Annotated in this window: 44 protein-coding genes (2 of these 44 running past the window's edge); 31 read left to right on the forward strand and 13 right to left on the reverse strand. The window is 51.0% G+C overall.

Translation table 11 applies throughout. The features are described from left to right. The 3 genes from ETHHA_RS02810 to ETHHA_RS15405 all read right to left on the reverse strand — a co-directional run. Positions 1-4,022, reverse strand: partial view of a phosphodiester glycosidase family protein gene (locus ETHHA_RS02810; protein ID WP_242822086.1) — the 5' portion only. Its footprint begins 1,273 nt before the window's first position; the window shows 4,022 of its 5,295 coding nt (coding positions 1-4,022); it begins with the start codon at positions 4,020-4,022; its stop codon lies beyond the left edge, outside the window. 896 nt (positions 4,023-4,918) lie between these two features. Beyond that, positions 4,919-5,428 carry an APC family permease gene (locus tag ETHHA_RS14325; protein WP_137143828.1) on the reverse strand — a complete coding sequence of 170 codons (510 nt, stop codon included), beginning with the start codon at positions 5,426-5,428 and terminating at the stop codon, positions 4,919-4,921. A 307-nt stretch (positions 5,429-5,735) separates the two neighbouring features. Next, complete coding sequence (locus ETHHA_RS15405; protein WP_137143829.1) at positions 5,736-5,942, reverse strand: hypothetical protein; 207 nt, start codon at positions 5,940-5,942, stop codon at positions 5,736-5,738. A 269-nt stretch (positions 5,943-6,211) separates the two neighbouring features. Between ETHHA_RS15405 and ETHHA_RS02825 the strand changes: the two genes are divergently transcribed. Further along, the gene (locus tag ETHHA_RS02825) at positions 6,212-6,607 is read left to right on the forward strand and encodes a hypothetical protein (protein WP_041686606.1); all 396 of its coding nucleotides are present in this window, start codon (positions 6,212-6,214) and stop codon (positions 6,605-6,607) included. A gap of 202 nt (positions 6,608-6,809) precedes the next feature. Here the strand turns inward: ETHHA_RS02825 and ETHHA_RS14335 are convergent, their stop codons facing one another. Next, positions 6,810-10,079, reverse strand: a complete 3,270-nt coding sequence (locus tag ETHHA_RS14335; protein WP_013484500.1) for a leucine-rich repeat protein — start codon at positions 10,077-10,079, stop codon at positions 6,810-6,812. An 830-nt stretch (positions 10,080-10,909) separates the two neighbouring features. On the opposite strand from ETHHA_RS14335, the gene ETHHA_RS14340 reads away from it, so the two are divergent. From ETHHA_RS14340 to ETHHA_RS02890, 13 genes are all read left to right on the forward strand, one after another. Beyond that, a complete protein-coding gene (locus ETHHA_RS14340) occupies positions 10,910-16,771 on the forward strand; it encodes a phosphodiester glycosidase family protein (protein ID WP_013484501.1) in 5,862 nt (1,953 codons plus the stop codon). Positions 16,772-16,998: 227 nt separating this feature from the next. Then, positions 16,999-17,154, forward strand: a complete 156-nt coding sequence (locus ETHHA_RS15990; RefSeq protein ID WP_278244200.1) for a DUF1540 domain-containing protein — start codon at positions 16,999-17,001, stop codon at positions 17,152-17,154. Between the two features lie 88 nt (positions 17,155-17,242). Continuing rightward, on the forward strand, positions 17,243-17,455 hold the full coding sequence (locus ETHHA_RS15955; RefSeq protein WP_041686607.1) for a hypothetical protein: 213 nt from the start codon (positions 17,243-17,245) through the stop codon (positions 17,453-17,455). A gap of 146 nt (positions 17,456-17,601) precedes the next feature. After that, the gene (locus ETHHA_RS02845) at positions 17,602-18,495 is read left to right on the forward strand and encodes a hypothetical protein (RefSeq protein ID WP_041686608.1); all 894 of its coding nucleotides are present in this window, start codon (positions 17,602-17,604) and stop codon (positions 18,493-18,495) included. Beyond that, positions 18,492-19,403: an ABC transporter ATP-binding protein gene (locus ETHHA_RS02850; RefSeq protein ID WP_013484505.1), complete on the forward strand. Its 912-nt coding sequence runs from the start codon at positions 18,492-18,494 to the stop codon at positions 19,401-19,403. The genes ETHHA_RS02845 and ETHHA_RS02850 overlap by 4 nt, the downstream gene beginning before the upstream one ends. Next, the gene (locus ETHHA_RS02855) at positions 19,400-20,254 is read left to right on the forward strand and encodes an ABC transporter permease (protein WP_013484506.1); all 855 of its coding nucleotides are present in this window, start codon (positions 19,400-19,402) and stop codon (positions 20,252-20,254) included. Before ETHHA_RS02850 ends, ETHHA_RS02855 begins: the two co-directional genes overlap by 4 nt. Before the next feature lie 1,624 nt (positions 20,255-21,878). Next, on the forward strand, positions 21,879-22,652 hold the full coding sequence (locus tag ETHHA_RS02860) for a DeoR/GlpR family DNA-binding transcription regulator (protein ID WP_013484507.1): 774 nt from the start codon (positions 21,879-21,881) through the stop codon (positions 22,650-22,652). Positions 22,653-22,819: 167 nt separating this feature from the next. Next, positions 22,820-23,953, forward strand: a complete 1,134-nt coding sequence (locus tag ETHHA_RS02865) for an ABC transporter substrate-binding protein (protein WP_013484508.1) — start codon at positions 22,820-22,822, stop codon at positions 23,951-23,953. 75 nt (positions 23,954-24,028) lie between these two features. Continuing rightward, on the forward strand, positions 24,029-24,841 hold the full coding sequence (locus ETHHA_RS02870; RefSeq protein ID WP_013484509.1) for an alkaline phosphatase family protein: 813 nt from the start codon (positions 24,029-24,031) through the stop codon (positions 24,839-24,841). A gap of 5 nt (positions 24,842-24,846) precedes the next feature. After that, entirely contained in the window at positions 24,847-25,701 is an 855-nt protein-coding gene (locus ETHHA_RS02875) for an ABC transporter permease (RefSeq protein ID WP_013484510.1), read from the forward strand. After that, the gene (locus ETHHA_RS02880) at positions 25,691-26,470 is read left to right on the forward strand and encodes an ABC transporter permease (protein ID WP_013484511.1); all 780 of its coding nucleotides are present in this window, start codon (positions 25,691-25,693) and stop codon (positions 26,468-26,470) included. The genes ETHHA_RS02875 and ETHHA_RS02880 overlap by 11 nt, the downstream gene beginning before the upstream one ends. A gap of 28 nt (positions 26,471-26,498) precedes the next feature. After that, complete coding sequence (locus ETHHA_RS02885; protein ID WP_013484512.1) at positions 26,499-27,509, forward strand: ABC transporter ATP-binding protein; 1,011 nt, start codon at positions 26,499-26,501, stop codon at positions 27,507-27,509. Between the two features lie 29 nt (positions 27,510-27,538). After that, the gene (locus ETHHA_RS02890; protein WP_013484513.1) at positions 27,539-28,264 is read left to right on the forward strand and encodes an HAD family hydrolase; all 726 of its coding nucleotides are present in this window, start codon (positions 27,539-27,541) and stop codon (positions 28,262-28,264) included. A gap of 762 nt (positions 28,265-29,026) precedes the next feature. Here ETHHA_RS02890 and ETHHA_RS02900 read toward each other — a convergent pair. The 5 genes from ETHHA_RS02900 to ETHHA_RS02920 all read right to left on the reverse strand — a co-directional run bounded on the left by ETHHA_RS02900 (position 29,027) and on the right by ETHHA_RS02920 (position 34,254). Then, positions 29,027-30,001, reverse strand: a complete 975-nt coding sequence (locus tag ETHHA_RS02900; RefSeq protein ID WP_013484515.1) for a type I phosphomannose isomerase catalytic subunit — start codon at positions 29,999-30,001, stop codon at positions 29,027-29,029. Between the two features lie 49 nt (positions 30,002-30,050). Then, positions 30,051-30,308, reverse strand: coding sequence for an HPr family phosphocarrier protein (locus tag ETHHA_RS02905; protein ID WP_013484516.1), 258 nt, complete (start codon positions 30,306-30,308; stop codon positions 30,051-30,053). 2 nt (positions 30,309-30,310) lie between these two features. Next, a complete protein-coding gene (locus tag ETHHA_RS02910) occupies positions 30,311-31,726 on the reverse strand; it encodes a PTS fructose transporter subunit IIC (protein WP_013484517.1) in 1,416 nt (471 codons plus the stop codon). A 78-nt stretch (positions 31,727-31,804) separates the two neighbouring features. Then, complete coding sequence (locus ETHHA_RS02915) at positions 31,805-32,266, reverse strand: PTS sugar transporter subunit IIA (protein WP_013484518.1); 462 nt, start codon at positions 32,264-32,266, stop codon at positions 31,805-31,807. 62 nt (positions 32,267-32,328) lie between these two features. Continuing rightward, complete coding sequence (locus ETHHA_RS02920; protein ID WP_159033344.1) at positions 32,329-34,254, reverse strand: BglG family transcription antiterminator; 1,926 nt, start codon at positions 34,252-34,254, stop codon at positions 32,329-32,331. Between the two features lie 428 nt (positions 34,255-34,682). Between ETHHA_RS02920 and ETHHA_RS15410 the strand changes: the two genes are divergently transcribed. From ETHHA_RS15410 to ETHHA_RS02950, 7 genes are all read left to right on the forward strand, one after another. Next, the gene (locus ETHHA_RS15410) at positions 34,683-35,048 is read left to right on the forward strand and encodes a hypothetical protein (protein ID WP_137143831.1); all 366 of its coding nucleotides are present in this window, start codon (positions 34,683-34,685) and stop codon (positions 35,046-35,048) included. A gap of 384 nt (positions 35,049-35,432) precedes the next feature. Then, the gene (locus tag ETHHA_RS02925) at positions 35,433-35,795 is read left to right on the forward strand and encodes a NifB/NifX family molybdenum-iron cluster-binding protein (RefSeq protein ID WP_013484520.1); all 363 of its coding nucleotides are present in this window, start codon (positions 35,433-35,435) and stop codon (positions 35,793-35,795) included. A 125-nt stretch (positions 35,796-35,920) separates the two neighbouring features. Continuing rightward, positions 35,921-36,760 (forward strand): nucleotide-binding protein, encoded by an 840-nt coding sequence (locus ETHHA_RS02930; RefSeq protein ID WP_013484521.1) that lies wholly within the window; start codon positions 35,921-35,923, stop codon positions 36,758-36,760. Next, positions 36,757-37,632: an ATP-binding protein gene (locus tag ETHHA_RS02935; protein ID WP_013484522.1), complete on the forward strand. Its 876-nt coding sequence runs from the start codon at positions 36,757-36,759 to the stop codon at positions 37,630-37,632. The genes ETHHA_RS02930 and ETHHA_RS02935 overlap by 4 nt, the downstream gene beginning before the upstream one ends. Positions 37,633-37,642: 10 nt before the next feature. Further along, positions 37,643-38,062 carry an acyl-CoA thioesterase gene (locus tag ETHHA_RS02940; RefSeq protein ID WP_013484523.1) on the forward strand — a complete coding sequence of 140 codons (420 nt, stop codon included), beginning with the start codon at positions 37,643-37,645 and terminating at the stop codon, positions 38,060-38,062. A 6-nt stretch (positions 38,063-38,068) separates the two neighbouring features. After that, positions 38,069-38,437 (forward strand): NifB/NifX family molybdenum-iron cluster-binding protein, encoded by a 369-nt coding sequence (locus tag ETHHA_RS02945; protein ID WP_013484524.1) that lies wholly within the window; start codon positions 38,069-38,071, stop codon positions 38,435-38,437. A gap of 95 nt (positions 38,438-38,532) precedes the next feature. Further along, positions 38,533-39,378, forward strand: coding sequence for an MBL fold metallo-hydrolase (locus tag ETHHA_RS02950; protein WP_013484525.1), 846 nt, complete (start codon positions 38,533-38,535; stop codon positions 39,376-39,378). 177 nt (positions 39,379-39,555) lie between these two features. Here the strand turns inward: ETHHA_RS02950 and ETHHA_RS02955 are convergent, their stop codons facing one another. From ETHHA_RS02955 to ETHHA_RS02970, 4 genes are all read right to left on the reverse strand, one after another. Beyond that, a complete protein-coding gene (locus tag ETHHA_RS02955) occupies positions 39,556-41,040 on the reverse strand; it encodes an aldehyde dehydrogenase family protein (RefSeq protein WP_013484527.1) in 1,485 nt (494 codons plus the stop codon). 578 nt (positions 41,041-41,618) lie between these two features. After that, positions 41,619-42,977, reverse strand: a complete 1,359-nt coding sequence (locus ETHHA_RS02960; protein ID WP_041687075.1) for an aspartate aminotransferase family protein — start codon at positions 42,975-42,977, stop codon at positions 41,619-41,621. A 76-nt stretch (positions 42,978-43,053) separates the two neighbouring features. Beyond that, positions 43,054-44,184 carry an iron-containing alcohol dehydrogenase gene (locus tag ETHHA_RS02965; RefSeq protein ID WP_013484529.1) on the reverse strand — a complete coding sequence of 377 codons (1,131 nt, stop codon included), beginning with the start codon at positions 44,182-44,184 and terminating at the stop codon, positions 43,054-43,056. Between the two features lie 255 nt (positions 44,185-44,439). Next, positions 44,440-44,991: a helix-turn-helix domain-containing protein gene (locus ETHHA_RS02970; RefSeq protein ID WP_013484530.1), complete on the reverse strand. Its 552-nt coding sequence runs from the start codon at positions 44,989-44,991 to the stop codon at positions 44,440-44,442. 505 nt (positions 44,992-45,496) lie between these two features. On the opposite strand from ETHHA_RS02970, the gene ETHHA_RS02975 reads away from it, so the two are divergent. From ETHHA_RS02975 to ETHHA_RS03020, 10 genes are all read left to right on the forward strand, one after another. Beyond that, positions 45,497-46,231, forward strand: a complete 735-nt coding sequence (locus ETHHA_RS02975) for a helix-turn-helix domain-containing protein (protein ID WP_013484531.1) — start codon at positions 45,497-45,499, stop codon at positions 46,229-46,231. 217 nt (positions 46,232-46,448) lie between these two features. After that, on the forward strand, positions 46,449-46,799 hold the full coding sequence (locus ETHHA_RS02980; RefSeq protein WP_013484532.1) for a P-II family nitrogen regulator: 351 nt from the start codon (positions 46,449-46,451) through the stop codon (positions 46,797-46,799). Between the two features lie 38 nt (positions 46,800-46,837). Beyond that, positions 46,838-47,932, forward strand: a complete 1,095-nt coding sequence (locus tag ETHHA_RS02985) for an ABC transporter ATP-binding protein (protein WP_041687076.1) — start codon at positions 46,838-46,840, stop codon at positions 47,930-47,932. A 12-nt stretch (positions 47,933-47,944) separates the two neighbouring features. Beyond that, on the forward strand, positions 47,945-48,811 hold the full coding sequence (locus ETHHA_RS02990; protein ID WP_013484534.1) for an ABC transporter permease: 867 nt from the start codon (positions 47,945-47,947) through the stop codon (positions 48,809-48,811). A 4-nt stretch (positions 48,812-48,815) separates the two neighbouring features. After that, the gene (locus ETHHA_RS02995) at positions 48,816-50,750 is read left to right on the forward strand and encodes an extracellular solute-binding protein (RefSeq protein ID WP_013484535.1); all 1,935 of its coding nucleotides are present in this window, start codon (positions 48,816-48,818) and stop codon (positions 50,748-50,750) included. Between the two features lie 331 nt (positions 50,751-51,081). Further along, on the forward strand, positions 51,082-52,434 hold the full coding sequence (locus ETHHA_RS03000; RefSeq protein WP_013484536.1) for a putrescine aminotransferase: 1,353 nt from the start codon (positions 51,082-51,084) through the stop codon (positions 52,432-52,434). Between the two features lie 716 nt (positions 52,435-53,150). Further along, positions 53,151-53,834 (forward strand): response regulator transcription factor, encoded by a 684-nt coding sequence (locus ETHHA_RS03005; protein WP_041686611.1) that lies wholly within the window; start codon positions 53,151-53,153, stop codon positions 53,832-53,834. Then, positions 53,831-55,150 (forward strand): sensor histidine kinase, encoded by a 1,320-nt coding sequence (locus ETHHA_RS03010; RefSeq protein ID WP_013484539.1) that lies wholly within the window; start codon positions 53,831-53,833, stop codon positions 55,148-55,150. The genes ETHHA_RS03005 and ETHHA_RS03010 overlap by 4 nt, the downstream gene beginning before the upstream one ends. 97 nt (positions 55,151-55,247) lie before the next feature. Beyond that, positions 55,248-55,955 (forward strand): ABC transporter ATP-binding protein, encoded by a 708-nt coding sequence (locus ETHHA_RS03015; RefSeq protein ID WP_013484540.1) that lies wholly within the window; start codon positions 55,248-55,250, stop codon positions 55,953-55,955. Positions 55,956-55,960: 5 nt separating this feature from the next. Next, positions 55,961-57,671: the 5' portion of an FtsX-like permease family protein gene (locus ETHHA_RS03020; protein ID WP_156793967.1), read on the forward strand. Its footprint extends 1,532 nt past the window's final position; the window shows 1,711 of its 3,243 coding nt (coding positions 1-1,711); the start codon lies at positions 55,961-55,963; its stop codon lies off the right edge, out of view.

The raw sequence follows: 57,671 nt of genomic DNA on the forward strand, positions 1-57,671 counted from the left end.
CTGTTTACGGCGTTTGCGGCATTGATCGCAGACTTCATGGAATCCATGGCGCTTTGCGGGTAATTGCCTTCATAGTTGCCGACCACAGCCGCGCCATCCAGCGCCTGCGCACTGGCAATGGCAGACTGCAACGCGGTCTTGTCGGTTTTATGCGCGGTCAGCGTCACGTCGTCGGTCGTCTCGCCGTTTTGGGAATCATGCACGACGAGATGCATCTTGTTCTTGTCCACCGAGCAGGTCAGGTAAACGGCGTCGTCTTTGTTGGCCTCCTGCTGATGGGTGACGAAAGCATCCGGTTGCACTGGGTCAATGTCGTAAGTTTTGTCCCCACTGTGGCCGGCTGCGATATAGACCGTACCGTTGTTGCAGTTGGCCGGATCGGACGTCGCCGGAGTCTTGTCGTAGATGGGGTAGGTGCGACCGTAAGCATGATCGTGGCCGTTGAACACGATGTCCACACCCAGTTCGTCGCACACCTGCGGCAACATATCGTAAAACATCGTGGAACCGTCCGACGGGTTCGTATTGAACGTCGGCTGGTGGGTCGCGATCATCTTCCAGGTCTTATGGGAAGCGTTCATATCCTTGCGCAGCCAATCGAGTTTTTCCTGCATCTGGGTGGTGTCGCCCGTCCAACCCAGAACGGCAATGTGCATGTTGCCGTAATCAACCGAATAAGTACCGGTTTTATCGCAGTCTGGGCCATTGCTGTTTGGCATGCCGAGGATGGCGGCGGATTTGGTGCCGTCGTCTCCCTGTAGCTCATGGTTGCCCATGACATGGATAAAGTCCATTGAATCAAAGATCGAATGCGAGCTGAGCATGTTGGCAGTAATATCCATTTCGTTGAAAATGGACTGATCGTCGGTGAAGTCACCCACATGAAGGGCAAAATCGGATTTGACCGGCGCGTTCTCAATGTCGGTGATGAAGCCGTCGAGTGCGCTGAGTCCCGCCGTATCACTGACCTGCGTATCACCGAAGACATTGAATGTCAGGTTGGAATCATCGGGCTTCAGGGTGGTGAACGTGCGCACGTCCGACCAGTTCGTGCCGTCGCCTACACGATAGGCGTAAGTCGTGCCGGCAGTGAGGCCGGTCGCGGTGACTGAATTGAGCGTGACGGCGCTGCTGTCGGCGGTGTAGGTGATGAGCTTGCATGTACCGGTATAATCGGCAAAGGCGCTGTCGCCGTTCTTCGCGTAGTCATCCTGCCCGGCCACCTGCATGATGGCTTTTCCCCCGCCCTGCAACGGATTGGTCATCCATGTAAAGGTTTTTTCAGTCGTCGGGTCCTGCGTGGAACCGGCCAGCAGATTACTGGGCGCGGCGCCCTTCTGCGGATTGAACGACTGCCCGGCGGTCGGGAAACTGTACGCCGTATCCAACTGCGCCGAAAGCGTGAATTTCTGCGCCGTCTGGGTCGGCACGGCGCTTGAAAGATTGCCGTCCGCGTCGGTTTTGCCGAGATCCTGCGCGGTGCCGCCCGCAGGCGTGAACGTCACATCCGCACCGGCAGCCGGTTTACCGTCCGCCGTGGTAACGGTGAGCTGCCCATCCGCCCCCACGACCATCTGCCCGAGAGAGACATTCAAGCTGGACGAAACCGGTATGGCTCCCGCGGTGCAGGAAAACGTGGCGTTAAAAGTGCCGCCCTGTGCAGCGGTGAAAGTAGCCGCGCCGCTGGTAACGCTGTAGGGGATGGTGCCGCCCTGTGCGGTGCCGGCCGGCACGGCAACATGGATGGTCGCCAGCGTGCCGGAGCCCTTGGCCGCGCCGCTGTTTTTGATGTTCAGTGTCACGTTGCCGGTGGAGACATCGTATTGGTAGGTGCTGCCCGCGGCGCTACCGGCAAAGTCCACGCCCGTCACCGGAAATGCCTCGCTGATATTGACGGTAGCCGTGGCGCCGGTCACATTGGACAGATCGTCCGCATTCAGCGTAAACAAATAGGTCCCGCCCAGAGGTGCGCTCGCGCCCTGTGGATTCAGCGAAATACCGGTGCCGTTGCTTGTTTTTACCGTGAAATAGACATCCTTGTCCGTTTCATTCCCGAAGTTATCCTGAATGGAAAGGTGCACATGGTGCACACCGTCCGCCCATTGATAACCGGACAAACTGAAAGTACCGTCTTTATCATAGGAATAATGGTCCTGGGCATTGGTATATTCCACACCGTCCACCCAAATGCGGTTGCGGTCCCAGTTGATACCGGATTCATTGGGCTCGCTCACGTCGTGGATCGCTGTCGTAATGTTGACGGAAGACGTATTGTACGTTTTCCCATCCACATTTACCGAGTCGATCACCGGCGCAGTCAAGTCATCTACATTCGCGCCGTAGACCGCGCGGATGTTATCGACATAGATGCTTCCTTTGGTCATGGGGCCGACAATACCGGACTTGAGGGACATGATGCGGATCATCTGTTTGGGAAATGTCGTAAACGGACCTTGATACGTGCTTGGAATCGCTGCTTCACAGTATTTCCAGCCGGTCCAGTTGACACCGGACTGCGGCGTGATATCCAAAGGCTTGACGCTTCCGTTTTTATCGTAAACATACATGCGCAACCAATACCCCTGCGCTTCGGGAGTCGCATAGACCCACATGCCGATTGCCGTCGGTGTGCCCGGAACAGGCACGCTGGTTGCCGGGCCGGCATAATCCCCGAGCGTGGTGGATTTCTGTGCGTTCGTATTGTCAAAGTCAATGCGCAGGGACTGCTGACCAAAGCGGACCGGATCATTCGGATATTTTGCAAGGGATATGCTGCACTGCTCGCCCCTGCCGGCGGTAGAAGTGCTCCAGTCGTCAAGATTCCCTTCAAAATCATACAGGACGACCGGGAGCTGGCCCACCTTGAGATTGATAGAAGCCGTAAGATTTGTGCCGCTGAACTGTGCCGTGACCGTGCCGGAAGCGGACTGTCCGCCTGCGTGGAAGATATTGGAATCATCTATGGTACCCATCGCCGTGTTATAGGTCCACTGGATATCACCACTGTGCAGTGTAACCGTACGTCCCTTGTAGGTGGCGGTCAACCCCAAATCCTGCTGGGCATTGAACTTCAGGCTTAGCTCCGACTGCAAAAACTGCAAGCTGTCCGGAACGGCGACCTCTGCCCATGCGCTGCCTACTACTTTCCCATTCGAGGAAAGCTGAACCTGGAACTGCCCCGTTTTTCCGCCGGATACAAATTTGCCCGTCTGGTCGATACTTCCGTAACTGGGGTCGGAAAGCGACCAAGACAAACCACCCGGCAACTGTGCCGGCGCACCGGAGGCATCCACACCTTTGGCGGCAAACTGCACGGTTGCACCAGGCGTATAGGTCTGATCGCCAGGTGTGATAGCTGCTGAAGCAAACTGTCCATCTGACACAGCGTTGGAAACAATCAGCCAGGAATTGGCCACGGTGCGTTCGTTGCCATCCGACGGGCTGTTTTTCACCGTCAGATCAGTATCTCCCGGTGTGCGGCTGGCAAAGGTGGAGGAACCACCGCCATCCAAATTGGCGGCCTGCACGGCACCGTCATCCAGCATTAGTTGGGATAGATCCGTCAGCGTAATACCTTCGGAATAAGGGCTTTGCCGGCCGTCAATTACAATGAAGAACACGCTGCCGTCCGCGCGGATGCCTACGGCAGTACGTGGTTCGAGATCTGTGCTGCTGCCGACGGTTTTTCCGTTTACCACCAAAAGCTGGTTGCTGCTCATTGCTTCTTGAAGGTCGCCTTTGATCTGATTATACGTACTAGCATCTCCGATAACGGCCATACCGTCCTTTTTTATGCCAAAAAAGCCACTGGAATTGTTGCTGGCGTGCAGTTCAACGCCATCTTTTACAATGAGACTGACCGGTTCGCCGGTGGACATATCATAAAAATCCCCGTTGACGGCGGCCACAATGTTTTTCCCGTTTTTTTCTGCGGCAGAAGCTTGGTCGCGCACGGTCTGCATCCCGTAAGATGTGCCGTCGTTTGGCATGCCCACGACCAGCGACGCATTTTTGTTTGACAAATCAACATCTGCTTCATAGCAGGCAACGCGGTTGTTGTCCCCTTTATTTATATATGTAAATGTTTTCTGTCCAACATCGGGGGATATTGTTGTCTTTGTTTCATCAATAATCGACTTAAATACAGATGACTGAATATCAACCGGGCCCAGTGCATATACGTCTACCGATGATAGAATCTGCGCAGCGCATATGCTAATTGCGACCGCCGCTGCGGCCAATTTTCTCTTTACTCTTTTTTTCATTCCAATGTTTTCCTTCTTCCCCAAATCAAAGATTTTTGTTTGCTCTACGTCCTTAAACAGAGCTTTTTCAGACGTAAAATAGATTATTGAAACACTTTTATTTTTACACCAATCCAAACCGATTGCTACCCAATGTATGTAAAATTTACGTATCCGCAAACAGGCTGAGGGATGCACAGGCAAAAGGCAGTAAAGCGGTCAAACTATAATGAGGATGGCTGGCAGATTATTGCATGGATGCGAGATCCAATGAGAAGCACTCCAGATCATGCTCCCCCTTATTACAAAGAATAAGCACAGACACCGCCATTCTTCGGCAAGTGCCTGTGCTTATATAATGCCAATAAGATACTGCTTTCTTCGCAGCGTGTAAACATGATGAAAAAATCAACAGAAGTATGGATTAAGCATTACGCATTCAACATCAAAGAGGAATTTGTTTGCGGAATTATCTGATTATATAATAACATCTTTTAATTGTTATGAGATAATCCAAATATCGTTCACCTGTTTGGTATGATTTATCTAATTGCATATAATCCATTCCGTTGCTAAAAGCGTAGACACATACAAAAAACATTATCTATAATAAATGTGAGCAAACGGAAATAATGGGAATGTCATGTCAAACAATGGATAATGAGGGGATATACCTATCCTTCTTTCCCTGGCTTTTGATTCGTAAATTTTTTGAGAACAAAATACGCCAATGAAATTAATATTGTAATGACTGTGGCTGAATAGAAACCGATTCTAAAATCTTTTACCCAAAGACTGACGACGGAAAGGATACAGATCAGAAATATTGTTACATAACAACCAATACTGCCAAAAATGAGCGGTGAGGAAAAGCGCTCCTCCCCGTGCCGATGCTTTAACCAAAGAAGATAGACGATAAGGTTGATCGTCCAATTAAAGAAAGAGAAATAGGAGCAGGATGAGATTGGGTAATTAAACAGTTTGAAACTTAAAAAGAAAGATATTTCCACAATAATCAATGAAAATACACCTGTTGCAAACCAAGCATTTTGATAAAATCGGTTCTTAGTTTTTCGCCTGAAAGCAGCAGGTGCCTCCTTGGTATTCGAAAGAGATGTCAACAGCAGGTTGCTTCCAAAATATGCCCCGAGCATAACAGAAAAGGCGGATTGTTGCGCTGCCATACTCCAAAAAGAAGTTGCGGACGCTATACATATTGACGAGTTCCAGTCAGCCACGCTTGTAACCGTCCTCAATCATGAGGATAATAAGAGCTGTCAGCAGTGTTCGGGCACTGTTTGGCCAAACCGGATCGGGCTGCGGATTATCCGTAAGAATCTGTGCCAGCTCTTTAATCAACTCGATTGAACCGAAATAATCCTCGTCGCCGACTTTTGCTTCCTCCAGACATCTTTTCTTGATTGTGGGAGAAGGTTTCGCTTAGAGCTGCGTTTCGGATTATCCAAACAGCCACAACATAGCCTTTATCTTTCAAAATGTATACCAACTTTCAAAGTCTTCACCTTTTAAGTCGAACACCAGAAAGGATTCCCGATTGCGGCCTTGACCGGCCAAGCGGATGGTGTTTAAGATGATGCGCATATCTTTGCCGCTTCGGGTCGTACCAATAACCAGTGCACGGATCGCCTGCTTGTTCACAAAATCGAAAGAATCACTCTCGCCCACGAGCTTGGGCATGTAAGCCAACCCGGACGCTATTGTGATAGGGAATGCCGTTCCTGGATTATTGACAAGGCGATACGGGAAAGAGTGCAGAAACGTCTTATGGAAAACGAAAAAAACGGTGCAAAAAACCGTGTAAACCGGAAACATCTTCTCTCTGGGCTGATTCGCTGCCGGAAATGCGGTGCGCGTGGGGCGGCGTCACCATCAGTTCAAAAGGCTATGGACACAGCTACTTATACTTGCCTGAACAAAAGAAGGCTCCACACCTACGCGCCAAAAACATGGCCGTCGCAGACATAGAACCTTTGTTTGTAAACTGCCTAAAAAACGAAATTCTAAACGGCAAACTCATTAAAAACACGGCGGACGCGATCCTACAGGCCTGCAAAGATGACGGTGTGGGCAAGGCCAACGCTATCAGGCCGGAAATCTCCGCAACTGGGAAAAAGATTGAAAACCTGATGCATACGCTGGAAGACGGATTGGATAATGACATGGTACGCAACCGGATCATCGGGCACCAGGCACACCTGAAGATTCTGCGAGATCGTCCGGTCGCGGCACAACCGGCTCCAACCGTTACATGCGAGAAACTGATTGAGAAGCTTTCCCGCGACCGTAACCTTCTGCTGTCCGATCCGCTTATATCCGGCAGGCGCTTCGGAAATGTATTGTAAATATTCTGATCAATGATGAAGCGGTTGAAATCAATACCGTCAGCAACCACCTTGCGAATAGAGCAATCCCCGGCAGACTTTAGTCTGCCGGGGATTTGAACCCGTAAATACGGCTGGTTTCGGGAGTGCGCGACATATTTTACCTAAAATACTTTTCAAATTTCATAACAAAGCTTAATAATGGATTGCGATATGCTTGTTGTCAGCGTCTTTTTGCTTTTTTCTTAATAAGCACTGAGAATGCGGTAATGCCAATCGCCGTTCCGGCCAGAATCAAGCTTAATATCACCATATACCAATTCATTCTCTCATCACCAGTTTGGGGATTCACAATAGCTGCTTGGGAATTTGAAGAGCTCATCTGATTGCTTTCAGGAGTAGAAGTCGAAATACCCCCATAAGTCCCTGTACTGGAATTGGAGCTGCTGGAATCTGCGGAAAACAATGCCGTAACCCTGATGTCGCCTGTCACTTTTTTGTCTTGCCTTGTAGCAGAGATAAATCCATCGCTCCATTTCACGAAATGATAACCGGCATTGGCAATGGCCGCAACCGATGTCCCGTCGGCTCCCTGAGAAACGGTCTGCTTCGCGCTTCCCGAAACGGTGCCTCCGGCTCCGGCCGCATAAACAAGGCTATACGTCGTGGATGACGGAGGAATGTTGGTCGTACCAAGCAGTTGATCATAATTTCCATCATTTTTGCTTGAAACAAATACCTGGACTGCTCCGGTACTGTCTCCCGTTTTGTCTTTAATCAAAATGCTTGTTTTATCGGTGGAAACGGTTTGCGTGGTATTTTCTCCATCTGGTTCACGAACGGTTCCCACTGTTAAATTTTGAAGATGGGGAGAACTGACGATTACCCCCTGCGCATTTTGTGAAATGCTGACGTTCGCGCCACTGTTTGAGCTGACTTGAATATTTCCATCCGATGTTGGATCGGGGACCGAAGCCGTGTATGAGAACGAACTGCCGTTGATGTCCACCGCATTATTCGATTTAAATACCATGTCGGCCGCGCCCGTTTCATTTACGGAAGCAAAACTGTTATGGTCTAGCGCCGAAACTTTCATGGCCTTCCCCTCGGGTGTGACCGTATACGTGCCTGCCGTCGAAAAATGATACCGCATTTCTCCGCCAACACCATCACTGAGCGGTACTTCCGAATCTGGAACCAGACTGCCCGATTGGGCAAAGCTCTGTGCGCGGGTAAATGTGCTGCCAGACGCATCGGATATGCTGAATCCATCAGCAGCACCTAAGTCAAAATATGTACCGGTCAATGTTTCCGTTTCTCCTGCGCTCGAATTTGTATCTGGGCCGGATACAATATAAGGATTATTGTTATCTTGACCGTCGATGTCAATAAAACGTAGCGCGTCTGTGTCCATATATCCAATTTCATTCCAATTAGATGCATTAATAGTTAGCGGATCATCGGAAAACTGGTAGGACATAAAATCATCGGCAATTTTCAACGTTTCAAATTTGGTTGTGTCATTTGGGTCAATAATTTCCAATTCGTGGTATCCATCGGAGTCTTTCAAATATCCATTACAAATAATGGCATGATTGTCAGGTTGTCCATTGCTAATTTGACCAACCTGCAGCACAAAAGGCATTCCACCCGAGGCGACGGCTTTAGCTTTTTGAACAATGCTTCCCATCACGGACTGACTTATCTGTTCTGTATCTCCCGTCAGTTTAGGATTGACTGCATTCACTATTTTATCAGAAATTGCTGGAATGTATTGAGAAAGATGATAATAATTTATAAGATCTCGAACATGGGAATCATTTTTTGGTTTATTCAAATCGGAAAAATTTGACACATTCGGATTGTAGCTATCAAAGTTTTGTATGTTAATATTGCCCAACTTTGAAAGAATCATCGCAGAACTCATTCCAAAGCAGGATCCTCCCCATGCCGAATTTCTCTCATTAAGTAGATCATTTACCACAGAAGAATAATCGTTGTCATTTGTATATTTATCTTCTACACACTCAACCAGTTTATTAAATAAATGATCACTTATCGTATAGTTTGAAACATCTGAAGTGTTAAAGAAATCATTATAATTATTTGTAAACGTACTAGTATCGGTTCCTAAGATAAGAGCCTTAGATACAAAGGATTCAATTTTAACTGTATATGTGGCCGCTTTTCCTACATATATGACGGTGAGAGTTTCGGAATCCTTTGGTGCGGAGCTGTCAAACCCAGAAATATTTGCAGATGTGATCGGCTCGACTTTCGTGCTGCCGTCGCTATAGGTACCCGTTACCACCAGACCGGTGATATCAAGGGATTCTCCCACCACATAGCTGGTTTTTCCCGGCGGTGTTGTAATAGCGATGCTTTCCAGCGTTACCGGAGCTTCCGCAATTGGTTTAAATGTTCTTCCGTATTCCGCGGCGTAATCTTTTGCGGTCGAAGGATCATACCCGTAAATGACCGCACTGGCAGGGAGCGTGACACCAACATTGTCCTTATATCCGGATTGCCCTTCGCCGATTGTCGTCGTTGCGGATTCAAACGTAATGGAAGTCAGGCCGCTGCCATCAAATGCCTCATAATCGACATCTGTAACACTGGACGGGATGATTACGCTTGTAAGTGATTGGCAATCAGCAAATGCCTGCATGCCAATATACGTTAAATGAGACGAGAATCCAACGCTGGTCAGGCTGGTGCAACCCGAAAAAGACTCTCCTTCAATGCTGGTAACACCCGGAAGATCGATACTTTTCAGATTGGAACAATTTTCAAATGAGCCTTCAATAGTGTTTACGCTTGAAGGAATTATAATGTTTGCAAAAGGACACCCTGCAAATGCTAAATTTCCGATGCTGGTCACAGTATCTGGAATTGTGACACTTTTTAAACCCGCACAGTAATTGAACTCATAGTCTCCAATCTGAGTAGTACCGGGAGCAAGCGTCACGCTGGTCAAATCATCACAGCCTTCAAAGGCGGAAACGCTTTTGGTAACGCTGGAGGGAACGGTCAGGCTGGCCAAAGTACTCCCTACAAATGCAAAGGCTCCAATGCTGGTTACACTGGAGGGAATCGTCACGCTGGTAAAACGGCAGCTTGCAAAAGCATAGTCTCCGATACTGGTTACACTGGAAGGAATCGTCACGCTGGTCAGGTTGCAACGGTCAAACGCATTGTCTCCAATGCCCGTGACATTGGACGGGATGGCCAGTGACAAATCGCTTGGTACAGTTAATATATTGTAGATAGGTTTCAGTGTATACCCGGTTACAATGCCATCCTCAATATTTAAATCATAATAGGTAAGAAAATCTGCGGATGCGCCCGTATCAGCAGATACATTTAGTCCAAACAGATTCAGAGACGATAGGAGGACAGCAAATGATACGGCGATCGCTCCCGCCCGTAACGCCGTCTGTTTCCATACCCTTGATGAAAACAGTGATTGACTTCTCTTTTTAAGCATTTTCATCCGTCTTCTCCCTTTTGTCTTATAACTCCTCGACTCAATGCCTCTCAGAACAGGCAAACATACCAATCTGAATGAAGTATACCACCTTATATGCTTCTTTACAATATGTTCACAATTACAAGCAGTCATCCACACGAAATTTTTGAATTGTTTATAAAAAACAGTAAAAAGGCCTAAAATCAAAAAGCCTTGCAAAATTGCAGGTTACACTGCCTGTTGCTGATAACGGCACATCTTAAAGCCTGTAATATGCCATTTTCGATGGAGGTGGCACGTTACTTACAATTATAACGGGATTTGGATATGTCCCTGTTATTTCATTACTCTAGACCCTTCATCAAATCGGGTATAGCCCAGTCTAGGACATCCTCAATCTTATGGGGGACGCAATATGGTTTTAAATCGTTGAAACATTATCAAGCCGAGCAATTCAAACAAAATCAAAGCATCATAATTTTCCCATTTAATGAAATATATATTTACGCAAAACCCTGTACCGTTACTCAAACTTCTTTGACCACGCTTACATTACGAAATCATTACGGAATCATTACACAAACATTGCAAATAAATGATGTAATTTTTTAATGTTGGATATAATATATCTAATGTGGCGAAATTTTATATTATGTCAACTCGGAACGGTTTTATTAAAGTGATTTTTCATTAAATGGGATAGCGTGTGTATGCAATAAATAAAGGGTTTATTTATTTTGCTTTTTCGGAATTGGTATAAAAACAGTTGACATGGCAGGTATATATACTCCCAATAATTCCGACAGATTGCGTACACTGCACAATGGAGTATGTATGAATACAGGAGGAAAGATATGAAAAAAAGCTATCTTAGGCGTCAATATGCAATTCTCAAAAAGACTGCGGCTATTGTATTATGCTTTGTGGTTGTCGCATCTTCGGTTATTTACAAGGGCCCGCGTGCTTTGGCAGATGACAGTGACAGCACAGGTATCGGAACAATCCAGTCTGCTGAAATCAAAGAATTGACTCCGGGACTAAATTACCAAGTGACCGAAAGTTCCAATACAGATGGATTGCAAAAAAGCCATACACTTACCTACAATCCGAAAACAGCCTCCGTGAAACCGGAGGTTACGTCAGGGCAATACATATGGGGAGCCGAAACTGTTGCACAGATGGCTGCAGAGCAGAGCGGTACAGTAGTCGCTGCCGTAAACGGCTCTTTTTTTGATATTAACAATGGAACCCCGCGTGGAGAGGTTATAGAAAACGGTGAATTAACTTCCTGCGTAGAAGGCTATGATCGCACGGGTACAACAACATATCCCAGTACCGGCACAAAGAAAAATGGATACGCACTGGTAGGTTTTCGAAAAGATGGAACGTTTGCTTGCGGTGTAGGAAACTACAGCATTAAATACACTGTTAAAGGGGCAGACGGCACAATTAAAACAAACAACTGGGATATTGACTATTTCAATAAATATTATTCTCCGATGACAAGCTGGAAGTATCTGTTTTCCAGTAAATACGGCACAAGCACCCATACAGACGCGCCTGGAACAGAAATCGTTATGGATGTTCAAAGTGGAACAATGCAGCTTGGTGGCATTGTAACGGCTAAAGTTGTAGAAAAAAAGCTAAATTCCACCGATACCCCCATCGGCGCAAATCAGTTGGTTCTCTATGCGGCAAATCAAAGCAATAAATTTTCCGACCTTTCGGACAGTCACATTAATGTTGGTGACACAGTCACCATTAGCGTAAGTGATTTAAATGAATCCACCAACCATTTTGCAGATTCAAACAATCCCGTGGTTAATGCCGTTACGGGGTTGGCTGTTCCCATTGTGGAAAATGGGCAAGTAACACAAGACGCATCACAATATGCAGACGAGCAAACACTGAATCCGCGTACGGCGATTGGCGTTAAAGCAGATGGAAGCGTTGTTTTGTTTCAAGTGGATGGCCGGCAGGACGGATGGTCTGAGGGAATGAATGGAGTGGGAATAGGCGAATATATGGTGCAGCAGGGCTGCGAACGGGCTTGTTTTTTGGATGGCGGTGGATCTTCTACGACGTTGGTGCGACAACCAGGGGATGATTCACTTTCTCTTGCCAATCGTCCAAGTGACGGTTCGGAACGCGCGGACAGCGACTGTATTCTTTTGGTGTCTACAGCAACGGTTACGCACCAGTTTGCAAGCGCATATGTCACACCCAGCCAAGAAACAGTGCCACCCCAGTCCACAGTGCAATTTTCTGCAAAGGGACGAGACAGTTCTGGGGCTTCTGCTGATTTGCCGTCATCGGGCCTACAATGGAGCTTATATGACAATTCTTATGGGACAATAGATGCGACCACCGGCGCCTTTGTTTCCAACGGAAAGTTGGGAAAAGTCAACATTATTTTGAAATATAATGGGAATGAGGTTGGTTCCGCCTCTCTGGAAATCGAAAATCCAGATTCATTTACATCTTCAGCTAACAACGTGACCATGCAGCCCGGAGATACGAAATCATTGGGGCTGACGGCCACATATCAAGGTCACACCGTCAAGTTTACCAAATCAGACGTGACCTGGAGTATTCCAGACAATTTAGGTACAGTGGATAATGATAATAATTTCGTTGCCGGGACTACTTGCGGCAGTGGGAATATCACTGCCAAATTCAATAATACGAATTTAAGCGTTACCATACATATACAGGTTGGACAAGATCCGGTTGTAGTAGAGAACTGCGAAAGTTTAACAGATGATACAACCGCGCAGTCCTTATGGACCAGTTTTCCTGGCAAGCGTGGTGAGCAAGTAAGCGTTGGTGCCAGCACTTATCCAGATTCGCCTGTGCGTTTTGGAAATCATTCTGTCAGAGTGGATTTTGACTTTACACAAGCGCAGAAAAATACAACATTAACTGCGCATGCAGGCCCAAAAACTGTGACGGAAAGTGCACAAGGCACACCCACCAGCTTTGGCGTCTGGGTATATGGAACACCAGAAACGCAGGGAATGAGCCTTTGGTTTGGGTTTGTGGATGGAAATGGAAATGATTTTGGCATGTATATGCCGCCGGAAACGGGAGAGCCTTACATTGCAAATTTAGGCCAAATTTATTGGGAAGGCTGGAAATATATCAGTATTCCGATTGACACATCTGCACATCCCGGGCCAATTAAGCTGCAGGACAATGGGTATGCCATTGATCTTATTTCATTGAAATCAGGTACAACCGGCGGCGGCCCAATGACCAAAGGCAGCATTTATTTTGATAATTTCCGATTTGTTTATGGCACAGCTAATGATGATTTGTATGCACCTATCATTGATTCAGTGAACGTGGATGGTAAAGCATACAACTCTTCTTCTGTCAATATTTCTGCGAACATCCACGACGACACATCAGACAAATACATGAGTGGAATTAACTGGGACAGAGTACGTGTTTTGGTTGATGGAAAAGACTATACCTCTGATAAACAACACTTCTCATATGACAAAGATGGTATTGTGTATCTTTCCGGCTACCAGTGGTCGGACGGCACGCACAAAGTCACGGTAGATATCCAGGATAATTTCGGGAATGAAACAACCAAGGATGTCTATTTCACCGTGAATACAGGCAATGGCTCAAAACTCAGCTTGGAGCCGCAGGCGAACAGCGTGCAGCTGGGCGGCACCGGCGGTCTGGTTTTGAAGGCGGACGATATGTCCACGGTGACCGGTGCCACGGCAACGGTCACTATCGGAAAGGGTTATCCCGTCACCAGCGTAGATTTTGCGCAGAGCGCCGCACAGAGCACCTATCAGTACGATGCTTCAACCGGCAATCTGACATTGAATATCCAGAACCGTGGCGCGGCCCAGAGTGCGGGCACACTGGCAACCATTCATGTTTCCGCGCCGAATACGGTTGCTCAGGGCAGCAGCATCGCATACAGCGCGTCCGGTGCATTCACACTGACATCGCAGACATCAACCAGCTTTATTTCCTCGTTCTCCGCATCCGGCTCGCTGTCCGTAGCCGCGGGGCTGAATATCACTGTCGGCCAGATGGTGGTCGGCTCACCGGGCACAATGACCGTAACGACAGCGGACGGCAAGGCTGCCGCAGGCGCGGATGTTACGTTTCTTTCCGCCGACGGAACAAAAACGGATCTTGGCACGACGGGTGCCGACGGAACGCTGCAATCGACTGTGCCGACGCAGACGGCACAAAAATTCACCCTTTGGGCTTCGCTCGGTGACGCATACAGCTTTGATACATCGGGCCAGTCATACAATCCTCAGTTGAGTGCGACACCGCAAAACCTGCTTGCCGGCTCGACGCAGGACGCTTCCACGGAAAAGACCTTTACCTGGATGACCAACCCGCTGCAAGGTGAAAACAAAGCCGTCATGCAGATTGCGCTCCAATCTGATTACGAGAAAAACGGAGAAAGCGCATTCAAGCATTATACCGGTACACGGCAGCTGATCACCTACTCCTCGGACAGCAGCGCGGTGGAGCTCAGCTCCGTGACGGCAACGGGGCTTTCGGCCGGAACTACTTATTCATACCGGGTGGGCGACGGAACCAACTGGTCGGATGTGCGCAGCTTTACAACGCTGAAAGCCGACGACGACCGGCTAACATTCAATGTGTTCGGCGACACACAGGTGACCAATACAAGCGGGCTGAGCGATTTCAGCACATTTCTTTCGCAGATTGAAAGCGCCGCTACAAAACCCGCGTTTTCCATCCATGTCGGCGACTTTACCGACGACCAGACAAACTTCAGTGAGATGAACATGACCGCCAACATGTTCAGCCAGCACGCGGCATTCGATTCGCTTGATGCCATCCATGTATTGGGCAACCACGAATATATGGGAGACGACGGGACAAAATCCGCAGCCATTTTGGGGCTGGCCGACAGCAATGGGCCGGATTGTGACAAAACCGGAACCTACTCGGTGGATTACGGAAACATGCACATTGCCGTGCTGGGCTGGACAGACAACGCAAGCGACATGGCAAAAAAGATGGACTGGCTGCGTCAGGACATGAAATCCACCAACAAGACATGGAAAATCATCGCCACGCACCAGCCGACCTATAATAAGAACCCGGATGACAGCAGTACGCTTTTTTACGACACGCTGCCTCAGGTTTGCGACGAATTAGGCATCGACATCGTTTTCAGCGGGCATGACCATTCTTACGGCCGCACCTATCCGATTTACAACAAAACGGCCGTGACCACCGACCCGACAAATTGCAACAGCGGCACGGTTTACATTTCCGCCGGCCACACGGGCGATAAAACCTATGATATCAATCCGGTGTACCCGGATGCGTTCGCCAAGGTGCAGGCGGAAGCCAATAAAGACGACAAGGTTTATCTGACCTGCACCGTCAACAGCAATAAAATGAACATAAAAGTAACGGATTCGGAGAACGGTGCCACCAGTGATGATGTAACGCTGACAGCACACAAAGCGGATAAGACCGCCCTTCAAAGTGGAATCACCACCGCCAAAGCCCTGCTTGCCGGCGCGCAAACAGGAGACGGAAAAAACGAATATCCGCAAAGCGCGGTGAATGGCCTTTCTTCCGCCATCATCGCCGCCCAAACCGTAAACACCGACGACGACGCAACGCCGGAAGAAGTGTGCGCTGCCATTTCATCGCTGGGCGCGGCAGTCAATACGTTTAAGAGCAACGTGGTCACGGTGGATGAGACGGCGCTGGACACACTGGTTGATACCGCGGGGCAGATTTCAGACAGCAATTCGTATACAGTTGCAAGCTGGGATACATTCCAATCCGCACTGCAGGCCGCAAAGGGTGTGCAACAGGAACTTAACCCAACACAACAGGAAATCGACAGCGCGTATAATGTGCTTGACGCGGCCCAAAAGGGGCTGGCTTCGAGCGGTGATCCCACATCTTTAAATGTGGAGATTGCATTGACAGGTGCTTATCAGCAAAGCGATTACACGGCGGATTCATGGTCCGGGTTGCAAAAGGCGCTGGAATCGGCTCAAAGCGCGATTTCCGCCCGCAGTGGCCAAACGACACTGGACGCTGCGCTGGTTGCGCTCAAAAAGGCGGTGAACACTTTGGCGGAAACCGGCACCAAACGGGATACGGGCACCGGCGTGACACTCACCGTACCGGAAGGCACGCTGCCCGTGGGTTCCAGCATGCATGTCAGTCAGATTCAGAGCGGCAAGGATTACCATACCGCCGCGTATGCAGTGCGGGATGTTAGCAGCAAATTTGTGCTCTATGATATCTCTGTTCTGCTGCAAAACGGCACGGTATGGGAACCGTCCTCCAATATATCCATACAGATTTCGCTGCCCATCCCCGCGGGATATGACACAAGCCGCCTGGCTGTGTATTACATTGACGACAATGGCAACAAGGAGATGCAGAAGGGGCATGTCGAGAACGGATATTATGTTTTTATGGCGCAGCATTTGAGCCGGTATTTGTTGGCGGAGGTAAATAACACATCGTCCGAGGAAACATCTTCCGATAATAATTCCACCGGTTCCACAAGCAGTTCGTCCACTTCCACAAGCAGCGCGTCCACGTCTTCGGCGGCAAGCGCGTCAAACCCGGATACCGGAAGCAGCTCGGTTCCGACTGCGGTTGGCGTGTTGGCTTTGGTACTGGGCACCGGCGTGTTCCTGCTCAAGACGGGCAAAAAGAAAAAATAATACGAGCCAGATACGGTTGTCTTTTCGGCAATAGGAACCCCCCGGCAAAACCGGGGGGTTCTTCATAGACGGGTAACCCTATATTACTAGCCACGCGTCACGTCGCAAATGGGGGTGTAGTTTATTTCGGCTGATGAGGGATGTTTTTTCTTCTGAACATGTATGACAAGTGCTATCGTTGAGAAAATATAGAGGAAAGGCGGTGAGATATGATGGAAGCACCCTCTATGAAAGTGAAATGTGGAGTAGAGAATTGTCATTATAACCGGCAGAATATGTGCCATGCGAATAATCTGGAAGTCAACACAATGAGCGACAAAGTTTCGGCCAGCACCAGCGATGAAACCTGTTGCAGCACTTTTGTGGATCATTCGACAAAATAACAGCCTAAACCCAAAAGGTTATGCCGGGGCATATCACCTTTAACACGCCCTGTCTATCGGTTTCCGCCGGTTGGCAGGGCGTATTCGTTTGCGTATTTACAAATTTGTAACAGTTGTGCCGCCCGATCATGTTATGCTGATGATAACTGGAGGCGAGCATATGGTTTTGCTTGGAATATTTGTCTATTTCATCTTTGCGATTTTGGGTATACTGCTGTACTTCAATGGGAAAGACGTACCTTCGGATTTGCCTAAATCCGATACACCAGATATAGCAGCCACGGAGAAAATCAACCGTTGACCGATGCCTTGACCATACGTATTCCCCAAAGATCCACTAATGGCGTTCTAATCTTGGCGGATTATAATTGTGCTGAAAACGGAACCGGTAGGATGTGGCTTTTACAGCGGAAACAAGCCTTTTGTTTTGTCGGGAAAGGAGCTATTATGAAAAAGGGACATATTGCCATCTTGTCAGCGGCAGCAATTCTTGCGGGCGCCATGCTTATTCCGCCTGTCCAGGCGGCAACGATATCGGCGCTATCCGTCTTCCGGGTTTCCGACACGAAAACCATTACGATATCCATGACGGATATTCAGGCACTTTCGGCAAAGATAAAGCAACCGGGAGAAAATAAAACCAAATCGGCTGCGCAATCGGATGCAATTTCACAGCAGTTGGACGCTTATGCGAAATCGGAAGTACAACCGCTTGGCAGCACAAAAGAATTTCATGCGTTCTCTATATATCTGCCTGAGGGTGAGGCTTTGGGAACCCCGAAGCTCTACTCGATCAGCTCCCAGACCAAAACGGTCACGCTGGATACTCAAAAGCTGAATGCCGAGCTGGCAAAGGCCGGCGCCTCGCCGCTGAGCGAAACATATAACGGAACAAAAATCAGCATCGTTACACCACCTGCGGCGATCGCGGCCTATGCCGACGCAACCCTGTTGGAAACACAGGGAGCCTATATCGACGCACCCGCCAAAGAGGTAGACGCCCTGTGGAGCAGCCTGACGAGCGCTACCGCCATCCCGGCTGATCTGCGCTCTCAGCTTGCAGCGATTGACCCCACCTCCCGCGATGTGTATCTGCCGGTGATTGAAGGGCTGGGCCGTCAGACGGATATCGGTGTCACGACCGGCTATCTCTATTCCGCAAAGGATCTGGCGCAGCTTTCCTCCGCAATTCCGAATTTCCCGGCTGCGGAGACGTTATCCAAACTGCAAAGCGACAACACAACGGTTCTGATCTGGACGAAAAACGGTATCCTGTATGCTTTGGCTGGCAAAAAATCGGACAGCGCGTTGACACAGATCGCAAGGAGCATCCATTCATGATCATTGAGGCGGTAAATCTGTCCAAAAAATATCAAAACAAGCTTGTGGTCGACTCTGTCAGTTTTTCCGTTGAAAAAGGGCAGGTCTACGGTTTTTTGGGCCCGAATGGAGCCGGGAAAAGCACGTGCATCAAGATGCTGATGGGACTGGTTTTTCCTACTTCCGGGAAAGGACAGGTGCTCGGCAAACCCCTCGGTGATGTATCGGCTCGCATGAAACTCGGGTATTTGCCGGAGCTGTTTCGATACCAGGAATGGATGACCGGCGAGGATCTGCTTGATTTTCATTCCAGCTTGTTCCGGCTCAAGCCAGACCGGCAGCGCAACGCCGGCGTGCTCAGGCGCGTCGGCCTGTTGGGGCAGGAAAAGTATAAAGTGGGTAGCTACTCAAAAGGTATGCAGCAGCGTATCGGGCTTGCCTGCGCGCTGCTGCCCAACCCAGAACTTCTCTTTCTGGACGAGCCCACCTCCGCGCTGGATCCAATCGGGCGAAAAGAGGTTCGCAATATCATTCTGGATCTGCAAAAAGAAGGCACAACCGTTTTTTTAAATAGTCACCTGCTTAGCGAGGTGGAGGCGGTCAGCGATTATATCACCATCATCAACAAAGGTTCCGTTGTGAGATCCGGAGCGATCCATGACCTTCTGATGAAACAAATCAACTTGAAAGTGACGTGCTCCCCCATCGCCGAGGAGCTGTTTTCAAACTTGAAACAGCACTTTGATGCGGAACTGAAGCCCCAAGGTCCAGATGGCACCCTTTATTTCAGGCTTACCAACACCGATTCTGTCCATGAAATCGCTTCCTTTCTGATTTCACAGGGGCTGGAGTTGTATGAGCTTACTCCCCAGCACGAAACCCTGGAAAGTCTGTTTTTAAATGCGGTTGGGGAGGGAAGCGCAACATGAAATCGATCATGACCGTTACGCTGAAAGAGGCTATCCGCAAGAAAACCTTTCTGGTCATGGGCATCATCACGGTTTTATATCTGATTTTCTGGGTCGCAATCCTGAACTATTTTCAGAATGCGCATTTAAGTAGCCGGAGCGTGGATTTTAAACCGCTCGCCTCCATCATGCTGACACAAACGGTTTTGCAGTTTTCCTCCATGATTATGTGCTTGCTCACGATTGTTCTGGGAGCCGGTGCCGTTTCATCCGAGTTGGAAACAGGAATGATCCATGCCATGTTATCCAGGCCGTTGGGGCGTGCGGAATATATCCTGGGGAAATTTTTCGGGCTGGCTATTCTCATATCTGCCTATGCGACTGGACTGATGGCGGCAATTCTGATTATTGGTCGGGCGTATTCGCTGGACACCATCATTGCGCTTTCGTTTCCGCAGATCGTACAAAGTTGGTTGATTTATATTTGCGTTCCACTGGCGGTATTATGCGTAACACTTTATGGCTCTATTTCGCTAAAAACCGTGCCGAACGGGTTGCTCATGATTTTCGTTTATATTCTCGGGAATATTGGCGGCATAGTGGAAATGATCGGGAATTACATCAATAGCAAAGTAATCAACAGCGTCGGGATTCTGATCAGTTTGATTTCTCCGTTTCACACATTATATGCGTCAGCAGAACGGGTTTTGCTGCCCTCATCGGGAATTGCCGGTGAACTGGTGCGCGGCGCAGGCGGACTGACCGGCAGCGGGCAACCTGCCTCGGTTGTTATGTACCTTTATATTGCATTCTACGCCATTGGCTTTTTACTCATTTCGATTAGGAAGTTTAGAAAACTTGACATTACTTGAATGGTTCTGACCCAAAGCGGACGTATACTACGATCTACCGTGAAATGGATGCTCACAGAAAATGAAAACCCACACGGAAAGACCCGTCAGCAGCCGAAATGTCCATATGGTCGGGGTTGATCGAGGGGGTGTGGAAAGCACCGCTCACGGCGCCAACCAGGCAGACTGTGGGCGGTGTTTTGTCATAATGAGATGCAAACGTTCCTAATTGTTATGTCGTTTTAGAAGCGGGCGTCTGTCAAAACAAACGCGCGAAACCCCATGTTATCCTTTGCTGATAAAAAATATCCGTTGCTGATAGGATGTGAAGAGCAAAACATCTCCCCCCTGATATCTCTTGAAGGGAATGGTGGTTTGGAAGGCCATAGAACAGTATACATTTATTGCATGCACATAAAAAAAGAAGCAGCCATTGAAGTCGCAGGATTTGAATATAGAACCGATTGCTTTCTTGCAGGTTTTGCTATATGCAACGAGCAAAATTGCCGCAATGAGAGCTGCAACTTATGGCATTTCCGCACGTCGACTAAGAAAGGTACGCACAATTCTCTTGATCCCGAATTAAAATTGAAATGAATATAACAGAACATCCAATCAGGCCGGAATTGCATTCCCGCGCGGATCGTACCAATCACCCACTGTACCTAAAAAACATAGTACGGGATCGTTGCGATTTGCCGGATTACGGACCCGTTCTCCGGATTCGGGAAATACTCCAAACAGAACCACGATGCAATATGCCCTCTACCGGCAATCAAGCCGGTAGAGGGCATACAATTTTGCGGCGTATGTCGATTACGCTAAAATAGAGAAAGCTGCGGAAGCGCTTGTGGCGCTGGGTGTTGTATCATTCGTGCCAGTAGAAGTCGTGCTGACTGCGGAAGATGCCAGGCTATCGGTTAAGGCATCGGAAAAAGAAGTGGATGTGGCTCCCTGCGTGGGATCTGTGCTTTGGGTGGAACTCGTGTAGTGGTGATGGTGGCCGCCGTGTCTATGGACAGCCTGCGTGGATGAGGTCGTGCTGCTGGTGGCTTGCGTTGAAGCATATGGATTGTTGGAAACCCCACTGATTGCGCTCATGATAGTTCCTTTCTGCTGCGTTTGTACGTCTACCGCTATTTTATTGCATTGGCAGAGAGAAGTCTTACAATGCGTGGGAAGATTCTGTAAAAAATCAATGAATAAACCATGAACGGAAAAGTCGGTTCATCTGCGGGACCCGGTTACAGAAAGCAACCGGATCCCGTTTCTCATCTTGTGGGTATCGAAGGGAACCCTATCGACACCAAACGGATTGGAAGCACCCGTCAAACTATTGCCTGTTCGGAATCAATCTCATTGGCAACGGATACCTGGCGGTGTACTTTAAAGTGAAAGGCGATATTTTTTGTAAGTGCATGGTTTGCCCGGCATCCCGAACCGGCGTGGAAGCTGGCGATGGCCGGTCCATATATGGGACTTGTCGGTGAAGTATTTTCATAACCGCATGTAGGTGTGATTGGTTGCATTTTTTTTTGATAAATGTTTTAATGGGAGCAGAACTTCTATCAATCCTATAAAAACACGGGCCATATCGGTCAATATATAGGGGGATAGCAGGAATGTGCGGTAGGAGATGGGGAAAATGGTGCAAGAACGTTTAGAAAAAATCAAAGCATTGCTTTCTGCCAACGGTATGGTAAAAGCCAATGAGCTGACGCGCCAACTGGGTGTTTCCATCGAAACGGTGCGCAGGGATCTGGAGTTTTTAGAAAAATGCGGATTGCTCAAGCGGGTCTACGGCGGCGGAATTGCCAACAATACCCGTGGAATTGAGCGCAATTATAGCAGCAGGGAATGTCTGCATATGGACGAAAAGCGCGCAATTGCAAAAAAAACCGCCTCGCTGGTGAACGATGGCGACGCATTGGTCATGGATCTTGGCACCACCACGCTGGAAGTGGCCAAATGCCTGGCGGATAAAAATGAGCTGACCATCCTGACGAATTCCCTGCCGGTGGGTATGGAGATGGTGAAAAACAGGAGCTGCCATGTCTATATGCTGGGCGGGGAGCTACGTGACGGCGATTTTTCCACTTCCGGCCTGCTTGCGACCAGCGGCCTTTCCAATTTTCGTGTGGATAAAGCCATCTTTGGGGCCAGCGGCGTTTCACCGAAAAACGGCGTGACCGATTATCATGTGGAGGAGGCCAATGTCCGCCGCAGGATGATGGAGATTGCAGATAAAGTGATTCTTTGTACCGATTCCAGCAAATTTGCGATCAGCGCTTTTGTGCATGTGTGTGATGTGACCGATATCGACGTGATTGTAACGGATTCCGGTGTTTCGCAGCAGATGGTCGATGCGTTTGACGGACTTGCGGTGGAACTCAGCATCGCGCAGGTGACGGATTTGTGATGTTTTGCAGGCATGTTGACTGGTTGTGTGGATTTTTGGCAATGTAATTACATGATTATTACAATATCTTTACAATATCTTGATGGTTCCGCTGTCGAAAAAAGAGCTATAATGCAGTTGTGCAAAAGGGAATAAACCACAAAACGACAGACGGAGGAATCGCATCCATGAAAATGAAAAAGCAAAAGGCTGCGGCTCTGCTGATGGCGCTTGTGCTTGCCAGCGGTGCGCTGGCCGGCTGCAAAACCAGCACTACAGGCGCCGCCTCCACAGCCAGCGGCAGCACAAACGATCTCAACAGCATGAGTTTGGCGCAGATCACGGCCGAAGCCAAAAAGGAAGGCTCCCTGCAGTCGGTGGGTATGCCGGACGACTGGGCCAACTGGGGCGACACGTGGACGCAGTATACCGCCAAATACGGCATCAAGCATCAGGATACCGACATGTCTTCCGCTGAGGAACTGGCTATTTTCCAATCGGAGAAAAACAATCCCACCAAGGATATTGGTGACGTGGGGCAGTCATTTGGCCCGCTCGCGGTACAGAAAGATCTTGTGCAGGCTTATAAGACACCGTATTGGAACGATATCCCCAGCTGGGCGAAGGACAAAGACGGCAAATGGATCGTGGGCTATTACGGCACCATTTCGTTCATGACCAACACCGATTCTGTTAAGAACCCGCCGAAATCTTGGAGCGATATCCTCAATGGCAACTACAAAGTCTGTGTCGGCGACGTGACCAAAGCCAATCAGTCACAGAACGCCGTGCTGGCGGCAGCCATTGCCATGGGCGGCAGCGAGAAGAATATCCAGCCGGGCATCGATTTCTTCGCGAAACTGGCTGCGCAGGGTCGGCTTGATATGGGTGACAGCTCCATGACCCGCCTGGAAAAGGGCGACGTGCAGGTCGTGATCCTCTGGGATTACCTGAGCCTGGGCTACCGCGACAAGGTCAAGCAGAGCGGCAGCACGGTCAATTACGACGTGACCGTTCCGACCGACGGTTCCGTGGAAGGCGGTTATGCGGAGGTCATCAACAAATACGCACCGCATCCGGCGGCCGCGGCACTGGCCAGGGACTACATCCTTTCCGATCAGGGCCAGATCAACCTCGCCAAAGGCTATGCCCGCCCCATCCGCAGCGATGTGAAGCTGCCCGCCGATGTCAAAGCCAAGCTGCTGCCCGATTCCGAATACAAGAAGGCGCGGCCGGTCAAAGATTTTGATGCGTGGGACAAGACGGCTGAGCAACTGCCCGAGATGTGGCAGGAACAGGTTCTCTCCAAGCAGAAAAGCTGAAATTTAAAGAATATCTCTTCGGATGCGCATATGGGTTTGCCGCCCATATGCGCGGTTTTTTGAAAGGATTTCGATATGGGGAAAGTGATCTTTGTCGTATTGGACGGCCTGAATCTGGCAGCGAGCCGCCATATGGGATTCATGGAGCATCTGGCCGAAACAGGTGTGGCGCAGAAATGCACGGTCCGGGCGGAGCTGCCCACCCTTTCGCGCCCGCTTTACGAGGTGCTGCTTACCGGAGTGCCTGTTTTTGAACATGAGGTGTTCAGCAACAGTATCTGCCGCCTGTCAAAAGAGCAGCACGTGTTCTCGCTGGCGCGGGCTGCCGGGCGCACTACGGCGGCGGCGGCCTACTATTGGATGAGCGAACTTTATAACCGGGCGCCGTTTGCGCCAGCCGATCGCTTTCAACTGGATGTGGATCGCCCCATTCAGCACGGTATTTTTTATTTTGAAGACAGCTACCCCGACTCGCACCTGTTCTGCGACGCGGAATTTCTCCGCCTGGCATACCGACCGGATTTTTTGCTTGTGCATTCCATGAACGTAGATGACGCCGGGCACAAATACGGCGGTGACAGTGCGGAATATGCCGCCGCCGCTGCAAAAGCGGACGGTATTCTGGCGCATGTGATCAAAGACTGGCTGGCAGACGGGTACGCCGTGGTCGTCACGGCCGACCACGGCATGAATGCTTCCCGTTTCCACAACGGCACAAGTGATGAGGAGCGGCTGGTGCCGCTGTATATCGCGGGCGTACCGGTGGCAGGCGAAGATGCGGCGTGCATGCAGCAACTGGCGGTAGCGCCGCTATTGTGCGAGCTGTTGGGCGTGCCAAAAAGCAGCAAAATGCTGCGGCAAGGTCCGTTCACGATCCGGGAAAGTTGAGTGCTATGAAAAAGATAGGGAAGTGTCTTCTGCCGCTGCTCCCGTTCCTGCTGTTGGTTTTTCTGTTTGAATTGCTCCCCATCGTGATGATGGCTGTTACCAGCTTCCAGTCGCAGACGACGGGCGGGTTCACCCTGTTGAATTACTGGAATATTTTTACCAAGCGGTATTACTGGGAAGCGATTATCAACAGCGTATCCATTTCGGTTTTTTCTTCACTGGTGGGCATCGGGGTCGCGTTTCTCGGGGGAATGGCGCTGCAGAACGTGTCCGGCCGTACAAAGAATGCGTTCAGCACTTTGCTCAACATCACGTCAAATTTTGCCGGGATCCCGCTGGCTATCGCCTATGTGGTGTTGTTGGGCAACACAGGCATTCTGGTGCTGTTGGGCAAAACGTGCGGCTGGCAGTGGCTGGCCGGTTTTAACTTGTACAGCATCAATGGGCTGGGGCTCATCTATATTTATTTTCAGATTCCGGTTTCCACGCTGCTGCTCATGCCGGCTTTTGCGGGCATCCGCGGCGAGTGGATGGAATCTGCCGAACTGCTGCATGCCTCTAGGTGGCGTTTTTGGTTCCACGTGGGGTTGCCGGTGATGCTGCCCAGTCTGGTGGGGACATTCTGCTTCCTGTTTGCCAACTCGATGGCGGCCTACGCGTCGGCTTACGCGCTCATGGGGAGCAACTTCTCCCTGATGACGACGCTGATCTCCAGCATGATTTCCGGCGACGTTTTCCCGCAGTATGGGCTGAGCTCCGCACTGTCGGTCGTCATGATCGTGCTGGTGGGCGCGGCGATCCTCATCAGCCACTGGCTTTCTAACCGCGACGGAAAAGGGGAGGGCGCACATGAGGCGTAAACCGGTCGTTTCCATCATCATCCTGTGTGTCATCGGCGTGTTTCTCGTCGTCCCGCTGATCGCGATGATCGGGTATTCTTTTTTTGATGATCGCGGGTTCACCCTGCAATTTTATCAGAGCTTTCTGGGCATGGCTGATTTTCTGCCCATGCTGGCCAACTCGATCTGGCTGTCCGCCGTTTCGGTGCTGCTTTGCATGGTGATTCTGCTGTTGGCCCTGTTTGCCGTTTTGGTATATGCGCCGGGGCTGGAAAAATACCTGCAAATCCTCTGCATGGTGCCGTATTCCATCCAGGGCGTTATTCTGGCCACCAGCCTGTTGACACTGTATGCCAATGCGGACGGATTTTTCTCCAACCGGGTGCTGCTGTTGGTGCTTGCGTATTGTATTGTGATTCTGCCATATATGTACCAGGGGATGCGCAACAGCCTGCATACCATCGCCGTGCGGCAGATTCTGGAGAGCGCGGAGATACTGGGCGCGGGCAAACTCTATACGTTCTGGTTCATCATTGTGCCGAACATTCTGTCGGGCATCACGGTCTCCATCCTGCTTTCCACTGGCATCGTGTTCGGCGATTTTGCCGTTATCAACCTGTTGGCCAGTAGTTATATTGAGACAATGATGATGTATATGGCCAGGGCGCGCAGCCTTTCCGGCCACCAAACCAGCGCGGTTGTCATCGTTTTCTTTGCAGTGATGGGCCTTCTGGCTGCGGGAATGCTCGCGTTTGCCGGACGCAAACAGGTGAAAAAAGAAAAAGGCTGATACGGAAAACTTCGGGCGGGAGGACGCTATGAGTTATATTGCGCTGGAATCGATCGAAAAACGATTTGGTAAACAGCATGTGCTGAAAAACATCCATCTGGAACTGGGAAAAGGGGAGTTTGCATCGCTGCTGGGGCCGTCGGGCTGCGGCAAAAGCACGTTGCTGCGCTGTATCGCCGGGCTGGAAACAGTTACGTCCGGTAGCATCTGCATCGACGGTATAGACGTGACCGGCCGCTCACCAAAAGAGCGCGCGGTCGGCATGGTGTTCCAGCAATACAGTCTTTTCCCCAATATGACAGTGGAGCAAAACATTGGGTTCGGGCTGAAGATGATGCATGTGCCTAAACAGGAGATACGTGAGCGAGTGCGGGCGATGCTTGATACCGTGGCGCTTACGGGCAGTGAGAAGAAAAAACCGGCGCAGCTGTCGGGCGGTATGCAACAGCGTGTAGCGCTTGCCCGTGCGCTTATCACCAGGCCCAAGGTGCTGCTGCTGGACGAACCGCTCAGTGCCATCGACGCCAAGCTGCGCAAGGATCTGCAGACGGAGATCCGGCGCATCCAGAAAGAAACCAATATCACCACGGTCTTTGTCACACACGACCAAAGTGAAGCGATGCTGATGTCCGACACCATCCACATCATGCACGAGGGTGTGATCGAGCAGTCCGGCTGCCCAAGCGACATTTATGTCGCGCCCAAAACGCCGTTTGCCGCCGGATTTATCGGCAACTACAATCTGCTGAGCGCCGCCGCATTTCAAAAACTGACTGCCGCAGAGATCGAAGGAGAAAACGTGGCCATTCGGCCGGAGGTCATCGGCATCTCGAAAGAAAAGCCGGATTGCGACGAGGATACGATTTGTGCGCAGGGCGTGGTGGTGGAGTCGCTTCTGCATGGGAATATCTTGTCTTATCAAGTGCGGTGCGGCGACTGCATCCTGAAAACGGATGTGCTCTACCGCACGGTGGACCGTTTTGAAAACAACGCACCGGTCTGGCTTTGTTTCAGCGGGAAGGACTTTGTGGCGCTTTGAACGGATTTTTGTTTTTCGGGGTTGTGTGAATGAAAGAAGAAATCAAAGGCGTGCTGTTCGATAAGGATGGCACACTGTTGGACGCGGACAGCTTGTGGGTGCCGGTGGGCGAAGATGTGGCCGATGCGGTCGTGCAGCGTGGAGGGATGGGCAGCGAGGGTCGCGCGGTCGTTCTGGAAAGAATCGGGGTATCCGGCGGCAGGATTATCCCCAACAGCCCGCTGGCCAGCGGCACCACGCGGGATGTCGCGCAGGCGGCCTGCATGGTGCTGCGGGAGCGGCGGATTCCCTGTGCGGTGGACGCACTTTCCCGCGAGCTGCACGCGGTCATCGTGGAATCGGTGCCGCGACACGCGCAGCATATCCGTCCACTTGGCGACCTGCAGCGGCTGTTTTTGTTTTTGAAGCGGCGCGGCATAAAGATCGGACTGGCCACTTCTGATCTGTATGAAACGGCGGTGATCTGCCTGACCAAACTGCATGTGTTGGAGTTTTTTGATTTTGTGGGTGCGGACACGGGTAGCGAACGTCCCAAACCCGCGCCCGATCTGCTCAACCGTTTTTGCAGTACCTGCGGCCTGCGTGCGGAAGAGGTGGCGATGGTCGGTGATTCCCGGGTGGACATGCAGATGGCCAAAGACGGAGGCGCCGGCCTGGCGGTGGTGATCGGCGAGCGGGATATGGAGAACGCCGATTATCGTATCACCACGCTGGACGATCTGGTGGTGGAAAACGAGCGTTTGCTCTGGGCATAGGCCCGGGCCAATGTGCAAAAACCGGCGGTGCCGGATATACTAAATGGCTGCCGTATAATCAGCTCAAAGATAACCAAAGCAAACCGCCTGGGTAAGCCGCTTGTGGCAAGCCCAGGCGGTTTGCTTTATGCAGGCAGTCTTGTTTTGGCGAGGCTGTTCACAAAAAGCCTGCCCGACGGCCGTCTTGAGATAAAGCAAACGATTAACCGACCGCATGATCGTAATGCCGACCATATCGGAATAAAGAATTTGCGGCATCGAAGTCCTATGGATATACCGGAAGCCGAACCGATCCTCACACAGACAGATTTTGCAGAAAATTGCCCGCTATATAACAAAGGGCCGGGCGCGCCGCCTGTGAAAAACGCCGTGGGTGATGTAAGGACCTTATAGCCCGCCATCCTCTCAAGATCAGCGGAAAAGATGGACGGCCGCGCCTGCCGGTGCCGGTATGACCGTCGGCTTTTCCAAATGGGAAAAGCCGATATTCCTCAAATACTTCGAGCGCCGGTGCGTGGTGTGATGAATACCCGTTCCGTATGGCAGAGTGGCGTAGATATACGCCGGAGACAAACTGGGGATGAAAGAACATGTTTCATGGAAAAGAAAAAAGCACTGAAATAAAAGAAAAACATCTGCCAACAAGGTTGAGGCAGATGAAATAAACGGTCCGATTCCAAGCAAAACGGAAGCATCTTATGGATTTGTATTTCAAAACGGGTGATCTGCCGGCGTTGCTCTATGCAGCGACCGGATTGTTTTTTATAAGTGGGTCAGCAACACACGGCCGTTTCCCGTAAGCGTGTATGCACCACTGCCCGCCGGCAGGAACACGGTGTCTCCCGCATGCATTTTCAGCACATGATCCCCGTTTTTCAGAGACAACGCGCCGTCCGGGCAGGTCAGCGCTTGAAACGAGACGTCTGTTACGTCAAGTGCCGCCGTTCTTTCCACGTTAAGCAAATCAACGGTAAAATACGGGCAGGAAGCCAGTGTCTGGCGGGAATATCCGTCCAGATGCTCTGTTTCGGATTTTGTCTCTTCTGCGACCGGGTGCAGAGAAGTAACCGCCAAAGCCTTTTCCACATGCAGTTCACGGGGCTTTCCATCTTTTCCTATGCGCCCGTAATCATAAACACGGTAGGTCAAATTGGAACTCTGCTGAATTTCCGCAACCAGGCAGCCCTTGCCGATGGCATGGATCGTGCCGGAACGGATCATGAACACATCGCCCTTATGTACCGGCACCGTGTTCAGCACGTCCAGTAATGTGTTTTCTGCAATGCGCTTGCGGAATTCCTCGGCGGAAATTTCTTTTTTAAAACCGTAAATGAGGGAAGCGCCCGGCACACAGTCCACCACGTACCACATCTCGGTTTTGCCGAAACCGTGCTCATATTTGAGCGCGTATGCATCATCTGGATGTACCTGAATGGAAAGATTGTCATTCGCATCGATCAGCTTGATAAGAATCGGAAATTCTGAAAAACGCTCGCAGTTCTTGCCGAGCACCTCTTTGCCAAACAGATCGGCATAAGCGACGAATGTCTCGCCTGCATACGGGCCGTCCGCAATGGTGCTTTGCCCTGCGGGATGGCAGGACAATTCCCAGCTTTCCGCCGTCCGCGCATAGGGGGAGTCCTTGTGAAAACGGGTGGTCAGTATGTCTCCGCCCCAAATATAGTCTTTAAACGCCGGCGTCATCTTCATGGGGTAACGAATCAATTCCTGTTTCATCCAAATCCTCCGTTTCATGTCGCAGACAAATTCGTGGAAAGAATGCCGTTTACAGGTTTTCTTTGCAAAAAGCCTCTATGGCGGCGCAATCCGCAGCCTCGCTTTCACCGGTTACCGTGAACGATAACACGTCGTTTTGCTTGGCACCGAGGCCCATCACGGCAAACAGCCGCTTTGCATCGGCCGTTTTGCCGTTCAGTGAGATGTTGACAGTGGAACTGCACTTTTGCGTGCATTTGGCGAGCAGACCTGCCGGTCTTGCATGCATGCCTGCGGGGTCGGTGATTGTATGGGTGAATGACAGCATGTTTATTCTCCTTTGGCCTGAGCTTTAAAATATCTGCTTTTCAGGAAAACGGCCAGCAATGCGGCAATTACGCTTCCTGCGGCAATCGTCAGGAAAAACAGCGCGATGTTGTTCGTGGCGCCAAGGATGCCGATGATCGGTCCGCCGTGCGGCACAACGTCGGTGATGCCAAAAAGCATGCCGACTGCACCGGCGATGCTGCTCCCGATGATGACGCTTGGCAGCGCACGTTTGGGGTCGGCAGACGCAAAGGGGATAGCCCCCTCGGTTATACCGATCAGGCCCATGAGCAGCGCCGGGATGCCTGCGGTTTGTTCGTCCTCATCGAAATATTTTTTCCCGATCAGCGTGGCAAGGCCCATCGAAAGAGGCGGAACGGGAATGGCGCACGCCACAGCCCCCATGATTTGCGGGTTGCCGGATGTGATGGAGGCTACGCCAAACAGAAACGCCACTTTGTTGATAGGACCGCCCATATCCACGCCAACCATCGCGCCAAGCAACAGGCCAAGCACGATGCTTGTGCTGGGATTGAGCGAAAGTAGTTTCAATACATGCTGAAGAGCGGTCATCAGCCAGGAAATAGGAGCGCCCAAAACCAAAATCAGGGCTGCGGAAATGATCCCGATGCCCAAAATGGGAATGACAAAAATGGGCATGATTGGCTGGATGCTTTTGGGCACCTTCCAGGAGTTGAACCATTTTACAAGGTACCCTGCCAGATAACCGACAAGGATGGCGCCTAAAAATCCCATGCCGGCGTTTGTTCCGAGGATGGTTTTATCATTTGCGACCAGGGCGCAAACCATTGCCGGAGCGAGAGCCGCACGTCCGGATATGGCAAAAGCGATAAAGCCGGCCAGGATCGGATACATCAGGTAATTAAATGAAATACCGCCGATCGCGTTGACTTTTTGCCAGAAAGGACTGGATATGACAAGCCCGCTTGACGTCGCATGGCCTCCGAAAGCAAGCGATGTTGCGATGAACAGACCCCCGATTACTACGAACGGAATCATGTGAGAAACACCGTTCATCAGTTGCTTGATTACGGCGCTGCCGCCTGCTGCATTCGATTTCGCTGGGCTGTCTACGCTTTTTTCCGCATAAACTTTCGCTTCGGTTTCCAGGGATTTGAGAATACCCACCGGATCTTTGATAACCGGTTTGATGGGAAGTTCAAGCAGTTTCTTGCCGGCAAAACGTTCTTTCCCATCAATGGTTACATCAGCGGCTATGATGACATAATCCGCCTCCTTGATGTCGGCATCGGTCAGTTTGTTTTCCGTTCCGCTTGCGCCCTGTGTTTCAATTTTTGCATCATAGCTTAGTTCTTTGGCGGCGCGGGCCAGCTTCTCGGCCGCCATATAGGTGTGCGCGATGCCGGTAGGACATTTTGTTACGCCGATAATTTTCATGAGTTACGTCCTTTCAGGTTACAGATTCAAATACACGAAACATGAGTCCATAACGTAGTGTTTCCTTGTCGTGTAAGATTAGCCTTCCAATTCTTTGATCATAAAGTCATACAGATTTTGGGGGGTGGTCTCATTTACAAGTTTTTGCACAAACGTCTCATCCATCAGTTTGCGGGACAATTTCGCCAACACTTCCAGGTGAAGGTTGTTCTTGTCGCCGGAGGGCATCACAAGCGCAATGGCGACTTTGACGGGCTCGTCATCAATCGCGTCCCAATCTACGGGCTCTTTAAACCGGATAATGGCGACGAAGGGGTTTTTCAATCCGCTGATTTTTGCATGAGGAATCGCGATTCCGCCGCCGAAGCCAGTGGAATCCACTTCTTCCCGATCCATAAAAATTTTAAGAAGGGTGTCCTCTTTCACATTCCCATATGTCGAGCAAAGTTTGCTGACGGTTTTTACCGCATCGGTTTTTGAAGTGCTGGGTACCTCCACATCAAAAAATATGGATTCGGGTTTCAGTAAATTTTCAATCATGTTTCATTTACCCTTTCAAATTTATAATCAAAAAGCTCGAATTGCATCTTGCTTTTTGTACACTAATATAACAGTTTTACAAATTCGTGCAAAAATTCCGCAGGGGGGATGTCGCCAACCTCCACGAGGAAATTTTCAAATTTTGTCTGAGTCAGCAGATGGTAAAAGAGTGAAAATGTGCTTTGCGAGCTTTTTAAAAGATCCGTTGAGCAGGCAAGCATAAAGGCATACTTTACTTTTGCGTCGCCCCATTCGACTTCTTTTGTAAGTCTGGCAATACACAGCTTCGTTTTCATTACATAGTGCGGATTGCCGTGAGGAGTGGCAATGGCTTGGTAGTCGGTCGAGGAAATTTCCTCTCTTTCTAAGACACTCTGCTTGTACTGCGAGGTTACAATTTGTTCCTTTTCGAGCCTTTCTGCCATTTTGGAGATGATTTCATATTTTGTCGCAACTTCCGACAGATCCAGAACGATGGCTTCCCGTATAATTTGCTTTAAGAAATCCTTTGATTTCTTATCTTCGATGAATTCCTGAAATTGCTTCAATTCAGATTGCTTCAGCGCTGGGGAAACGTAGATGACTTTTATACCGTTTGCTTCCAGCTTCTCGGTGGTGATGATCAGATCACAGTCGATTTTACCTGCTTGATTAAATTCCTGCAGGGAAAACAGATTGGTCACATCAATTTCAGGATACAGCTTTTCCACTTTTGCGCGGATAAGATTTGCTGCGGCAACGCCATAGTGGCAAATGACGACTGCTCGGATTTTTTCATATCCCATATACATCTGCTCGATCGCGTTCTGGAAATGTATGGTGAGATAGATCAGCTCATTGTCGGTTACGCACTTTCCATATTTGCTCAGGATCATCTGCGCCATAACCGTGGCCGCTTCAAATCCAAGCGGATACTCGCCTTTCATTTCATCCCAGCCGTAGTTGTTGCCGGCATAATGATTGTCGTTGGCCGAAAGGGTTGTGTGTATGTGCAGCGCCAAACCCTCAAGCAGTTTTTCATTGCCCGAAAAGTCAAGGGATAAGTGGTTTTTTATTTGGGCAAAGGAATCCAAAATAAACGGACGCATATCATTGACAATTTCTTGGCTGTTCAGTACATGCTGCTTTTTCAGGTTGATAAGCAAATAACACAGATAGTATTTTTCGTTTTTGGGTAAAGCAAGCTGCATCGCGCGGTCTGTTTCTTCGCTGAGGCTCATATATTGGCTGAAATAGGGAAGCTGTCTCATAATCGGCACGAAATCATCACCGATTTGTGTGTTTTCGGACAAACGTCTGTTTCGCGTCACAATAAGCTGATACAGAAACATCTGCCCGATTGCTTTGTCGGTGAACAGCAGGTTTTTTAATTGTTGAATATATGCCACGATTTTTAGAGCCTTTTCAATGTCGCCGTGCGTAAAATACCGCATGATCGGAAAATGGATATTGTTGAAATTTTCCAGGCTCTCTTCAAAATCCAGTCCCTGTACATACGGGCTTACCAGCATTACAAATATTTCACGCCGCTTAAACTGTGAAGCAATGTATCGAAAACCGTAGTGCCTTAATGACTTCACTTCACTGCTGTATGTTTTTAGCAGGTCTTTCATTTGCTTTTCGACCAGGCTTTTGCTCACATACAGTTCGTCGGCGATATCCTGGAGCGTTAAAAATCCGGTATTCAAAACAAGCATCAATAGAATGCGTTTCTTTAATGGAAACTGAAGCAGCACGCCGGCTGAATTCATCAGCCGGGGTAGACGGGCCGGTTCGTTTATTTGAATTTGATTGTTTTTTTCTAAATCAATTAAAATGTTGTAGTGGGAAAAAAGAGGCTTTAAATTTAATAGTTCTGTTTTGACGGTTTGTGGGGAGACTTTTAGAAATTCAGAGATGTATTTTACTGTAGTGTTTGGTGAACTGTTGAGAATATGCAGAATTTTAAATTGCCTTTCTGTAATATTAAATTTTCCAGTAAAATCCACAAAAATCATCCCCCTTCTCTATTTAACAATATAGCATAGCTTCCTGCTCAATAAAACACATTGTATTTTTAGAGATTGCTAAAGTAATAAGACATATAATAAAATCCTATAGTAATTGTACAATATTTATGTGCATTTTATACAATATTAGACTTGCAGAAACTTTGCGGGAGGCGGATCGGTGCTGCAATCATCCTGTGCGCGCGGCGGTATTGGTGCATAAGACTTGATTTTTGATAATGTCGAGGGGGAATTCTGATGGCTGTCGTGAAATCGAGCAGATTGCCAGTGGATAGCTGCAAATGAGCTGGCCTGTCCTAGCGCGGGTGCTGTCCGGGGTTACATCCTGGCAGTCGGCATCCATGTTTAATATGGCAAAGACATCTTTCGATATGTAATCTTCAATCTGTTTTTTGAGTCGTGCGGATATGGTTTTTGCGGGATCGTTATGGAAAACAAACCCGGTTCATTCTATTTCGCGTAATTTGTCGGATGGCGCGCACCGTCGATTAAGTCTTGCTGGAATATTCAGCCTTGCGTGCTGTATTTATCCACAGAAAGAGAATCCCTGTTTTGTTGAAAGCGGCTGTGACGTGATCTGGACAGGCATGGATGGAATGGAAAGCGGCTTGTTCCAAACGGAGGGAGCAGCGCATCTATGCCCGGCTGAAGAGCAATGCCCGGGGCTCGGCCTATCCGAAGAAAAGCCTGCGGGAAAAGAACGGCTCGCAAAAGGACGGTTCTTTTCCCGCAGGCTTTTCTATTTTACCAAGATCCATTGCGACAAATTTTGAAATAGTTATTGACATATGCCCAAAACCGGGTACAATAGAATGTGTAATGGGTATATGCCCGTAACGAAAGGGGGCCTTGCGATGCCGGCGGGAAATGGAAGAGGACCTGTGGACAGCAGAAGATGCACAGGCAGGCGAATGGGCGCTTGTTCCGGAAATTCTGTGACGACACATGGCGTGCGGTACGGCTGTGGCGCCCGTCTTTCCCAAAGACTGCGGGATGGCTCATGCCGGGTTACCTCAGTCATCGACCGAGATGCGTTGGCGGCCGAAAAGGAAATTTTAGAAAACAGGCTGAGACGGATCAATCAAAGGTTACATGCGGATTTCGGTAAATCCATGGATCGGCCGAACGACTAAAAAGTGGAAAGGCAGGTTGGCGAAATGAAAATAGCAATTCCGTCAGAAGGAAAAGAACTGGGGAGCCCGGTGTGCCGGTTCTTCGGCAGGACCTCATTTTTTATAATTGCGGATACGGATACGCTGGAATTTCAGGTGCTTGATAACGATGCATCGGCCGCACAGGGTGGGGCCGGTGTAAAAGCGGCTCAGACGGTAGCTGACAGCGGTGTGCAAGCCGTTGTTACTTTCCACTGTGGCGAAAATGCAGCCGAGGTGCTAGAGGGCGCAGACATAAAGCTATACAAGGCGGTTGCGGGAACAATAGCGGAATTGATTGAAAAATATAAAAATGGCGTCCTGCAGGAGCTCACAGAGATTCATCCGGGCTATCATGACCACGGCTGACAGATCTCAGACTGTTTTCAGACAGGTCGAAATCTGTTGGGGAAAACCCGTTTGCGTTTGGTGGAAAGTGAACGGGGGAACGGATGGGCTGCTATGCATTTTGAAGCGGCGGAATGGGGGACTATATGAGGATTGCCGTTTTGAGCGGCAAGGGAGGAACGGGAAAGACCTTTGTTTCGAGCAATTTGGCTGCGGCCATACAAGACTTCACCTACCTTGACTGCGATGTTGAAGAACCCAACGGACATCTCTTTTTAAAACCCAAAGTTATGAATGCATGGACGGTATCCGTCCCGGTGCCTGAATTCGATGCTGAAAAATGCAGCGGATGCCGGAAATGTGTCGAGTTTTGCAGGTATCACGCTCTTGCTTTTATAAAAGGTAAGCCACGACTTTTCCCTGAAATCTGTCATTCCTGCGGCGGCTGCAGCCTGCTGTGTCCCTCCGGGGCCATTACAGAGACGGAACGGGCCATTGGCGTTATTGAGAAGGGCAATGCGGAAGGCGTTGCGGTGTTTACCGGTACGCTGCAAAACGGCGAGGCAACCGGCGTGCCAATTATCCGCAAACTGATCCGGTCAGCGCCAACAACAGGCAACGTTATCATTGACTGTCCACCGGGAAGCGCATGCGCCGTAATGGAGAGCATCGTAAACGCGGATTACTGTTTGCTGGTGGCGGAGCCAACGCGGTTTGGGCTGCATAATCTTTCGCTTGTGACGCAGCTCGTGCAGTTGTTTCAAAAGCAGTGCGGAATTGTTGTGAATAAGGCTGTCGGGGCAGAAGACCTGATTGAACAGTTCGCATCCACTCAACACATTCCGGTGTTATGTAAAATTCCCTATGATGCGCATCTCGGTGCTCTGAATGCCGAGGGGATGCTGGCTGTAAAAGAGGAACGCTATAAGAAACTGTTTGTGAATCTTTATCACCGTATTCTTGAAGAAGCAGGGGGCGCAGCATGAGGCAGCTTGTGATCTTGAGCGGCAAAGGCGGAACCGGAAAAACGACGATTGCTTCCTCTTTTGTTCGTCTGGCCGAGCATAAAGTTTTTGCGGACTGCGATGTGGATGCGCCGAATCTCCATCAGATCTTCGGTTTCGGAAAAGTTCCAGAGGAAAAACCGTTTTACGGGCTGAACAAAGCGGTAAAGGACGATACGGTCTGTACAAACTGCGGAAAATGTGAAGCATTATGCCGGTTTGGCGCCATTGAAAACGGGAAGGTGAATCCCTACGCATGCGAGGGCTGCGGTGTTTGCGAAGCAGTTTGTCCCGCCAAAGATCGGGAAGGAAAAGCCGCAATCCGGTTGGAGGAAAGAGAATCCGGAAAAACCATGCTCTATAACGAAAATGGCCAAGTGTTTTCCACGGCCGAACTGTTCATGGGTAATGGCGCTTCCGGGCGGTTGGTCACGGAGGTGCGCAGAAATCTTTTTCAGGCAGCTCGGGGTGAGAAATATGCGATCCTTGACGGGTCACCCGGCATCGGATGCCCGGTTATAGCGTCGGTAACAGGTGTCAGTATGGTTTTGGTCGTTGCCGAGCCGACCGTTTCCGGCATGCATGACATGAAACGAATTGTAGAGACCGCCCGCCGGTTTGGGACAAAGATTGCTGTATGCATCAATAAGTTTGATGTGAGCAACACCAACACCAATGCCATCAAAACATTCTGCGGAGAAGAAGAAATCCCAATGATCGGCCTGATCCCGTATGACCGCGCCGTGATTACAGCGGTTAACTCCGGCAAAGCGGTTGTGGATTATGAAGACAGTATGGCGGGCCGCGCAATCCGAAAAATCTGGGAACGCGCAAAGAAAATGCTTGTAAGTTGAGGAGACCCATATGATTACGGAAACGAAACTGATTGTCCGATATGCCGAGACAGATCAAATGGGTATCGTGCACCACGCGGTCTACCCGATTTGGTTTGAAGCGGCGAGGACGGATTTTTTGAAACAGGCGGGCATGTCGTATTCTAAAATGGAGGCGGACGGTCTGCTTCTGCCCCTTGCTGAAATGCATTGCCGTTTTAAAGCGTCGGCTCATTATGAGGATGAGATCGTCGTCAAGACGGAAATTAAAAAAATGACCTATGCGAAAGTGGTTTTTGAATACAAAGTCTATAGAGAGGCTGATCGCCGGCTTCTGGTGGAAGGCGGTACGGTTCATGCTTGCACGGACAGGTCACTTAAACCAATCAATGTGGCCAAAAGCTTTCCGGAGCTTTATCAGGCAATATATACTTTATCGACGAAGGAGTAGAATAGTATGAAAATTGCAGTAGCGTGTGATGGCAAAAATGTTTCCGGGCATTTTGGACATTGCGAAGGATTCGAACTGTTTACAGAAGATGGAGGTAACATTACCGAATGCAAATTCTATCAGAATCCGGGTCATAAGCCGGGTTTCCTTCCTAATTATTTAAACGATCTCGGCACCAATACCATTATTGCCGGAGGCATCGGTGGGGGCGCCATCGAAATTTTTAACGAAAAAAACATCGAAGTGATTGCGGGTGCCCGGGGCGATGCAGCAGAGGCGGTTGAACAGTATTTGAAAGGCCAGTTGAAATCGACCGGCAGCGTCTGTCACGAGCATGAGTTTGAAAGCACCTGTGAAGAACACGACCAGCATTGATTTCAAATTGGCAGGGCGGGTGTTGCAGCCTGCTCTGCCAATTTGTTTTGCGGTTTTTCGTGTATGCTCATGTACTGAATGTTCCAGGAGGAGTTATGCTCGACTTTCAAATTCTCACGGATAATATCGTGAACCGTCCGCATCTGCTTGCAGAGCACGGTTTGTCCTTGTGGATCAGGGATGATGATAAACAAATTCTTTTTGACACCGGCCAAACGTCGGTTTTTCTGCAAAATGCCTTATCCCTGGGTATACCGATACAGAACGCGGATGCCATTGTATTAAGCCACGGGCATTACGATCATTGCGGTGGAGTGGTCAGCTATCCGTTTGGAGACAGTAAAACAAAACTGTATATCGGGTCCAATGCCTTTGAAACGAAGCTTTCGGTAAAGGGCGGCGCCATCCGAAATATTGGAATACCCTGGGGACGCGCGTTTTTTGACAGAGTGGGAGATCGGATAGTTGAAATAAAAAATGGTGATGAGATATTCACTGGAATCCACGTGCTTGGGGGAATCGCCCGGTATAACGATTATGAAAAGGTGTCCGAATGCTTTTACACGGAGAGGGACGGCCAGAAGAGCAGAGACACGATGGAGGATGAACAACTGCTGGTGATGGAAAGAAAAGACCGCTTGGCGGTCTTTTCGGGTTGCAGCCACAAAGGCGTCATCAACTGTGTGGAGCATGTGCGAACAAAATTTCCTGGAAAAAGAATACATACTCTGGTTGCGGGCATGCATTTGCAAGGCGTCAGTAAAGAAAGATTGGATGCCACCATCGAGTATTTTGTAAATTCTGAAATAGAACGCATAATACCGTTGCATTGCACGGGAATAGAACCGATCTGTGAACTGAAAAGGGCGCTGCAGGATCGGTGCCTGATTTGCGCGGTTGGCGACCGCATCGTCATAGATGAAGGAACAAGATGGGTTTGATCGCAGGCATATCTGTCTGCAATCAAAAGACGGTCATCCACGTGCCTGTGCGCGTGGATGACCGTCTCATGTTTTTTATCCCAATACGGACTTTGCACAGCGCATGGGATCAATTCAAAAAGTCAGGATCATTCAGAACAAATGCCAATGATTTTTATATTTGATTTGCGTCTGTTATCATGTTCTTTCGGGGTACCACCCAATCGGGCCGGGTGCCAGATTGAGGTTGATCTGCTTGATTTCCTGATACTCTTCAAGACCGTGGACGCCCAGTTCACGGCCGATCCCGCTGCGTTTATAGCCTCCCCACGGCGCTTCGTTGAAGGTGGGATTATAGCAGTTGATCCAGGTGATGCCGGCGCGTATTTCCCGAATGACACGCATGGCACGTGTCACATCGCTGGTGAACACCGCTCCCGCAAGGCCGTATTCAGTATCGTTGGCCAGAGCAATCGCTTCCGCCTCGGTTTTGAACGTCTGAACGGTCACAACAGGGCCGAAAATTTCCTCACGCACAATCTTCATATCGGATGTGCAGTCATCGAAGATTGTGGGGCGCACAAAAAAGCCGCTGGCGCATTCGCCTTCCGTATAACGCTCACCCCCGCAGACCAGCATGGCCCCCTGCTCGACCCCGCTGTGGATATACCCCAGGACCTTTTCCATGTCTTTTTCCGTAATCAGCGGGCCGATGTCCGGGTTATCCAGCCCGTTGCCGATGGTCATGGCATTGGCACGCTCGGCCAGCCGTTTTACAAACGCATCCTTGATGGATTCTTCAATGATGATACGGGAACCAGCGGAACAGATCTCCCCTTGGTTGAAGAAAATGGCGATCATGGCCCATTCCACCGCACCGTCCAGATCGGCGTCTGCAAAGATCACGTTCGGGGACTTACCGCCGAGCTCCAGCCCGATCCGTTTGACATTTCCCGCCGCCGCACGCATCAGGCTCTGGCCGACCCGCGTGCTTCCGGTGAAGGCGATCATATCCACATCGGTGTTTTGCCCCAGTTCAGCGCCCACTTCCGCATCGCCCTGCAGCAGGTTGGCGCAGCCCTTCGGCAGGCCGATTTCCTCAAAAATCTCAAAAAGCCGGATGGTGGAAAGCGGCGCCTTTGGGCTGGGCTTGAACACGACGCTGTTCCCGGCCGCCAAAGCGGGCGCAAGTTTCCAGACGGACATTAAAAACGGGTAATTCCACGGGGTGATCTGTGCACACACGCCCACCGGTTCGCGCACCGTGTAGGCGTGCATCGGCCCAAAGTTGCTGTTGACATCATATGCACCGCCGTACGGCGCTTTGATGAGCCCGGCATAATAGCGGAACGTATGGATTCCATCGTCGATATCGCCCTCTGCTTCCCGTAGGGGCTTGCCGTTATCCATGGTGTCGAGCTTCGCCAGCTCGGCTGCGTGTTCTTCGATTTTGTCCGCGATTTTCAACAGGAGATCTCCCCGCTTCTGGGAATCCATATCTCGCCATTCCCGCGTTTCATAGAAAGATCGTTTTGCCGCCGCAATGGCTTGGCGCGTATCGTCCAGGCTACTTTCATAAACCTGGCTGAACACGTTTCCCGTAGCGGGGTTGACGATGTCTATGACTTTGCCGGAGCTTCCTTCCACCCATTTCCCGTCGATATACATTTTTTTGACCGCCATACGGACCACCTTTCTGTCGCATGCTATACGGATTCGGGCCTGTTCGGCCGGATTTTACCTGTGAAACTTGCTTGGGCGTGTGGAAAAATTACCGTTTTGAGATCTGCGGTGCTTTATTCCAGTACCTTTTGCGAAACGAATCCCAATGGATTTCCACATTTCCGGCACCGGGCCGGAAGATCAAGGGCCTTTCATGCTAACGGTTTTCTGGAATGGGTCCCCTTGTTTTTACACAGGATCGCATAAGACCAAAAGAGAAGGGAACCGTTTCCCGATCCTGGGTAAACGGCTCCCTTGCCTTATCATTTATCTTACACACCTAAACGCCAAAAAGCAATGCGCCACGCGTGCGAATCTTTTTCTGTTGCGGGTCATGACATGATGCGAAAGGGCGGCTTTTCTTCTCCTTTCGAATGATTTGAGATTCCGTTTTCGCTCGTTTTGCCCGTAAACGCCGCGATCTTCTGTTTCGTCCGTTCCGCCATATGGATTCGGATGCCTGTTTCCGATACGATCAGGTATGCGCCAAATCATTTCGGACGTGGATCATATGGGAGGGTGCAGCGGGAAAACGGTGCTTATTGACCGGCCAGGCTGGTCTGGATGGCCGATTCCAGAATAGCCAGACCGCTGTTCAGCTGAGCATCCGTTACGACAAGCGGGCACAGGAACCGCAGCACATTGGAATAGATGCCGGCCCCCTCAATGATCAGACCGTTGGCCACGGCATTTTGAATGATATCCGATACCAGCCGGGCATTCGGATGTTTGCTCGTTTTGTCCGTCACAAACTCAATGCCCATCATGCAGCCGATGCCCCGCACATCGCCGACTTCTTCATATTTTTCTTTCCATCCGTTAAACACAGACATACAGGTATGGGAAATCTCCTGCGCGCGCTCACAAAGATGGTCACGCTCCATGATCTCGATAACCTTCAGGGCGGAGGCACAGGCCAGTGCATTGCCGCCGTAAGTGCCGCCGATGATGCCGGGTTTGATTCCATCAAAAATTTCCGCCCGGGCCGTTACGGCGCTGAGCGGGACACCACCCGCAATGGATTTGGCGGTCGCCAGGATATCCGGCGCGCATCCGGCCTCTTCCCAGTAATTGGACACAAACATTTTCCCGGAACGTGCAAACCCGGTTTGCACCTCATCCGCGATGAGCAGGATGCCTTTTTCATCACAGAGTTTCCGAACCGCCTGTACCCACTCGATTGGTGCGGGGATGAATCCACCCTCACCCTGCACCGGCTCGAGAACGATGGCAGCCACATATTCCGCCGGAGAGGCTTCGTCGAATGCCCGCTCAAGCCGTTCCATATAATAGGCGATGGCCTCGTCTTTGCTGTACCCCTTTGGTGCGCGGTACAGATACGGAAAATCCGCACGATACACGCCGTCCGGATAGGGCCCGATGCCGGACGAATAAACTTTCTTTGAGGTCATGGTCAGCGTCAGCAGTGTCCGCCCGTGAAAGGCACCGGAAAAAACGATGATGTTGGGCCGCTTGGTAAAGGACTTTGCGATCCGGACGGCGTTTTCGTCCGCCTCGGCTCCGGAATTGGCAAACATCGTCTTCTTTCGTGCGCCCCGGATCGGGGCGATCTCGTTCATTTTTTCAGCCAGCCGGACATAGCCCTCATGTGTCACGATGTTCATCATGGCATGGAAATATTTGCCTGCCTGCTCCTGCACGGCTTGCACAACTTCCGGCTGGCTGTAGCCGATATTCAGCACGCCGACGCCGCCGACCCAATCCAAAAAGATGTTTCCGTCCACATCTTCGATCATGGCCCCCTCGCCGCGCTCAATGACGCAGGGGTAAACCGTTTTGATGGCATTCGGGACCGCGGCCGAGCGTCTGGCCAAAACGGCGCTGGCTTTCGGTCCCGGCAGTTGTGTGCGGATCTGGGGCAGAGCATCCCGGAGCAGCTGCGGTTTCGCCGCAGATATTGTTTCCTTGGGCAACATAGGAGATTCTCCCTTTCCGTTTTCTTTTGTTCTTGGATTACAAAGCTTTTCGATAGATATTTCGCAGCGCTTCCCTGTCAAAGACAACCGGATGGTTGGCGATACCTGCCGCCGATACTTTCATGCAATTTTCCACCATCCAGTCGATATCACCATTCTGAATGCCCTGTTCGCCCAAATGGGTGCTCAGATGCAGCTGCGCGAGCAGATGGCGAATCTGATCTACGCAGTCGGTTTCGTTTTTTCCGCCCAGGCTTCGCGAAATCAGCGCAAATTTTTCCGGCGCGCCCGAAATCGACTCTTCATAAACGGCCGGTGTCAATGCTGCAAGTCCGCCGCCGTGAACGATGTTGTGCAGACCGCTTGCAGGGTGTTCCATGCCATGCGGCGCGGTCACGCCGGCGGTATGGATGACCATGCCGCCCAGCGTGCTGCCCCAGCTGATATGGTCCCATGCGTCCAGATCGGCCGGGTCCGTATATGCGCGGATGAGATATTTGCCCAACAGCCGGATTCCCTCCGCCGACAGAATATCTGTCATAGGCTGACCGATCCTGGAAATAAAGGCTTCCATGTTATGGCACAGCGCATCAAAGCCGACGCTGGCCAGAATATGCCGCGGCATGGTCGTCATCAATTCCGGGTCGATGATGGAAGCTTTCGGAACGATCGCGTTGCAGCGAAGGGACTTTTTGTCGTGGTTTTCGGGATTGGAGAGCACCGCAAAGCCGTTGCCTTCACTGCCCGTGCCGCAGGTGGTGGGCACCAGCACGATGGGCAGCGCCTGGTCGGAAACTTTTTTGCCGAATATGTAATCGGAGATGTCCCCTTCGTTCTTTGAGAGAAACGCGATTGCCTTTGCGGAATCCATTGCACTGCCGCCGCCGATGCCCACCACCACATCACAACCGGACGCGCGCGAAAGCGCGGCGCCCTGGCAAGCGGTGGATGTCAAAGGGTTTTGCTCGACTTTGTCGAACAAAACCGTTTCAATGCCCGCCTTTTTCAGGGAATCCGTCGCCCGATCCAGAAGCCCGGTTTTTTTTGTGCTGTTTCTTCCAGTCACAATTAAAGCCTTTTTTCCATAGAGGGAGGCTGTTTCCCCTAATCGGTTCACTTTTTCCCGTCCAAAAATCAGATTGACAGGCAGATAGTATTGAAATTCCAATCGTGTCCCTCATTTCCTGGTTTTGTGAGTGCCGCAGTGCATCGTGCCCGGCCTTTCCCGACTGGCGGACAGAAAAAACGGGTTGTGACGGCAAACGGGCATAAAAAAAGACACTCCCCCGTTTGGGTGGAACATCTTTGTTCTTGCGGTATTTTCACAATATAAAGCACGGTCAAACCGGTTCAATCGCTGGATTCATTATATGCGATGTGCAATATATTGTCAATAATAAAATAAAAAGCACACTATATTCACTCATTTCCATGTGAACAGCATATAGAACCGCAATATGCCTTTGCCGGCGTTGTAGTAGCAGTGTTCCTTGTCCGCGTCCATCCGGATCGCGTCTCCTTCGTTCAGAATATACCGTGTGCCTCCCATTTCGACGGTTAGTTGTCCGGAGAAAACAATGTTGTATTCCGTTGTTTTTTCGCCGTGTGAGCTGCAGGGGTAGCTGCCTCCCGGTTCTACCTCCACGCTGTATATTTCAAAATCCCGGTCAGGCTCATAGGGGAAATAGGCGTAATTTCGAAAGGCGTCTTTGGCCGACTTGATGGGGATCAAGGTGTCCTTTCGCATGATGTAGACCTCGTCGTGCGGGGGACCCACCAAGTCCATAAATTCCACGCGCAGCCCGCTGACGATTTTTCCCAATGTTGCGATAGTCGGGTTGGCTTCGCCGCGCTCGATCTGCCCGAGCATGCTCTTGCTGATGCCTGTTTCAGTTGCCAGCGCATCCAGGCTTAGCTTTTTCGCCTTTCGGATTTTTTTCAGATTGATTGCGATATTTTCATTTAAATAATCCACCGCAGTGTACCTCCTTAGTGCACTATATTGATCGACTTGTTTTAAAAACACAGTATATTGCACGATCTTTGCGATCGACGAAGTGAGGGAGACAATGGCCCGCCGGCAGAAAGCGCATGCTTTCTGCGGCTGTTCTGCGACCGGGTGATTGTTTACATCATAACGTAGTTTCTTGAACACGACAAGAAGCAAATTCCAACCGGTACTGCCAACGCTGCGGAGGCCTGTGCCGGTGAAAAAGTGGAAAAACGGTTGCAGGCAGGAGTATAGGGCATTGTAATCCGGGCGCACCGCTTGGCTCAGACAGTCGGGCAGACTGCCGCTTTACAAACCGCCGGAAGCGGTTTTTCGTGGCGGAGTGGCAGACGCTCATTAACACTCACGGAGAGATTTTCTTGCTATCGTAATGCAAAACAATTATAATTATAATAGTTTGTGGCGCTCTATAATCGTAAATTGTGCGCATAAGAGATTAGACTGTATGATTAGTTGAGGTAAAATGCAAATGAAACAACTGGAAACAAACGATTGGCTTGTGTTAAACAGTATCATTTATAAAATTTATACGATGGAAGACTTTGATGGCATGCGGAAGACCTTGCTGGAACAACTGAAAATGGTGCTTGACTTTGACAGCGCCGACTTTTTCCTGGCAAACACGGATGGAAAACCGGGCCTTATCAGGCCGGTGGCCCACAACTGCGATTGCATTTATCCGCAGACGTATGACGAACTGGATTACAGCCGCGGCATCATGTATGGCGGCAAGAGCCTGATTTACCGCGAGACCGATATCATCAGCGATGAAAAACGCATGGAGACAACCTATTATAAAAAAGTTTATATTCCCAACAACTGGCACTTTTCGTTGCAGATGATTCTCGCACGCGAAAAGGATTTTCTGGGTGTCATCACGTTTTACCGCACCATCGGCAAGGACAACTTCCACTACGACGATATTTTCCTGTTGGACATGCTGAAAGACCACCTGGCCTTTCGCCTGTATCAGGAGAGGGAGAGCAAAAGCACGGACAAGCTCACGGTGACACAAGCGGCAGAACAGTATGGGCTGACCAGACGAGAGGAAACCATTCTGGGTCTGCTGGTAGAGGGGGAGGAAAATGGTGCAATCTGTGAGAAGCTGGTTATCAGCATCAACACGCTGAAAAAGCATATGCTGAATATTTATCGGAAGATGGGCATTAAGCATCGTGTTCAGATATTTAAAATCATTCAATAAGATTATGAAAATGGAACTTTAGAATGGATACGGGACCCAAAAGCAGAAGAATTATCGCGCATACGATGCATTGTTTTTTGGCATCTTAGTGTGTAAGATAAGATCAAGCGAAGGAGCTGTTTACCCTTTCAGGGCAAGCAGCTCTTTTTTGGTTTCCTGTGGATATTTTGTGAAAACCGAAATGTACGCATGCAAGACTGCGGGAGGGTAATGGATAATGAAAGAACTGGTTTTGGTCATTCGTCCGGAAATGTTGGAAGTGTTGAAATCGATTTTGGATGACGTGCATTGCGGCGGGATGACGGTTTCGAGCGTGATGGGCTGCGGCACCCAAAAGGGCGTGGTGGAAGGCGGCATCAATGAGATCAAGGGCTTTAAGATGAACATCAACTTGCTGCCCAAGATCCGTGTTGAGGTTGTGGTGGAAGACGATGTGGTGGAGGAAATCATCTCCAGTGTACGGGAGCGCATGGCGACCGGCCATGTGGGAGATGGAAAAATTTTCATCCGCAACATTGACGGCGTGGTTCGTATCCGCACGGGCGAACGCGGCGTGAAAGCGCTGTAAAATCTGGAGGGAGGTTGATCGGGTTGGGGAAAAACATCATGGTCCACATTCAGGATGTAAGCAAATCCTTTGGTGAGAACCGCATCGTCCGCAATCTGTCCATGGATGTATACGAAGGCGAGTTTTTGACCATTCTGGGCTCATCCGGATGCGGAAAAACCACAACGTTGCGCATGGTGGCCGGATTTGAGCACCCCACCAGCGGCAGAATTCTGGTGCAGGGAGTGGATATCGCAGACAAGGAACCATATGAGCGGGATGTCAATACCGTTTTTCAGAGCTATGCGCTTTTCCCGCATATGAGTATTTTTGATAATGTGGCCTATGGCCTGAAAATGAAGAAAGTACCGAAAAAAGAGATCCGGGAGCGTGTGATGAGCATGCTGGAGCTGGTGCAGCTTGACGGGTTTCAAAAACGGATGCCGTCGCAGCTTTCGGGCGGACAGAAACAGCGTGTGGCGATTGCACGCGCGCTGATCAATCATCCCAAGGTGCTTCTGCTGGATGAACCGCTGGGCGCCCTGGACCTGAAGCTGCGCAAGCAGATGCAGCTTGAACTGAAACGGCTGCAGCGCAAACTGAACATCACGTTTATCTATGTCACGCACGACCAGGAGGAAGCGCTTTCCATGAGCGATCGCATCGCGATCATGCATGATGGAGTGCTGGAACAGGTGGCCGGGCCGGAAGAGATCTATGAGGCGCCGGCTTCTAAATTCGTTGCCACCTTTATCGGGGAGACCAATCTGTTTGAAGGGGTCATCAGCAACATGGCGGACGGGAACGTTTCGGTTACCATCGAGTCGGGCCTGATTCAATGCCGCGGAGCGGGTTTTCACGAAAAAGATATCGTCGCCGTTTCGGTGCGGCCGGAGCGGATGCAGTTTTCCACCTCCAGCGTGGACGGCTTCAGTCTCGAAGGGGTTGTAAAGGAGCAGGTCTATGTTGGGTCCATCCTCAAAGCCATTGTGGTGCTGCCCAATGGGTACGAAGTCAAACTGGAGCGCCTGGCCGGGGATGCCCTGCCCATGAACGGCGCGGTTTACCTGTATTGGCGGCCGGAAGATGCGCGGCTGATCCATTTGCAGGATCAGGTGGTTTATCACGCGGTTGAGAATGTCAAGCTGGCGTAGGGGGGTGGAAAAATGGGAAAGCCAAGCAAACGGACGGATGCGGGACAGATTGCCGTTATGGTCGGTCCGGTTACCTTGTGGCTGGCGTTTTTGGTGGCGGTTCCGCTTGTTTATGTGTTTATTATGAGTTTTTGCAGCCTAGACCAGAATTACAATGTGGTTTTCCGTTTTACACTGGAAAACTATCGGCGGCTTTTGGACTGGGACTACATACAGGTTTACGGGCAGTCTATTTTGATTGCATTTCTGGCAACCGCTATTTGCATTGTGTTGGCTTACCCGTTTGCCTTTTTGATTGCCCGGACTTTTCAGAGCAAAAAGACGACCTTATATATGATGGTGATTATTCCGTTCTGGACGAATTCCTTGATTCGCATTTACGGCTGGCGCACCTTTCTGGGCGCGAACGGGATGCTCAACAAACTGCTGATGGCGCTGCATATGACCGGTGGGCCGGTGCAGTTTCTGTTCACCCGCGGGGCAACGGTGCTGGGTATGGTGTATGTCCTGTTCCCGTTTATGGTACTGCCGCTGTACACGGCGATCGAAAAACTGGACCAGTCGCAGCTTGAGGCGTCGGCTGATCTTGGCGCGCGCGGAGGCTCCACATTCTGGCATGTGATTCTGCCGCAGACGACGAGCGGCGTGTTTTCGGGCTGCATCATGGTCTTTATTCCGTGTCTCGGTTATTTCTATGTATCCGATATTCTGGGCGGCGGCAACACGAACGTCATCGGCAACCTGATTGAGCGGCAGTTCCAGAGCGGAAACAACTGGCCTTTAGGCGCGGCGCTGTCCATTATCCTGATTGCGATCACCCTGCTGCTGGTCAAGCTGTACCAGAAGTGTGGCGGCGATATGCAGAGTTTGGGGGTGTAACGATATGCACGGACAGACCAGAGAAACATTCCGGCGAAAGAGCGGTGCCGTTTATTGCGGGCTCATTTATGCGTTTCTGTTTTTGCCGATTGCCGTCATTATTATCAATTCGTTCAACGCCAACACGTTCAAGCCGTATTTCAGATGGACAGGTTTTACGTTTGACTGGTATGTGAAGCTGTTTCAAAACACGGGGCTGCTTCAATCTTTTGGAAACACCATCTTTCTGGCACTTGCCACAACCGTGCTTTCCGTGATGATCGGAACCGTGGCCGCAGTGGGGATATACAAGTTCCGGTTCCGCGGAAAAGACATCATAAACGGGCTGCTGTATATCCCGGTTGTCATTCCCGAAATCGTGCTGGGCATTGCGCTGCTCTCGCTCTTTTCCAAAGTGGGAATTCCGCTTGGCATGCTCTCGCTGCTTCTGGCCCACGTCACGTTCTGCATCCCGTATGTCATTTTCAATGTGCGTGCGCGGCTTGATGGATACGACCGCTCCATCGAGGAAGCATCTATGGACTTGGGAGCCACGCGCCTCCATACGTTCCTGCGGATCACGTTGCCGGTCCTTGCGCCCGGAATCGGCGGAGGCGCACTGCTTGCGTTCACGCTTTCGATTGACGATGTGATCATCAGCTACTTTACCAACGGCCAGACGATGACGTTTCCGCTGAAAGTTATGGCAAGCATCAAAAGCGGCGTCGCGCCGGATGTCAACGCGCTTTCCACTTTGATCCTGCTGGTCACAACAGGCGTTGTCGCTCTGGTGCAGACCGGCCTGCTGAAAAAGTTCGTCGGCAAGGTCGGCACCGCATTGTCGGCTCTTTTTTACATCGGGCGGGACGAGCTGGATACGAAGCAGCGCGCGGTGAGGAGAAGGCGGGGTGTCGGCACCGCGTTGGCCATTGCGATTGTGGCCGGTGTGCTGCTTTCCGTCGGTAAAAACGCCGGCACCTCCGCCGTCGGGAGGAACGGACAGCTCAATCTGTTTATCTGGACGGAATATGTGCCGGATTCGGTGATTCAGAACTTTGAAAAAGAAACCGGCATCCAGGTCAATGTCTCCAACTATTCGTCCAATGAAGATATGCTTGCCAAGGTAAAATCGGAAAAAGCGGGGGCGTTCGACATTGTGCAGCCCACCGACTATATGGTTCAGCAGATGATCGGCCAGGGATTGCTGCAGAAACTGGATAAATCCGCGCTGACAAACATGAAAAATATCGGCAGCTCGTATCTCAACCAGTATTATGACCCAAACAACAATTATTCCGTGCCGTATTTGGGTGGGGTGGCGGCCATTGCCGTCAATACCCAAAAAATCAAAGACCGCATCACAGGGTATGCCGATCTGTTCAACCCGAAGTATAAAAACAGCATTGTTTCCCTGGACGATTACCGCGCCGTCATCGGCATGACCGCACGCAGCCTCGGCATGAGCATGAATGAGACAGACAGCGCAAAGCTGGATGAAATCAAAACCCAGCTCATGAAATTGAAAGGCAATATCAAACTGTATGACAGCGACAGTCCAAAATCCGCGCTGATTTCCGGCGATGCGACCCTCGGCTTCTGCTGGAATGCGGAGATCACGTTGGCCATGGAGGAAAACCCGGCGATCAAGATTGTGTTCCCCAAAGAAGGTGCCTATGTATTTGTAGACAACTGGTGCATTACCAAAGGGGCAAAGAATGTCCGGCAGGCAACGGCTTTCATCAACTACATGCTGAAAGCGGAAACAGCCAAAGAGGTGTCTGAGGAGTATCCGTATATGCAGCCGAATGCGGCGGCCGTGGAATTGTTGGGCAGTGCTTACAAAAACAATCCGGCGCGGAATGTTCCGCAGGATGTTATCAAAAAGGGGGAGCATGTCGCCAATCTGGACGTCAATACGCTGGCCCGGTATGATGCGATGTGGACGGATTTGAAAAAGTAATGTAGCCGCCCGTGTAAAGGCCGGAAGCGGTTTCGACAGCAGCCTTCCTTCTGCCCGGCCGATGCATGGAGCGAGTCGATCATACTTAAATAGAAGACGATATATGAAAAAAATAGCCGCTATTCATTATGAATGGTGGCTTTTTTAGTCTTAAAAATCATAAAATATAATCATAAAACGGTATGAATTGATAAACAGAAGTAGAAAGACGGTGCGTTTGGAGAATTGAAAGCCTGTGTGGCAAAGCGTATGATAAATATAACGCAATGAGGCGATGGGAAAGGGTTCCCGTCGCTTTTTCATTTTGAAAATGAACCAGGGAGGATTTCATATGAGTTATGCAGACGTGAGCAAGGATCTGGAGCGGGTGATCGGCTACATACACGCCGACAAACTGACGGATGAAGAAAAAGAAACAATGACAAGGGAAACGCTCCATTATTTCGATGAATATGTGAGTCCAGGCTGGCTCAAATACCGCAAATCCGTTTCCACCAATTCTGCCGTGCTGGAATGGACGGATCGCGATTCTGTGCTTGACGGCATGAACGGTGAGGAGTTCATTGACTGTCTGGGCGGATTCGGCATCTACACCTGCGGCCACCGCAACCCTGAAATTCTCGATACGGTGAAGGCGCAGCTGGACCATCAGGCGCTGCATTCGCAGGAACTGCTGGATCCGCTGCGCGGTTATCTGGCGAAGGCTGTGGCGGACATCACGCCCGGCGATCTGGGAAAGTGCTTCTTTACCAACGGCGGTGCCGAAGCGGTGGAGATGTCGCTGAAACTGGCACGAATCGCCACCGGCGGACGCTGGTTTGTCTCCACGGTCAGCGCGTTTCACGGCAAGAGCATGGGTGCCATCTCGGTGGGCGGCAAAAACACATTCCGCATTCCCTATACGCCGATGGTGCAGCAGGTCGTGCATGTGGAATATGGCAATGCGGAAGATACGCGCAAAGCTGTGCGCAATCTGCAGGCGGTCGGTGAAAAAGTCGCTGCCGTCATTGTGGAGCCCATTCAGGGCGAGGCGGGTGTCATTGTGCCGCCCGAAGGGTATCTGAAAGAACTGCGCGCCGTGTGTGATGAATGCGGTGTCGCACTGATTTTTGACGAGATTCAGACCGGTATGGGGCGTACCGGCACCATGTGGCGCTGTGAAGTGGAAAACGTCACCCCCGATATCCTGATCTTTGGCAAAGCGTTCGGCGGTGGCATCATGCCGATTACCGGCCTTATCTGCCGTCCGCCCATGTGGACGCAGCAACTGATCGACAACCCGTGGCTGTTGGGCTCCCCGACCTTCGGCGGCAACCCGGTGTGCTGTTCTGCGGCTCTTGCCACCATCAAGTTTATGATCGACCATGACATCCCGGGACAGGCAAAGCGAAAAGGCGCCGTACTGAAGGCAGGGCTGCAGAAGCTGAAAGAGAAGTATCCCGCCGTCATCGTGGACGTGCGCGGCGAAGGTCTGATGCTGGCGGTCGAATTTGAGAAGAGTGAAATCGGCTACAGCATTGCAAAGGGCATGTTCGCGCGCGGTGTTCTGACAGCCGGCACGCTGAACAACAGCAAAACGGTCCGGTTTGAGCCGCCGGCCGTCATCACGGAAGAGCAGATCGAAAAGGTGCTGGCCCGCATGGATGAGGCCCTGGCCGAAACAGAACGGGAGTTTGCGCGTTAATCCGTTTGTTCATCAGCCCACCTGCGCGTTTTTAAACAGATGGGAGATCCCGTAGCCCGCCGTATACCGCAGACATTGTCTGCAACATAAGCGGCTTGTTTGTCCCTGTTTAGATGACCGTGCAGCGGTGTCTGGCGGACGGCTTCCGGCGGTTAGTCTTTTGCGATAGCGTGCAGCATATGGATAATAAAAACGGGATCGATGGATCAATGAGGTGATTTGTATGATAGATGTTTGCACGAACAGGCATAAGCTCTTAGCTTGTGTCAAGTGCCCCGGGTCGGTGAACTGCCCCGAATATGCCGGAAAAGCCAAAAAATACAAGCCCCAATCCCAGTCTGAGGAAAAATGGGATGTTCCTATGAAAACGGATTCGTTTTCCGAGAGACCCGGATGGGTTCCGACAGCGGTGCGCGAAGGTTGACATTATGATATGTGGGGTCCCGTTAGTCTGTCCATCGTCATTTGGAAAGGAATCGCGGTTTTAACGGTGAAACCGAAATAGAATTTTGGGAAAGCGATGTTGTGCGCTCCCATAGCCCAAAGCCCCACGGATGGCCTTGATAAAGCCATCCGTGGGGCTTTGGGCTGCCCTGACGGCGGCGCGCGGTTTGAAATGTCTGCCGGTGCGTAGGAAAATGTGATATAGTATGTCATATGAGAAGCGCCCGATCTGTTCGGGCCGGATAACCGGCATATTTAAAAAGGGGATGGCCATGCAAAACCGGATTCTGATAGCAGACGATGACAGGGAAATCGTCGAGGTGATGGATGATGCACTGCGGGACGAAGGATTTGAAACCGTCCGTGCCTATAATGGAAAGCAGGTTTTGGAACAACTGTCCGGAGAAAAACCGATTGACCTGTTTATTCTGGACATCATGATGCCGGAAATGGACGGACTGGAAACGCTTCGTCATATCAGGGAACGGACGGATGCCCCCGTGCTTATCCTCAGCGCCCGCGGCCGGGAGATAGACAAGGTGATCGGCCTGCGTGTTGGAGCGGACGACTATGTCTCAAAACCGTTTTCCGTCGATGAGTTGATGGCCCGGGTGGGTGCGCATCTGAGGCGGGAAAACAAGCACAGACAGTCCGCGCCGGTCACCGGCATCGGCGCTCTGAAGCTCGATCCGTCCAGTTGGACGGTGGAGGTGGATGGCAAGCCGGTGGAACTGTCCGGCAAGGAATTTCAGATTTTATCGTATCTGCTGATCAACGCCGGGCAGACCGTTTCGCGCGAGCAAATCTATGCAGCTGTCTGGAAAGACGCATTCGGCGGCGATTTAAGTACCGTAACGGTCCACATCAAAAATCTGCGCGACAAACTGGGAGCGGAGGGGCGCCGCATTCGCACCGTCTGGGGCATCGGTTATCGTCTGGAGCGTGACCTCCCATGAAGCATTCGCTGCGGTTCCGGCTTCCCGTCCTGTTTCTGGTTTTGTTCGTTTGTTTCCTGGCCACCCTGCTGGTTAGTATCTCCGCTTTTTTCCGTGACGAAGTCCGTTTCGACATCGCACGGCAGACGCAGAGCTATCAGAACACCGTTACCGCGCTGGCCAGAGCGGCGTCGGCCTATTCCAGTGAAGACGATATCATCCGGTATCTCGCGGCCCACACGCCGGATGACCGGAAAGTTGAGCTGTATGACGACCAAAACAAGCTGCTGTGGTCAAAAGGGCAGGTGCGCGCGGTGCTCCAGATTTCCGTCGGCGACTACATCCTCTCACGTTCGGGGGCGCGCTACGGGCTGCGTGTGAGTGGAAATTATCCGGGCCGGGCGGTGCTGTTTGAAGACTATGCCTCACGCTGGCTGTGGATTATCCTGTTGTTGTTCGCGTTGCTGTTTTTGGGTATGGCGCTGGCGCTGCATTTTACGATTACGCGCCCTATCCTCGCGCTCTATCGTCGCATGGAAGCCGATCCGCTGCACAACAAGGCGCGGGCACGGTCTTGCCGGCGAGATGAGATCGGCGGGCTGGAACAGCGGTTCGACCAGATGCTTGAGCGGCTGCAGACGGAGGATCGCCAGCAGCAGACCATGCTGGCTGCTATCTCCCACGATCTGCGCACGCCGCTGACCTCGATCCTGTCGTATACCGAGCGGCTTGCCGTGGGAAAAGTACAGGATGAACAAAAGAGGCGGCATTATTACGACGTCATCCACCGCAAGGCGCAGGATATTCAAGTGCTGATCGACCACTTTCAGGAGGCGGCGGAAGCCGGTTCGTTCGATCGCAAACTGCAACTGGAGACGGTGCCCGCCGCGGCATTCTGGAAGGCGGCGTGCGAAGCCTGCACCGAAGGATGGGACGCCGCGCAGGCCGTGCTGGAATGGAACGGTGACGTGAATGCCTCTGCGGTTCTGCGGCTGGAGCCGCTGTCAATGCGGCGGGTGCTGGCCAATCTGCTTGAAAACGCGCGCAAGTATGGTGCCCGGCCGCTTCGGGTGCGTGTTTCGCTCACCGTCCGGGAGCACATGCTGCATCTGCGTGTGGAAAACAACGGCGCGCAGGTGCCGGAAGAGAAGCTGCCCCTGCTGTTCGACCGCTTTTACCGCGCGGAGCCTTCCCGCTCCCGTGAGCGGGGCGGCAGCGGACTAGGCCTGTTCATCTGTCGCGAGATCGTGGAGCAGCACGGAGGTTCCATCCGCGCCTATAAGCCCTGGGATATGGATTTTGGCGTTGAAATGTGCCTGCCGCTGGTGGAATCTTAAGAAATCTTTATCCTTTTCGTATTTTTATTTTATGTGTTCTCTTTATGATGAGCAGTATCGGGAGAAATCCGATACTGCTTTTTAAGGGGGATCAGCCATGTCCGAACCCATCATCCAATTTGAGCATATCACCAAACAATACCACATGGGTGAAGTCGTCATTGATGCACTGCGCGGAGTCGATTTTACGATCAACAAGGGGGAGTTCGCCATCGTGGCCGGGCCGAGCGGCGCAGGGAAAAGCACGGTTCTCAATATTCTCGGCGGGATGGATACGCCTACCGACGGCCACCTGCTGGTCGATGGGCAGGATATCAGCCGCTTTGACCGCAAACAGCTCATCGCCTATCGCCGCAAGGCCATCGGGTTTGTGTTCCAGTTCTATAATCTGGTGCCCAACCTGACGGCGCTTGAAAACGTAGAGCTTGCGGTCGAGATCTGCGACCACCCGTTTTCTCCCAGGAAAGTGCTGGAGCAGGTGGGGCTGGAAGACCGCATGCAGAACTTTCCGGCACAGCTTTCCGGCGGGCAGCAGCAACGCGTGGCCATCGCGCGGGCGCTTGCCAAAAACCCTACCCTGCTGTTGTGCGACGAGCCGACCGGCGCACTCGATTCCGGAACCGGGCGTGCGGTTTTGAAGCTGCTGCAGGACACTTGCCGCCGCACCGGGATGACGGTCGTGCTCATCACGCACAATCTGGCGATCGCACCCATGGGCGACCGGCTCATCCACATCAAAAACGGCGTGGTCGAGCGCATGGAAACCAATCCGCATCCCAAAACCGTGGATGAGATTGCGTGGTGAGCCGGATGCAAAAAACGATCTTGAAAGAGACCTTCCGTGAAGTACGCCGTTCACTTGGACGGTTTCTGGCTATTCTGATCCTGATTCTGCTCGGCGTCACCTTTTTTGTAGGGTTTAATGCCATGGGGCCGGATCTGTCCGCTTCGGCTACCCGGTATTTTGCGCAAAGCCATTTTCACAATTACCGCATTCTGTCCACCATCGGGTTTGACAATGACGATGTGCAGGCCATTCGTTCCTTGAAGGAAACAGAAAACGCCCAGGCGTTCTACACATTGGACGCGATCGAGACTTACGGCGGCCAGAGTGGCGTGGCGCACGTCATGTCCCTGCCGGAAAGTGTGGATACCCTCACGGTCGTGCGGGGACGGCTGCCGCAGAGCGCGGATGAATGCGTGGTGGACGAGCAGAAAAACGGCACGACGCCCCGAATCGGGCAGACCGTCACGCTCACGTCCGGCACCGATGATGATCTTTCGCAGAAGCTTCACCAGACGGCGTTTCGCGTGGTGGGAGTCGTGAACAGCCCGTCCTACCTTGCGCGCGACCGGGGCACCAGCAAAATCGGCAACGGTAAAGTGTCCGGTCTTCTGTTCGTGCAAAGCGGGGTGTTTAGCCTCCCGGCCTATACGGAGGTCGATGTCACGGCCAAAGGCATGAACGGCCTGAGCGTGTTCAGCACCCCGTATTATCAGAAAGCCGCCGAACTTGGCCACGCGCTGGAAAAGCTGGCGCCCGTGCGGACACAGGTGCGCCACGACGAACTGGTGAACGACGCCAACGCCCAGCTGGCCGACCAGCAAAACGCATATGATACGCAGAAAGCGCAGGCGGATCAGGCGCTTGCCGATGCGCAGGCACAAATCGATGGCGTGCAAAGCCGACTCGACGCGGCCCAGGTGCAGCTCACGCAGGCGGAGAAACAGGCGGACGCGCAGATGAGCGCCACACAGGCGCAGATCGACAGCGCGTCGGATCAGCTTGCGGAGAAAACCGCGGCCTATCAGCAGGGCCTCGTTGCGTACGATCAGCAGGCAGCGGCTGCACAGCCGAAAATCGACCAGGCCGAACAAGGGCTTTCCGCTCTTGCGGCCAATCTCCAGACCGTGCAGGCTCAACAGCAGGCGCTGCAGGCCGCTCTTTCCTCCGGGCAGGCCGACGGGAGCCTGTCGGCTTCCGAGGCGCAGCAGATGAACGTGCAGCTTGCCGCGCTGCAACAGAACATGGATGCGCTCACCCAACAGCAGAGCGCGGCGCAGGCTTCCCTAAACACCCAACAGCAGCAGCTCGCCGCTGCCAAAAGTCAGCTCGATGAGACAAAGCGGCAGTTGGATGCTTCTTCTGCACAACTGGCAAACCAGCAAGCGGCTTTTGCCTCCGCACAGAAACAGTCGCAGGATACGTTTGCTCAAAAGCAAAAGGAACTGGACGCGCAAAAAACCACCTTGGAACAGTCCCGCCAGTCTTTCGCGGCACAGCAGGCGGATACCGACCAAAAACTTAACGACGTTGCCGCGCAGATAGCGGACGCGAAGCAACGCATCGCCGACATTGAAATGCCGCAATGGTCCGTTCTAAGCCGGGACAAGAACGCAGGTTATACCAATCTGAAAAGCACGCTCGACCGCAATAACGGGATTTCCAGCATCCTGCCCATCCTGTTTTTCTCCATCGCGGCACTGGTCTGTCTGACCAGCATGACCCGTATGGTGGAAG

Source organism: Ethanoligenens harbinense YUAN-3 (assembly GCF_000178115.2).
GTDB classification, from domain to species: Bacteria; Bacillota; Clostridia; order Oscillospirales; family Ethanoligenentaceae; genus Ethanoligenens; species Ethanoligenens harbinense.

Bases quoted from the DNA above. Each gene is read 5' to 3' on its own strand.
- ETHHA_RS14325 (WP_137143828.1), bottom strand. From the start codon at position 5,428: ATGGCAGCGCAACAATCCGCCTTTTCTGTTATGCTCGGGGCATATTTT.
- ETHHA_RS15405 (WP_137143829.1), bottom strand. From the start codon at position 5,942: ATGCCCAAGCTCGTGGGCGAGAGTGATTCTTTCGATTTTGTGAACAAG.
- ETHHA_RS02825 (WP_041686606.1), top strand. From the start codon at position 6,212: ATGGCCGTCGCAGACATAGAACCTTTGTTTGTAAACTGCCTAAAAAAC.
- ETHHA_RS14335 (WP_013484500.1), bottom strand. From the start codon at position 10,079: ATGAAAATGCTTAAAAAGAGAAGTCAATCACTGTTTTCATCAAGGGTA.
- ETHHA_RS14340 (WP_013484501.1), top strand. From the start codon at position 10,910: ATGAAAAAAAGCTATCTTAGGCGTCAATATGCAATTCTCAAAAAGACT.
- ETHHA_RS15990 (WP_278244200.1), top strand. From the start codon at position 16,999: ATGAAAGTGAAATGTGGAGTAGAGAATTGTCATTATAACCGGCAGAAT.
- ETHHA_RS02845 (WP_041686608.1), top strand. From the start codon at position 17,602: ATGAAAAAGGGACATATTGCCATCTTGTCAGCGGCAGCAATTCTTGCG.
- ETHHA_RS02850 (WP_013484505.1), top strand. From the start codon at position 18,492: ATGATCATTGAGGCGGTAAATCTGTCCAAAAAATATCAAAACAAGCTT.
- ETHHA_RS02855 (WP_013484506.1), top strand. From the start codon at position 19,400: ATGAAATCGATCATGACCGTTACGCTGAAAGAGGCTATCCGCAAGAAA.
- ETHHA_RS02860 (WP_013484507.1), top strand. From the start codon at position 21,879: ATGGTGCAAGAACGTTTAGAAAAAATCAAAGCATTGCTTTCTGCCAAC.
- ETHHA_RS02865 (WP_013484508.1), top strand. From the start codon at position 22,820: ATGAAAATGAAAAAGCAAAAGGCTGCGGCTCTGCTGATGGCGCTTGTG.
- ETHHA_RS02870 (WP_013484509.1), top strand. From the start codon at position 24,029: ATGGGGAAAGTGATCTTTGTCGTATTGGACGGCCTGAATCTGGCAGCG.
- ETHHA_RS02875 (WP_013484510.1), top strand. From the start codon at position 24,847: ATGAAAAAGATAGGGAAGTGTCTTCTGCCGCTGCTCCCGTTCCTGCTG.
- ETHHA_RS02880 (WP_013484511.1), top strand. From the start codon at position 25,691: ATGAGGCGTAAACCGGTCGTTTCCATCATCATCCTGTGTGTCATCGGC.
- ETHHA_RS02885 (WP_013484512.1), top strand. From the start codon at position 26,499: ATGAGTTATATTGCGCTGGAATCGATCGAAAAACGATTTGGTAAACAG.
- ETHHA_RS02890 (WP_013484513.1), top strand. From the start codon at position 27,539: ATGAAAGAAGAAATCAAAGGCGTGCTGTTCGATAAGGATGGCACACTG.
- ETHHA_RS02900 (WP_013484515.1), bottom strand. From the start codon at position 30,001: ATGAAACAGGAATTGATTCGTTACCCCATGAAGATGACGCCGGCGTTT.
- ETHHA_RS02905 (WP_013484516.1), bottom strand. From the start codon at position 30,308: ATGCTGTCATTCACCCATACAATCACCGACCCCGCAGGCATGCATGCA.
- ETHHA_RS02910 (WP_013484517.1), bottom strand. From the start codon at position 31,726: ATGAAAATTATCGGCGTAACAAAATGTCCTACCGGCATCGCGCACACC.
- ETHHA_RS02915 (WP_013484518.1), bottom strand. From the start codon at position 32,266: ATGATTGAAAATTTACTGAAACCCGAATCCATATTTTTTGATGTGGAG.
- ETHHA_RS15410 (WP_137143831.1), top strand. From the start codon at position 34,683: ATGGTTTTTGCGGGATCGTTATGGAAAACAAACCCGGTTCATTCTATT.
- ETHHA_RS02925 (WP_013484520.1), top strand. From the start codon at position 35,433: ATGAAAATAGCAATTCCGTCAGAAGGAAAAGAACTGGGGAGCCCGGTG.
- ETHHA_RS02930 (WP_013484521.1), top strand. From the start codon at position 35,921: ATGAGGATTGCCGTTTTGAGCGGCAAGGGAGGAACGGGAAAGACCTTT.
- ETHHA_RS02935 (WP_013484522.1), top strand. From the start codon at position 36,757: ATGAGGCAGCTTGTGATCTTGAGCGGCAAAGGCGGAACCGGAAAAACG.
- ETHHA_RS02940 (WP_013484523.1), top strand. From the start codon at position 37,643: ATGATTACGGAAACGAAACTGATTGTCCGATATGCCGAGACAGATCAA.
- ETHHA_RS02945 (WP_013484524.1), top strand. From the start codon at position 38,069: ATGAAAATTGCAGTAGCGTGTGATGGCAAAAATGTTTCCGGGCATTTT.
- ETHHA_RS02950 (WP_013484525.1), top strand. From the start codon at position 38,533: ATGCTCGACTTTCAAATTCTCACGGATAATATCGTGAACCGTCCGCAT.
- ETHHA_RS02955 (WP_013484527.1), bottom strand. From the start codon at position 41,040: ATGGCGGTCAAAAAAATGTATATCGACGGGAAATGGGTGGAAGGAAGC.
- ETHHA_RS02975 (WP_013484531.1), top strand. From the start codon at position 45,497: ATGAAACAACTGGAAACAAACGATTGGCTTGTGTTAAACAGTATCATT.
- ETHHA_RS02980 (WP_013484532.1), top strand. From the start codon at position 46,449: ATGAAAGAACTGGTTTTGGTCATTCGTCCGGAAATGTTGGAAGTGTTG.
- ETHHA_RS02985 (WP_041687076.1), top strand. From the start codon at position 46,838: ATGGTCCACATTCAGGATGTAAGCAAATCCTTTGGTGAGAACCGCATC.
- ETHHA_RS02990 (WP_013484534.1), top strand. From the start codon at position 47,945: ATGGGAAAGCCAAGCAAACGGACGGATGCGGGACAGATTGCCGTTATG.
- ETHHA_RS02995 (WP_013484535.1), top strand. From the start codon at position 48,816: ATGCACGGACAGACCAGAGAAACATTCCGGCGAAAGAGCGGTGCCGTT.
- ETHHA_RS03000 (WP_013484536.1), top strand. From the start codon at position 51,082: ATGAGTTATGCAGACGTGAGCAAGGATCTGGAGCGGGTGATCGGCTAC.
- ETHHA_RS03005 (WP_041686611.1), top strand. From the start codon at position 53,151: ATGCAAAACCGGATTCTGATAGCAGACGATGACAGGGAAATCGTCGAG.
- ETHHA_RS03010 (WP_013484539.1), top strand. From the start codon at position 53,831: ATGAAGCATTCGCTGCGGTTCCGGCTTCCCGTCCTGTTTCTGGTTTTG.
- ETHHA_RS03015 (WP_013484540.1), top strand. From the start codon at position 55,248: ATGTCCGAACCCATCATCCAATTTGAGCATATCACCAAACAATACCAC.